Source organism: Pseudoflavonifractor intestinihominis (genome assembly GCF_040096055.1).
GTDB classification, from domain to species: Bacteria; Bacillota; Clostridia; order Oscillospirales; family Oscillospiraceae; genus Pseudoflavonifractor; species Pseudoflavonifractor intestinihominis.
In genome coordinates this window covers 1-57,671 of the sequence record NZ_JBBMFK010000014.1, presented here as the reverse complement: position 1 = coordinate 57,671, position 57,671 = coordinate 1, and the positions used below count along the sequence as shown (strand labels likewise).

Sequence of the window (57,671 nt, the reverse complement as noted above, 5' to 3'; positions counted from 1 at the left end):
CGGCCGTCCAGGTACCGGCGGAGCAGTTCGCCGCTGAGGAAGGTGTCGGTGGGGGGCACGGTCAGCTCCACCCGGGCGTCCGGCCTGGCCAGCTCCTGGGCCAGCACCATCCGCAGCAGGGGCTGCACGCTGGCCGCGCCGGAAAAAATAGACCGTCGCCCGGCGTACTGGTCCAGATCCATCAGCAGGCGGCTCTCCTCAAAGGCGGGGGCGGAGAAATCCAGCTCCGCCAGGCCGGAGAACAGCCGCCCCACCATGTCCCGGGCCCGGCGGAGGCCCTCCTTTTCAAACTGGGCGTCGTAGTAGCCCCGCAGCCGCTGGCCCTCGCCGGGGGTTAGCCGCAGGTGGTAGATCAGGGCGTCCAGGGCGTCGTAGGGCAGCACCCGCTGCCCCGTCAGGGCCTTGGAGAGGGCGGTCCGCTCCACCCCCGACAGACGGGACAGGGCGGACACGGTCATTTTCTTGGCCTGCAGCAGGTCCCGCAGGTATTCGCTGAACAGCAGCAAGGGCATCCCCTCCTGGTGCAAGTTTACAGAATAAAGCAAATTTAGTATAACATAGATTTTTAAAAGAGGTGTGCACAGAAAGAATGGTTTTGGCGCACAGCTTTTTGCACAGGGGCCCGGGAGAAGTTCCACCGGCCTTCCGGCTGGAACCGCCGGAAGGGATGTGGTATAATGATGCCTGCTGAATAAACCGCCGAGGGGGTTATTGGCGCGGCAAGGGCCGCAAAAAGCCGGCCTCTGCCGCCCGCCGCGTGAAGCCACCGCCCGGAACGGGCGGAGCTGGGAAAGGGGAGCTTACCTTGAAAATCGTCTATTTCAGTCCAAACGACACCACCAGACAGGTCACGGTGGCGGCAGCCGCCGCCATGGAGCCCGGCGGGGAGCAGGTGGACCTGCTGAAGGCACCGCTGGAAGAGGACCTGGCCGTGGGCGCGGAGGAGATGCTGGTGGTGGGCATGCCGGTGTATGCGGGCCGCATCCCCGGCCTGTGCCTGTCCTCCCTGGCCCATCTGAAGGGCAGCGGCGGCCCGGCGGCGGCCATCGCGGTGTACGGCAACCGGGACTATGACGACGCCCTGCTGGAGCTGACCGATCTGCTGGAGGCCCAGGGCTTCCGGGTGGTGGGGGCGGGGGCCTTCATCGCCAAGCACTCCATTTTCCCCACCGTGGCCGCCCACCGGCCCGATGAAAAGGACATGGCGGCCATCGCCGCCTTTGGCCGGGAGTGTCAGGCCCGGCGGGGCCTGTTCTCCGACAGCCACCCCGGCGAGATCCTGGTGAAGGGCAGCCGGCCCTACAAGAAGCCGGGCGCCTCCTCCTTCCGGCCCTCCGGGGACAAGACCTGCACCGGCTGCGGCGCCTGCGCCGCCATCTGCCCCACCGGGTCCATCGACCCAGCGGAGCCCGCCAAGACCAGGGAGGACACCTGCATCGCCTGCGCGGCCTGCATCCGGGTGTGCCCCACCGGCTCCAGGGCCTTCCGGGGCCCGGTCTACCAGACCGCCCGCAAGGCCTTTGAGCTCAAATGCGCCCCCTACCGGCTGCCCGAGACCTTCTACCGGGCATAAGGGGGGCGCCATGGAACACACAGCGCTGCATATTTCCCCCATCGGGGTGCTGAGAAAGGATGAGAACGGAGTCCGGGTGGAGCTGGACCCCGCCTACGCCCCCGGCTTGCTGGGCCTGGAGCTGTACAGCCACGTGCACATCCTCTGGTGGTTTGACCGCCGGGACAACCCGGAGGACCGGAGCCGCCTCCAGGTCAGGCCGCCCCACCGGGGCACACCGGGGCCCATGGGGGTCTTTGCCAGCCGGTCCCCCAGCCGCCCCAACCCCATCGCCCTGTCCACCGGGCGCATCCTGGATGTGGACAGAGAGCGGGGGGTGCTCACCCTGGACTGGAGCGACGCGGAGGACGGCACCCCCGTGCTGGACATCAAGCCCTACTCCACCGGCCTGGACCGGGTGACCGAGGCCAGGGAACCCTACTGGCACGACAGCTGGCCCCACACCTATGAGGAGGCCCGGCAGCGGGGGGAGTGAGCGCCTCCGGGGCTCAGAGAGCAGAAAAAAGGTCCGTTCCCGAGGGAACGGACCTTTTTTGTTGGAGTATAGAAGATCAGAAGGGATGGCTGCCGTTGCCGGGCATCTGCTGCTCACCGGCGGGCTGTGCGGCGGCGGAGACGGCGTCGTAGTACCGGGCCAGGGTGCCGGTGTAGTACCCCGTGAGCCAGATGGTGAGGGGCAGGGGCAGCAGGAAGGAGAGCACCTGGCTGGCGATGATGCCGGCGGTGAGGGCGGCGGTGCTGCCCATGCCCAGGAAGAAGAAGCAGCCCAGCCCCACGCACACGCCGGTCACCAGCCCGGAGAGCACCGCGGCCAGGATGTCCCACCCCAGGAAGGACAGGGCCAGCTTGAAGATCTCCCCGTAGCGGCCGAAGAGCATGGTGCGGCTGCGGCGCACCGCCTCCAGGGGTCCGCCGTCGGGCCGGTCGGCCAGGCAGAAGGGGGCCAGGGCGTACCGCAGCACCAGGAACAGGATGAGCAGGGCGGCGGCGATGAACACCACGATAAACACCACATACATGGCCACCATCTGGAGGGTGAACAGTTCCACGGAGGGGGTATAGAAATAGGAGCCCATGGCCAGCATTGTCACCAGGAAGGACAGGATCAGGGTCACCGGGATCAGCACCAGCAGCGCCCAGCACACGGAGAAGGCCAGGATAATCAGGTTCATCACAATGACCCGGCCCGTCATGCCGAAGCCGCCCAGCAGGTCGCCGAAGCCGGTCTCCTGGCCGCGGACCCGCCGGAGGGTGTAGCTGTAATAGCCGAAGGACAGCACCACGGCGTAGAGCTGGAGCAGGATGCGGAGGAAAAAGACGGGCACCGCCACAGGGGAGGCGGGGGTGTAGAGGGCGTTCAGGAGCTGCTGGGGGTCGGTGTAGGTGAGCAGGGCGGCCAGCGTGTCCCGGATGCCGGCCACCGAGCCGCCCACCACCAGGTCCAGCAGGAGGAAAAGTCCGCTGGTGAGGAGCAGATAGACCAGCGTCGCCTTCCACACCCTGGGATGGGTGGTGCGCAGGTCCTCCTTGGCGGCCCGCTTCAGTTCTTTTCGGTCGACAAATACGGGCGGGCCAAACATGGGAGCGTTGTACATGAGCGGATTCCCCCTCTCTCAGATGTGTGCATCATACCATACCCGGCGGGGAAATGCAAACCGCAGAGGGAAAGAAACCCCGTTGCGGCGGGGCGGACAATCTGGTATAGTGGGGCTGACAGGGCGGGGGAAGGCGGAGCCCTCCCGCCCGCAGACAGAACACAGATTTTTCCGGCCCTCCGGCGGAGCGGCCATCTGAAAAACAGAAATAAGGAGGAGCAGCCATGATTCATATCTACTGCGGAGACGGAAAGGGGAAGACCACCTGCGCCTTTGGCCTGGCCCTGCGGGCGGCGGGCCGGGGGAGAAAGGTGGTCATCGCCCAGTTCCTCAAGAGCGGGGACAGCGGCGAGCGGGACGCCATCGCCCATGTGCCCGGGGTGACCCTGCTGCCGGTGCCCGAGCAGGTGAAATTCACCTTTATGATGAACGACCAGGAGAAGGCGGACGCCTCCGCCCGGATGCGGGAGACCCTGCAGCAGGTGTCCGGACTGGTGAAGGCGGGGGGCTGCGGCCTGGTGGTGCTGGACGAGTGCTGTGCCGCCGTGTCCACCGGCCTGCTGCCCCTGGCGGAGGTGCTGGCCTTTTTGGACGGTGCGCCGGAGGACCTGGAAGTGGTCATCACCGGCCGGGACCCGGACCCCGCCCTGGTGGAGCGGGCCGACTACATCACTGAGATGAAAAAAATTCGCCATCCCTTCGACAAGGGCGTGGCCGCCCGGAAGGGCATTGAGTGGTAAACGACAGAGTGTGCGCGCTGGGCGGAAGCCTGGCGCGCACCTTGTCTTTCTACGGCAGAAAAGTGAAAAAATTGGAGCGAAAAACTGCACAAATAGAGAAATGGAAAAGAGAAAATAGATAATAATTTTTACAATAACAAAAACAGGAAAATGAAAAAACTGCATAAAGCATGCATTTAAAATAATAAAAAATACGGGTAAATTTTTAGTATGATAAAATGTTGCATAATTTATACAAAGAAACCTTGAAAAGTTTTGACAAAATGATATAATGATTTCCATTAAGGGGAAATCAGGCCGCGGCCGCCTGCGCGTCTCCCGAAGAGGACAGACTGTCCGCTTTGGAAGGACAGACGCCACGCTTCTTATCCCCATCCCGCTAAGGAGGAAGTATACATGGCACATAAGTACGTCTATCTCTTTTCCGAGGGCAACGGCTCCATGCGTGAGCTGCTGGGCGGCAAGGGCGCCAACCTGGCCGAAATGACCAATCTGGGTATGCCTGTCCCCCAGGGCTTCACCGTCACCACCGAGGCCTGCACTCAGTATTATAACGACGGCCGCCAGATCAACGAGGAGATCCAGGCTCAGATCTATGAGTACCTGGCCAAGATGGAGGAGATCTGCGGCAAGAAGTTTGCCGATCCCGAGAACCCCCTGCTGGTGTCCGTCCGCTCCGGCGCCCGCGCCTCCATGCCCGGCATGATGGATACCATCCTGAACCTGGGCCTGAACGACGTGGTGGTGGAGGGCCTGGCCAAGTTCACCAACAACCCCCGCTTCGCCTACGACTCCTACCGCCGGTTCATCCAGATGTTCTCCGACGTGGTCATGGAGCTGTCCAAGAAGCGCTTTGAGGAGATCATCGACGACGTCAAGGCCAAGAAGGGCGTCAAGCAGGACGTGGAGCTGGACACCGACGACATGAAGCACCTGGTGGTCCTGTTTAAGGAGTTCTACAAGAAGGAGAAGGGCGAGGACTTCCCCCAGGACCCCAAGGTCCAGCTGATGGAGGCCGTCAAGGCCGTGTTCCGCTCCTGGGACAACCCCCGTGCCAATGTGTACCGCCGCCTGAACGAGATCCCCTACGACTGGGGCACCGCCGTCAACGTCCAGTCCATGGTGTTCGGCAACTCCGGCAACAGCTCCGGCACCGGCGTGGCCTTCACCCGTAACCCCGCCACCGGCGAGAAGGCCCTGTTCGGCGAGTACCTGATCAACGCCCAGGGCGAGGACGTGGTGGCCGGCGTGCGCACCCCCTCCCCCATCAGCAAGCTCCACGAGGAGATGCCCGAGGTGTACGAGCAGTTCGCCGACATCGCCAACCGCCTGGAGCAGCACTACAAGGACATGCAGGACATGGAGTTCACCATTGAGAACGGCAAGCTCTACATGCTCCAGACCCGTAACGGCAAGCGCACCGCCGTGGCCGCTCTGAAGGTGGCCGTGGACCTGGTGGACGAGGGCATGATCGACGAGAAGGAAGCCGTCTGCCGCGTGGAGCCCAAGCAGCTGGACGCCCTGCTGCACCCCACCTTTGACCCCGAGGCCCTGAAGAAGGCCCAGGTGGTGGGCAAGGGCCTGGCCGCCTCTCCCGGCGCCGCCTGCGGCCGCGTGGTCTTCACCGCCGAGGACGCCAAGGAGTGGCACGCCCGCGGCGAGAAGGTGGTCCTGGTCCGTCTGGAGACCTCTCCCGAGGATATCGAGGGCATGCAGACCGCGCAGGGCATCCTGACCGTCCGCGGCGGCATGACCTCTCACGCCGCCGTGGTGGCCCGCGGCATGGGCACCTGCTGCGTGTCCGGCTGCGGCGACATCGTGGTGGACTATGAGAACAAGAAGTTCACCCTGGCTGGCAAGGAGTACCACGAGGGCGATTACATCTCCCTGGACGGCTCCACCGGCAATATCTACGGCGAGGCCATTCCCACCGTGCCCGCCGATCCCGGCTCCGGCTACTTCGGCCGCCTGATGGGCTGGGCCGACAAGTACCGCCAGCTGAAGGTGTACACCAACGCCGACACCCCCAGAGACGCCAAGCAGGCCCGCGCCTTCGGCGCCCAGGGCATCGGTCTGTGCCGCACCGAGCACATGTTCTTCGAGGAGACCCGTATCAAGGCCATGCGCGAGATGATCGTGGCCGACAACACCGAGGACCGCAAGAAGGCCCTGGCCAAGATCATGCCCTATCAGCAGGGCGACTTCGAGGGCCTGTACGAGGCCATGGAGGGCGACCCCGTCGTCATCCGCTTCCTGGATCCCCCGCTGCACGAGTTCCTGCCCACCAAGGAGGAGGACATCAAGGAGATCGCCGCCGACCTGGGCATCACCGTGGAGCACCTGAAGGACGTCATCGCCTCCCTGCATGAGTTCAACCCCATGATGGGTCACCGCGGCTGCCGTCTGGCCGTCTCCTACCCCGAGATCGCCGAGATGCAGACCACCGCCGTCATCAACGCCGCCATCAACGTCCAGAAGAAGCACCCCGACTGGACCATGGTGCCTGAGATCATGATCCCCCTGGTGGGCGAGGTCAAGGAGCTCAAGTACGTCAAGGACGTGGTGGTCGCCACTGCCGACGCCATCATCAAGGCCTCCGGCATTGATATGAAGTACGAGGTCGGCACCATGATCGAGATCCCCCGCGCCGCCCTCACCGCCGACGAGATCGCCACCGAGGCCGAGTTCTTCTCCTTCGGCACCAACGACCTGACTCAGATGACCTTCGGCTTCTCCCGCGACGACGCCGGCAAGTTCCTGAGCTACTACTATGAGAAGAAGATCTACGAGTCCGACCCCTTCGCCCACCTGGATCAGAAGGGCGTGGGCAAGCTGGTGAAGATGGCTGCCGAGATGGGCCGCAAGACCCGTCCCACCATCCACCTGGGCATCTGCGGCGAGCACGGCGGCGATCCCACCTCCGTGGAGTTCTGCCACAAGGTCGGCCTGAACTATGTCTCCTGCTCTCCCTACCGTGTGCCCATCGCCCGTCTGGCCGCCGCTCAGGCCGCCATCAAGAACCCCCGCTAAACGGGCAGGGACATCCCTTACAGCATAAAAAAGGCCCTCAGTTCCGCGAGGAACTGAGGGCCTTTTTCACGTTCTGCGTCAGACAGAAGGGCTCAGGCGCCCTTGGGGGGCTTGTCCACCGTGTAGCCGTTGACGGTGAGATGGGCAACCTGGGCGCCCAGGTCGTCGGTGACGTCCACGGCGTACAGGCAGGTGGTGCGGCCCGCCTTCAGGCACTTGGCCTCCGCGATGAGGGTCTTGCCCCGGGAGGGAGAGAGAAAAGTGACGGATACCTGCTGTGTGACGGTGATGCGCTGGCTGTGGCCGTTGGCGGCCACGGCAAAGGTGAAGTCCGCCAGGGTGAAGATGGCGCCCCCCATAGGGACGGAGTTGGCGTTGAGGTGGATGGGGCGGATGGGCATGGAACAGACGGCATGGCCGGGTTCGGCAAGATCGATGATCACGCCGGCGGCCTCCGTGGCAAAGCGGTCGCCGGAAAAGCAGGCGCGGATCTGGTCGAGGGTGGGCATGGAGAGCACCCCTTTCTGAAGAATTTTGCACAGGTGTGGTCTGTGCGGTGGATAAATTATAGCAAGTACAGCAGAGAAGCACAACCGGTTTTTGCGGCTCCAGGCCGCCTGTGTCCCACACGTATTTTCCTGACAGGAAATATTTTTCCATCTCAACAAGAAAAATACCGCCTTCAATCCGGAGAAAAAGGGCGGTATACTGAGGGCACAAACAAGAGAGGAGTGAGCACATGAAAGTGTGTCTGGCGGAGAACATCCGCATGCTGAGAAAAGAGCGGGGACTGACCCAGGAGCAGCTGGCCGAGGCCATGGGGATCACGGTGGGGACGGTGTCCAAATGGGAGACGGGCAGCTGTATCCCGGACGTGTCCCTGATGATGGAGCTGGCGGAGTTTTTTGAGACCAGCGTGGATGTGCTTCTGGGGTATGAGCGGCAGAGCACGGCCCTGGAGGACAGGCTGGAGCGGCTGAAGACCCTGCGCAGGGGCAAACATTACGATGAGGCCCTTCGGGAGGGGGAGAAAGCCCTGCAGAAGTACCCCAACAGCTTCCGGGTGGTGTACGAGTGCGCCCAGCTCTGCCAGGTGGCGGGGATAGAGCTGGGGGACGGCCAGATGCTCCGGCGCTGCCGTGAACTCTTCCGGCGGAGCCTGGGCCTGCTGGACCAGAACCGGGACCCGGAAATCGGGGAAATCTCCATCCGTAACGACATTGCGGCAGCCTACCTGAGCCAGGGGGAGCGGGAGAAGGGGATCGCCCTGCTGAAGGAGAACAACACAGCGGGCATCAACAACATGGCGATTGGAAACGAGCTGGCCATGGACGAGGCCACCAGTGAGGAGGCCCTGACCTACCTGTCCAAGGCGCTGATGGACGCCGGCAGCCAGCTGGTCCGATTCGCCATTGGCTACAGCAACGCCTGTCTCCACCTGGGCAGAGCGGGGGATGCCCTTGCCTTCACCCGGCTGCTGCTCCAATTCCAGGAGGGGCTGAAGAAGCCGGGCAAGATCTCCTATCTGGACAAGGTCAGCGTCATGCTCCTGGCGCTGTGCGCCTTCTCCAGCCTGGATATGGGGGATGGAGAACAGGCGGAGGAATATCTCCGGCAGGCCAGGGACCAGGCCGCCCGCTTTGACGCAGCGCCCGACTGCACACTGGAGAATGTGCGCTTCATCGTCCCCAGCCAGAGCGCCGCCTATGACGACTTCGGCGCCACAGCGGCGGACGGTGTCCGGCAGCTGCTGGAGGAAAACCGGGAGGAGTACCCGAGCCTGCTGGAGCAGTGGGAAAAGCTGAACCGGGAGGGAGAATGACGCAGAAAGGCCGGGTCCCTGAGCGGGACCCGGCCTTTTGAATCAGAGGAAACGGAAGAAGAACAAGTAGAGCACCAGCAGGAACACGGCGAGCACGCCGATGAGCACCGGGATGAACACAGCCAGCGCGGCCAGGATCATGGCCAGACGGTCTTTTTTCTCCAGGGGCAGCTCTTCCCGCTCCTTATCAAACCGCTCCTCGGCCTCTTTGACGTTCACGACCCGGTTAATTTTTTTCCCAAAGAGCACGGGAACTCATCCTTCCTTTTTGTGCAGGGGGAAGTGGCAGGCCACATAGTGGTCGTTGCCCACGTTGGTCCACTCAGGGACCTCCTCCTTGCACTTCTGCTGGCAGTAGCGGCAGCGGGTGTGGAACTTGCAGCCGGAGGGGGGATTGACGGGGCTGGGGATGTCGCCCTCCAGCAGGATGCGCTCCCGCTTGTCCTCCTCGTCCACCACGGGAATGGCGGAGAGCAGGGCCTCGGTGTAGGGGTGCAGGGTGTTGGCGAACAGCTCCTCCGTGGGGGCCAGCTCCACCATGTTGCCCAGGTACATGACGCCGATGCGGTCGCTGATATACTTCACCACGCTCAGGTCGTGGGTGATGAACAGGTAGGTGAGGTTCTGCTTCTCCTTCAGGTCGGACAGCAGGTTGAGGATCTGGGACTGGATGGACACGTCCAGAGCGGACACGGCCTCGTCGCACACCACAAAGGCGGGGTTGAGGGCCAGGCTGCGGGCGATGCCGATACGCTGCCGCTGACCGCCGGAGAACTGGTGGGGGTAACGGCCGAACATATAGGTGTCCAGGCCGCAGTTCTCCATGACCTTGAAGATATAGTCCCGCATGGCGGGGTCGCCACGCTTGAAGATACCGTGGGACACCAGGCCCTCACCGATGATCTGGCCCACCGTCATACGGGGGTTCAGGGAGGAGTAGGGGTCCTGGAAGATGAGCTGCAGGTCCTTGCGCAGCACCCGCATCTCCTCCTTGGGCAGCTTCTTCAGGTCAATGTCCTTGCCGTCCTTGTGATAGATGACGTCGCCGTGGGTCTGGGGATAGAGCTGCAGCAGGGTGCGCCCGAAGGTGGACTTGCCGCAGCCCGACTCGCCCACCAGGCCCAGGGTCTCGCCGGCGTAGATATCCAGCGAGATGCCGTCGTTGGCGCGGACGTAGCGCTGCTTCTCCCGCAGCTTGGTCTTTTTTACCGGGAAATACTGCTTCACGTCCCGGACGGTCAGCAGCACTTTTTTCTCATTCTCCATGTTCTGTCCTCCCCGCCTTCTCCGGGTAGAAACACCGGACTAGATGATTGGGCGCGACCTCCACCAGCTCGGGCTCGGCCTGCCTGCACTTCTCCGTGCAGTACTTGCAGCGGGGGCCGAACTTGCAGCCCTTGGGCAGGTACAGGGGGTTGGGCACCGCGCCGGGGATGGCCTCCAGCCGCTTGCCCTTGGGGGTGTTGAGCCGGGGGATGGAGGTCATCAGACCCTCGGTGTAGGGGTGGGAGTGGACTCCCTTGTGGAAAATGGTGTACGCGTCGGCCTTCTCCACGATCTGGCCGCAGTACATGACGGCCACCTCGTCGGCCATCTCATGGATGACGCCCAGGTCGTGGGTGATGAACAGAATGGAGGAACCCGTCTGCTGCTTGAGCTCGTTCATCAGCTTGAGGATCTGGGCCTGGATGGTCACGTCCAGGGCGGTGGTGGGCTCGTCGGCGATGAGGAGCTTGGGCCGGCAGGCCAGGGCCATGGCGATCATGACGCGCTGGCGCATGCCGCCGGACAGCTGGAAGGGGTACTGCTTGGCCACCCGCTCCGGGTTGGGGATCTTAACGTCGGAGAGCAGGGAGACGGCCTTGGCGTGGGCCTCCTTCTTGTTCATGTGCTGGTGGAGCACCAGGACCTCGCCGATCTGCCGCTCAATGGTAAACACCGGGTTGAGGGAGGTCATGGGCTCCTGGAAGATCACGGAGATCTCGTTGCCCCGGATGTGGTGCAGGTCCTTGTCGGACGCGGCCATGATATCCTGGCCGTCAAAGGTGATGCTGCCGCTCTCGATATAGCCGTTTCCGTCCAGCAGGCGGATGATGCTCATGGCGGAAACGCTCTTGCCGGAACCGGACTCACCCACGATGCCCAGGGTCTTGCCGGCCTCCAGGCTGTAGGTCACGTCGTTGACCGCCTTCACGATACCTTTCTTGGTGGTGAAGTAGGTGTGCAGATTTTTTACTTCAAGCAGACTCATATCCGGTTCACCTCTCTTTCGACTTGGGATCGATGGCGTCCCGCAGGCCGTCGCCGATGCAGTTGATGCTGATGGTGCAGATGCCCAGCATCAGGGCCGGGAACACCCAGCGCCACCAGTAGTTCTCGATGACCTGACCGTTCTGGGCGCCGGTGAGCATGTTGCCCCAGGTGGCGTTGGGCTCGTTGACGCCGAAGCCGATGAAGGACAGGGAGGACTCCGTCAGCATACAGGTGGCGAAGTTCAGGGTGGCGTTGACAATGATGACAGTGATGATATTGGGCAGGATGTGCCGGAAGATGATGCCGGACTCCTTGACGCCAAGGGACTTGGCGGCGGTGACGAACTCCTGCTCACGCTCGGCCAGCACGCTGCCGCGGACCAGACGGGCGATACCGGGCCAGGACAGCAGGCCCAGGATACACATGATCAGGATGATACGCTGGGTCTCGCTGATGCTGTTGCCCAGGATGGACGACAGGATGATACAGAAGGGGAGGAAGGGGATGGAGGAGACGATCTCGGTCAGACGCATGAGCAGGTTGTCCACCTTACCGCCCTTGTAGCCGGACACGCCGCCCACAATGATGCCGATGATGGTGGAGATGATGACGGAGATGGCGCCCACGGTCATGGTCATACGGCCGCCCACCAGAATACGGCGGAACAGGTCACGGCCAAAGGCGTCGGTGCCCATCAGGTAGCCCTTCAGGCCCCAGGACACCACGGTGCCGTCCTCCTGAATGGCGTAGTTGGCGTAGTAGCCGGCATCCACGGAGGCCACGGAGGTGGCGCTGGAGGGAGCGGAGGCCTGGCCGTGGGTGTTGTCGCCCCAGGACACCACGCTGCCGTCCTGGAGGATGGCGGTGTAGTGATAGCGGCCGGCGGAGATGGCGGTCACCTGGCCCTGAATCTCCTCGGGCACGTTGAGGGACTTCTTGATGTTGTTGCCCCAGGTGTACACCCGGCCGTCGGAGGTGACGGCTGCGGCGCTCTCGTCGGTGATGGCCAGGTCAATGACGTTGCCCTGGATCTCCTCGGGGATGTTGGTGTAGGCGGAGGTCTTGGTGGTCAGGGGCACCACCTCGCCGTCCTTGGTCAGCACCATGACGATGTTGGTGCTGGCGGCGAACTTGTCGATGTTGCCCTGGACGCCCTCGGGGTAGGTGATGCGCAGCAGGTACTCGCTGCCCCAGTTGTACATCTTGCCCTCTTCGGTGAGAGCCAGAGAAATCTGGTAGCCGGCCAGGATCTGCTTGATGTTGTTGCCGCCGGTGCGCAGGTCCATGGGGATGTTGCTCAGACCCATGCGGTCGTTGCCCCAGGTGAAGACCTGGCCGTCCTCATTCACGGCCACCACGTGGTCCAGACCGGCGGAGATCTGCACCAGCTTGCCGGTCTCGCTGGAGCTGGGGATGTTCTTCAGCTTGTCGTTGGGGAAGGTGCCCCACTCGTAGACGTTGCCGTCCTTATCCACGCCCACGGAGAAGGAGCTGCCCACGGACATGTCCTGGGCGTTGCCCTGGAGGCCGCTGGGCACGGTGATCATGCCGAATCCGGGGGCCACGTTGGACTGGGTCACGTCCTGATAGTACAGGTCGATGGGGAAAAAGTAGGGCAGGATCACGCAGCACAGGAAGATAAAGACGAACAGGATTACGCCGGCCATGGCGATCTTATCCCGGACAAAGGAGTGGAGCACCATCTGCATGGGACTCTGAAGGACCTCGTCCTCCTCCTGAGGGAGACTGCCCACCACCATGCGCTGGGCCGCCATGGAGGCGGTGGAGCGGCGGGTGGATTTTTTCTTTTGATTTCGCATTGTCTTCCCTCCTTTAATTCTCGAGTCGGACACGGGGATCCACGATGGTGTAGGCCACGTCCATGATCACGTTGCCGGCCAGGGACAGCACCACGTAGAACATCTGCATGGTGAGCACCACGGCGAAGTCACGCTGGAGCAGGCCGTCGATGAGCATCTTGCCCAGGCCGGGCCACAGGAACACGGACTCGATGACGATGGAGCCGCCGAACAGGCCGATGACCCACCAGGTGGTGATGGTAACAATGGGGATCAGGGCGTTGCGGAAGGCATGGATATAGATGACGGTCTTTTCCCGCAGGCCCTTGGCGCGGGCAGTCTTGATATAGTCCATACGCAGCACGTCGATCATGGCGGCGCGGACATAGCGGGTGATGCCGCCTACGCCGGACACGGCCATGACCAGCACGGGCAGGACCATGTGCCACGCCATATCCAGGAACGCGCTCAGGCCTGTGGCGTCCAATCCGGCGGATTTAACGCCGCTGATGGGGAATATGGGGAACTTGACGGCCAGCAGGAAGATGGCCAGCAGGGCTACAATGAACTGGGGCAGGCTGTAGCCCACGATGGTGAGCACCTGGACGGCCTTGTCGAAGACACCGTTCTTCCGCACTGCGGTCACAATGCCCAGCGGGATGGCGATGATGAACACCACGATCATGGTCAGCACGTTGAGCAGCACCGTGTTGGCCATGGGGGCGCCGATGATGTTGATGACCGCCTGCTTGTACTGGGTGGAGTAGCCGAAGTTGCCGGTCAGCATGTTGCCCATCCAGGCCAGATACTGGATCGGCAGGGGCTTGTCCAGACCCAGATTGGCCACTGTCTTGTCGTACAGGGCCTGGTAGGCGTCCGGCTTCATGGTGGTCTTGCTGTCGCCCAGCATGATGTCCACCGGGTTGCCGGGCATGGACTTATAGATCGCGAACATCAGGATGGAAATGATAAAAAATACAAAAACGATATACACCAATCGTTTCAGTAAATATCTTCCTTTTCCCATTCACCTTTCCTCCGTTTCAAATTTATGGGATCGGGGCTCCCGTTTACCGTGGGATATGGCTTGTCTGTATTGTGTCCATTCCCAGGGAAATGCGGCATGAAAAGGGGTATGCGACATTTCCCCGGGAATGCCCAAATACCGGAAAACCGGCGGAACCCGCGCGAATGTGCGGGGTTCCGCCGGATATTTCGGCTTAGGCCTCTACCCAGGCATCCAGGACAGCGCGGGACCACTCCCAAACGGAGGTGGAGTACCAGTCGTGGAGCTTATTGGAGTAGAAATCGTAATACTCGTCGGAATACAGGGGGATATCGGGCAGCTTGTCGTTCCAAATCGCGATGAAGTTCTGCCAGGCGGTCAGCCAGGCCTCGGTGTCCTCGTAGGGGATGGGCTTCAGAGCCTCAGCGGCGGCAGCCAGCTCCTCGTCGGCGATCCAGTTGCTGTTGTAACCGCCCTGCATCCACACGGGATCGGTGGAGAAGTAGTACCAGGGGGAGCTGGCCAGAGCAAAGCCAGTGGCCAGGTTGTACATGTTGTAGATCTCACCGGAGTGGTCGACACCGGCCAGCATGGTGGGGAAGTCGGTGGTGGTAGCCTTCAGCTCCATACCGGCCTCAGCCATGGCCTCGGGCAGCATGGTGGCCAGCAGCTCGGACACGGGGTTGTTGCTGGTGTTGCACCACTGGATGACCAGGGGCTTCAGCTCGCCGTTGACGTCCTTGTAGCGGGTGCCGGTGCCGGAGTAAGCGCTGCCGTCAGCGTTCAGGGTCCAGCCGTCCTCCTCAAGGAGCTTCTTGGCCTCGTCAATGTTCTTCTCATAGGTGTTCAGGTTCTGGTCGATCCAGTCCTTGGACTCCTGGTACTCCCACTGGGCCAGGCCGTAGTAGGAGTGGACCACGGAGGCGTAGCCGCCGCTGTACTGATAGGCGAACTGGTTGCGGTCCAGGCAGTAGGCAATGGCCTTACGGACGTTCTCGGAGTCGGTGGGGAACTGGCTGCAGTCGAACTGCACCTTGCCGTAGCCGTTGCGGAAGAAGGTGTTGTCCTGAGCCTCGCCGGCCTCCACCAGATTCAGACCGGCGTCGATGGTGTCGGCGCCGGAGCACTGGAACAGCAGATCAACGGAGCCGGAAGCCAGCTCGTTCATCATGGTGTCGCTCTTGACGGTCTTGATGATGATCTTCTCGATCATGGGCTTCACGCCGCGGTAGTCGCCGGCGTAGTTGGGGTTGACAACCACAACGCCCTGACGGCTGGAGATGTCATAGGAGTCGAACAGGTAGGGGCCGCAGGTGACGGTGGGGTTGTACCGGTAGCCGGTGGTGGGGTCGTTGATGGTCTTCAGGAGCAGATCAGAGGTGAAGTCGCCGGTGATCATAGCGCCCTCGGGGGCATCCACCACGTCGCAGCCCGGGGCAATGACATGCATGGGACGGGGAGCGGCGGAGGCGTAGGTAATGTCGTAGTGGTAGGGCAGCTCGGAGGCGCTGACAGTGACGGAGTAGGTCATGTCGTCCACCAGGTGGACGCCGGCGAAGTTCTTGGTGTTGCCGTCAAAGTAGTCCTGATAGCCCACCAGGGGATAACCGGCCTGGCTGGGATAGCCGTCCACAGCGTTCATCTCGGGGCTGCTCTCCAGCAGCAGCTGGAAGACATAGTCCTTGGCGGTGATGGGAGTGCCGTCGCTCCACACCAGGCCGTCGTTGATGGTGACGGTGTAGGTCTTGGTGCCGTCCTCGTTCTCCACTTCCTCGTGGCTGGCCACGACGGTGGGATCGTAGATCCACTCGCCGTCGATGTCGGAGGTGATGGTGCCGTAGCCGTGGATCAGGTCGTACAGCTTGTAGTTGGTGGCGTTGTTGTTGAAGCTGGAGTCGTAGAAGTCGTTCTCCAGGTCGGTGGTGGTGCCGATGATCAGCTGGCCGGTGGGCTCGGTGGGCTTGGTGGCCGTCTCATCGGCAGTCTGGCTCTGAGAGGGCGAAGCGGGGGGATTGCTGGCAGAGGGGTTGGTGGTCACCGTCTGCTGGCCGCAGGCAGCGAGCGAGAGAACCGTGGCGCCTGCCAGCAGGAGGGACAGCAGCTTTTTCTTTTGCATTTTTCCGTCTTCCTTTCCTGTCTGATTAGGAGCTAGCGCTTGTTACGGAGGTCCGCGGCCGGCGGAAGGCTCCGCCGGGCCGCGGGATGCTCCAATAAAAGCTTGTCTATTTTATCAAAAAACCACCGGATAATCAAGAGGAACTGAAATATTTGCGAAAAAAGTATCAAGCGGGGTTAAAAAGCAGCAAGATTTTGATATCTCGAACTTAGAAGAAATATCTCTGTATGGTGGAATAATGTCCGCATTACAGCTGCATAAGCTGCTCCATCTCCCCGATAAGGGTGTCAAAAAGTTTCAAAGCGTCGGCGATGGGAGCGGGGGAGGAGATGTCCACGCCGGCGCCCTTGAGCAGGGACACGGGGTCGGTGGAACAGCCGCCGCTGAGGAAGTGGAGGTAGTCCTCCACCGCCGGGCGGCCCTCCCTGAGGATGCGCTGGGACAGGGCGATGGCGGAGGCGAAGCCGGTGGCGTACTGATAGACGTAGAAGTTGTAGTAGAAGTGGGGGATGCGGGCCCACTCCAGGGCGATCTCGGGGTCGGCCTCGATGTCCTCGCCGTAGTAGAGGCGGTTGAGCTGGGCGTACTTCTCGTTGAGGGCCTCGGCGGTGAGGGGCTGGCCCTTGCCGGTCTGCTCGCTGCACCACAGCTCGAACTCGGCGAACATGGTCTGGCGGTAGAGGGTGCCGCGGAACTGCTCCAGGAAGTGGTTGAGCAGGTAGGCCCGGCGCTTGGGCTCGGTGGTCTTGCTCAGCAGGTGCTGCATCAGCAGGGCCTCGTTGCAGGTGGAGGCCACCTCGGCCACAAAGATCTTGTACCCGGCGTAGGTGACGCTCTGGGTGTGGTTGGACAGATAGGAGTGGAGGGCGTGGCCCATCTCGTGGACCAGGGTGAACACGTCGTCCAGGGTGTCGGTGTAGTTGAGCAGCACGTAGGGGTGCACGCCGTACACGCCCGCGGAGTAGGCGCCGGAGCGCTTGCCCTGGTTCTCGTACACGTCGATCCAGCGGTTGTCAAAGCCCTCGTTGATGACCTTCAGGTAGTCCTCGCCCAGGGGGGCCAGGGCCTCGCGGGCCATGTCCTTGCCCTGCTCGAAGGGGATGCTGGCGTCCTCGTCGGCCACGATGGGGGTGTAGAGGTCGTAGTAGTGAAGCCTGTCCACGCCCAGCAGCTTCTTGCGCAGGCGCACGTAGCGGTGCATGGCCCCCAGGTTGTCGTGGACGGTCTGGATCAGGTTGTGGTAGATCTGGGGGTCCACCTCAGTCTCGGCCAGGGCGGCGTGGAGAGCGGAGGGGTAGCGGCGGGCGTCGGCAAAGAACTGCAGCTGCTTCATCTGGGCGCTTAGGATGGCGGCGCAGGTGTTGCGGAACTGGCCGTACACCCCGTAGAGGGACTGGAAGGCGGACTTGCGCAGGGTCCGGTCGGCGGACTGGAGCAGGGAGACATAGTTGCCGTGGGTGACCGGGTGGGTCTCGCCCTTGCTGTCCACCGCGTCGGGGTAGGTCATGTCGGCGTCGTTGAGCAGGGAGAAGATGTCGTCGGGGGCCTGGCCCATCCGCTCGGCGGAGGCCAGCAGGGCCTCGCACTCGGGGGAGAGGGTGTGGTCCTTCTTGCTGCGGATGCGCTTGAGCATGAGCCGGTAGTGGGCCAGGGCGGGCTCCTGGGCGTAGAAGGACTCCAGGGTGGCGTCGTCAATGGCCAGCAGCTCGGGGGTCTGGAAGGAGAGGGCCTGGCTCAGCTCCACCAGAAGGTTCTGGCACTGGGCGCTCATCTCCTGGTAGACGGCGTTGCGGGTGTCCTCGTCGCTCTTGCGGAAGGCGTAGGAGATGACCCGGTCGCCCTGGAGATCGATCTCGTCCTGGAGCTTGAGGAAGGCCAGAAGGGTGGCGGCGCTCTCCGCCAGACGGCCCTGATATCCGGACAGGCCGCTCACCAGGCCGCGGAGGCTGTCGTAGGCCTCCCGCCAGGCCTGGTCGCTGGGGTACAGGTCGGTGATGGCCCAGGTGTTGGCAGGGTCCACCTGACTGCGGGTGGGAAGGGTATGTGCCATAGCTGATGACTCCTTTGCTATTAAAATATAAGGGGATGCGCGCCTGTCTTACGGGCGCAGCATGGAATAGTATACCACACAATGGCTTGTCCTGCCATGGCGTCAAGACATACAAAACAGGAAAAGCGGAAAAAAGCAATATATATAATAAGCTATAAAAAAAGTGGGAAATAAGCCGGGGAAATACCATAAAAAGGAGAAAAAAGAAAAAGAAAGGCGCATACACCGCCATACACGGTGTGTGCGCCTCAGAGACGGGGAGAGATCATTGCGCCCCGTGGGGGCAGTCAGGCGGGGGCAGCAGGCCGGGCAGCTCATCCCGCATGCGCAGCAGGTCGCCGGAGTCCTGCTTGATCCAGCAGGAGATCAGCGCGCCGTGGACCAGGGTGAAGAGCACCAGGCTGCACCGCTCGGCCAGAGCGGGGGAGTACCCGCAGGCCATCAGCTTGTCCCGGTAGAGCTGCTGCCACTCCTCATACACCTGCCTGGCCTGCCGGGCCACCTCCTCGCTGATGTACACCGACTCCAGCCCCATGAAGGTGATGACCAGGGACTCGAAGCGGTGCTCCCTGCTGAACAGGGAGGCCAGCCGCTCCAGCATGGCGCGGAAGACGGTGAGCGCGTCGTCGGAGACCGAAAAGATGTGGGTCTGGATACCGGCGGCCATCTGGTCGTAGGCGAAGCGGATGACCTGGGCGGCCAGCTGTTCCTTGCCGCCGGGGAAATAGTAGTAGAAGGAGCCCTTTGGGATGTTGCAGGCGGCCACGATCTCGGCGATACCGGTGCCCGAGTAGCCGTTGTGGGAGAAGAGCTCGGCGGCGGCCCGGAGAATGCGCGTCTTCTTATCTGTACTGCGGTCCAAGGGGCAGACCTCCTCTGTGTGTGGATTCACATTAGGTTAACACGGCGGGGGTCGGGTGTCAATGACAGAGGAAAAGAGAAAAGGCGCCCCGGAGCGGATGGCTCCGGGGCGCCTGGGACTGCGGATGATGCGGGGGAAGGGGCTCAGCCCTCGAACACGGTGTTGCCGGTGACGGCCAGACCGGCGTTGTGGCCGCTGGTCATGGCCCAGCCGAAGAGGGAGCCGGTGGCGTAGATGTCGCCCACCACGCCGCCGACCACCTCACCGGCGGCGTACAGGCCCTGGATGGGCTGCCCGTCGGTGTCCAGCACCTGCATGCTGTTGTTGATGCGCAGGCCGCCCAGGGTGGCGTAGTAGCGCAGGTTCATCTCCACGGCGTAGTAGGGGCCGTCGCCCATGGCGGTGGTGACCTTGCGGCCGAAGTCGGCGTCCTCACCGGCGGCCACAAAGCCGTTGTACCGCTCCACCGTGTCGGTCAGGGCGCCGGCGGGGATGTTTACGATGGCGGCCAGGTCCTCCAGGGTGTCGGCGTGGGCGAACACGGGGGTGGAGGTGCCGTTGGCCTCCAGCCACTCATCCAGCTGCTCCTGGGTGAAGTTGTGGGAGGCGATGCAGGTCTGGGCGTAGGTCTCAAAGGAGGCCGCGTCCATGATCAGGTAGGAGTGCTGGTTCTGCTCCATGCCGGCCTTGATGTCGTTGGCGCTGCCCTGCTCGTTGACAAAGCGGACGCCCTGGTCGGACACCAGGATGGAGCCGGTCTTGTTGTACATGGCCAGGCAGCCCTGGAAGGTGTGCTGGCCGCGGCCGTCGGGCAGGACGATGCTGTGGGGCTGGATGTTCACCTTGTCCAGGTTGAAGGAGTCGGCGCCGATGGCGGTGGCCATGTTCAGGCCGTCGCCGGTGGCGGATACAGCGCCGGCGTAGGGCAGGCTGGTGACCGACTCGGGCAGCATGTCAGTGTTGGCGCCGTAGCCGCCGGTGGCCAGGATGACGCTGTTGGCGGTGATCTCATAGGGGGTGCCGTCGGCCGCCAGGGCCTTCACGCCGGTGACAGTGCCGTCGGTGACCATCAGCTCCTGGGCGGGGGTCTCCGTCATGATCTCCACGCCCAGGCCGGCCAGCTTCTCCTGGAGGGCGCTGATCACGCCGGCGCCGCCGCCGTCGGGGGAGAAGGTGCGGCCGTAGGAGTGCTCGGCGGAGGGGGAGGGCTCGGTGTTCTTGTAGGGCAGGGCCGCGCCGTCCTCGGCCACCAGCCAGTCAAAGGCCGCGCCCTGGGTGTTGGCGTACAGCCAGAGGGTGCGGGCGTCGCTGAAGAAGTGGCCGTTCTTCATGATGTCCATGAAGTAGGCCTCGGGGCTGTCCTCAATGCCGTAGGACTGCTGCCACTGGCTGCCGGTGGCGTTGGTGCCGCCGCCGGCCATGGCGGACGCGCCGCCCACCATGGCCATCTTCTCCAGCACCACCACGTCGGCGCCGTTCTGGACGGCGGTGAGGGCGGCGGTCAGGCCGGCGCCGCCGGCGCCCACCACCACCACGTCGGTGCTCATGGTCACGGTGTCCTTGGTCTCGCTCTCACCGGTCTGGCCCTGGCCCAGGGAATCGGGGTCGGCGCCGGAGGCGGTGATGGCCTCCCGCACGGCAGTGAGGAAGCCGTCGCTGGTGTAGGTGGCGCCGCTGACGCCGTCGATGTTCACGCTCTGGGCGCTGAGCACCTTGTCCACCAGGGTGGGCAGGGCCGCGCCGCCCACGCTCTCGGTCTCGGACTGCTCCACCACCTCAATGTCGGTGATGGCGGTCTCGTCCACGGTGACGGAGACCTTGATGTCGCCGCCGTAGCCCTTGCCGGTGCCCTCGTAGGTGCCGGGGGTAAACACAGCGGTGACGGAGCCGGTCTCGCTGGGCTCGGGGGAGGCGCTGCCGCTGGGCTGGCCAGAGGCCTCCGGCTGGGCGGTGCAGCCGCTCAGCAGCAGGGCGGCAGTCAGCGCGCCCGCCAATAAGGTGCGAATGTGCTTCATTTCATGTATCCTCCTCTATGTTTTGTGGCCATAAGTTATATAGACGAACGGTCAACTAGTAATATAGCAGATTGTGATTGATTTGTCAATATCCCGGAAGGGCCGCGAGACAAAAAATGGAGGCGCAGCAAAACAGACATAATTGTGTTATGCGACACAAAAGCGGGATTTTCAGGCCCTGTTGCCCTTTACTTTGACAGAAGGTATGTGATACAATGGCGAAGAATCCACATAACCTTGGTTTTAATATGCTGTCATGTCGTTTTTAAAACGACCAGTTTACAGGGAGGACCGCACATGGAAGAGATAGCAGAACTGAAGCGGCGCCTGGCCGAGGAACGGCCCCAGGAGTGGGACGCCTTCCCGGATATCGGTCTGTACATGGACCAGATCATCTCCTATATGCCCCGTCAGCTCATCCACTTCGGCGACGAGGACAGCCTGACCTCCGCCATGGTGAACAACTATATCAAGGACGGCATGCTGCCCCGGGCGGAGGGCAAGCGGTACAACCGGACCCACTTGGCCTACCTGACCGCCATCTGCGCCCTCAAGCAGGTGCTCTCGGTGCGGGACGCCAGCCGCCTCATCGGCTCTGGGGTGGAGTTCCCCGAGAAGGACACCAGAGACCTGTACGAGTATTTCCGCCGGGAGCTGGACCGGGCCCTCACCGAGACGGCGGAGAGCCTGGACGAGAACCTGACCGAGGACCGGCTGCCCGCCCTTGCCCTGGGCCTGGCCCTGCGAAGCTACGCCGACAAGCTGGCCTGCCAGCGGGTGCTGGACATCATCCAGTCCAAGCACCCCCAGGAGGAGGCCAAGGGCAAGGAAAAGAGCAAAAAGTAAATACAGGGAGAAATATCTGCCCTGTGTTATTACAGGAGGTATCAACCTATGAGCGAATATGTGATCGTCACCGACTCCTCCGCAGACCTGAGCGCCGACCTGGTGCGGGAGCTGGGGGTGGAGGTGCTGCCCCTGTCCTTCACCGTAAAGGGACGGACCTACCACAACTACCCCGACAACCGGGACATGGACCCCAAAGAGTTCTACCGCATGCTGCGGGGGGGAGAGATGGCCACCACCGCCGCGGTGAACATGGCCGACTATACCTCCGCCCTGGAGCCCATTCTGGTCAGCGGGAAGGACGTGCTGGTGCTGGCCTTCTCCTCCGGCCTGTCCGCCACCTACCACTCCTCGGTCACGGCGGTGAACGAGCTGCGGGAGCAGTTCCCCCAGCGGAAGATCTTCACCGTGGACACCCTGTGCGCCTCCATGGGCCAGGGCCTGCTGGTGTATCTGGCCGCCAAGAAGAAGCAGGCCGGCGCCACCATTGAGGAGGTGCGGGACTGGACCGAGGAGAACAAGCTGAACCTGTGCCACTGGTTCACCGTGGACGACCTCCACTTCCTCAAGCGGGGCGGCCGCATCTCCGCCGCCACCGCTGTGCTGGGCTCCATGCTCCAGATCAAGCCCGTGCTCCACGTGGACGACGAGGGCCACCTCATCAACATGGGCAAGGCCAGGGGCAGAGGGGCCTCCCTCACCGCCCTGGTGGACCACATGCAGGAGACCGCCATTGACCCGGCCGATCAGGTGGTGTTCATCAGCCACGGCGACTGCCTGGCCGACGCGGAGAAGGTGGCCGACGACGTGAAGAAGCGCTTTGGCGTGAAAGAGGTCGTCATCAACTACGTGGGTCCGGTCATCGGCGCCCACTCCGGCCCGGGCACTCTGGCCCTCTTCTTCCTGGGCACCAAGCGGTAACGGTCACAATCAGAACACACATGCGCCGGACAGGCCCTGTTTCTCTTGCAATCCCGGGGGATTTCTGAGAAAATGGGCTTGTCCGGCGATGATTTATGCCCGGCGGAGGCCGCCGGGGGAAAAGGAGCGAATACAATGGATGACAGATGGCTGGAGGTGTCCATCGACACCACCGACGCTGGTATGGACGACCTGGCCGCCTACCTGACCGCCTTTGATCTGGGCGGCCTGGTGCTGGAGGACGAGGCCGAGTTCCAGGCCTTCCTGGAGCAGAACAGGCAGTACTGGGACTATGTGGACGAGGATCTGATGGAGCGGATGAAGGGCGTGGCCCGGGTGAAGTTCTACGTCACCGACGATTCCCACGGCCATGAGAAGCTCTCCCGCATCACCGAGGGCCTGGCCGCCCTGCGGGAGCGCTGCGGCGAGGAGCTGGGCACGCTGGCCGTGCGCACCGCCGGACTGCGGGAGGAGGACTGGGCCAACAACTGGAAGCAGTTCTACAAGCCCCTCACCGTGGGAGAGCGGCTGTATATCGTCCCCGAGTGGGAGAAGGGGGAGACGGCCATCCCCGAGGGCCGCACCGCCCTGTACCTGAACCCGGGCCTCATCTTCGGCACCGGCACCCACGCCTCCACCCAGCTGTGCCTGGGGGGCGTGGAGGAGTTCGTGAAGGCGGGGGACCGGGTGCTGGACCTGGGCTGCGGCAGCGGCATATTGTCCATCGCCGCCCTGTGCCTGGGGGCGGAGTACGCCTTCGGCGTGGACATCGACCCCAAGGCGGTGGGCGTGGCCTACGAGAACGCCGCCATGAACGGCATCGGACAGGACATCTACACCGTCCGGGCGGGTAACGTGCTCTCCGACAGGGCCCTGTGCGCCGAGCTGGCGGAGCGGAAGTGGAACCTGGTGCTGGCCAATATCGTGGCCGACGTGATCATCCCCCTGTCCGCCCAGGTGCCCGGCCTGCTGGCCGAGGGCGGCGTGTTCCTCTGCTCGGGCATCATCGACACCCGGGCCGACGAGGTCCAGGCCGCCATCCAGAGCCGGGGCATGAAGATCATCCGCAGATGGGAGAAGAACGGCTGGGTGGCCCTGGCCGCTGCCATGTAAAAAACAGATACCAAGGCGCACGGCGGAAAAAATTCCGCCGTGCGCCTTTTTACGCCATTTTCCAGGGGTAAAATTCCAGATAAAAATTACTTGACAAAGTCATATAACCGGAATATACTTGACCAAGTCAAGCAAAGGAGGACGACCACATGATGCAGTCGCTGGCATTTCACGTATCCGTCCTGCGGAAGGACTTTTCAAACTACTGCGGCGAGAAGCTGGGGGAGATGGGCCTGACCCCCGGCCTGCTCTACTTTGTCACCTACGTGGCCCGGCACCCGGGGTGCAGCCCCAAGGAGCTGGCCCGGGCCCTGAAGATGGACAACGGCCACACCGCCCGGTCCATCACCAAGTTGGCGGAGGGGGGCTTCCTGGTGCAGGAGCCCAACCCCAAGGACAGGCGGGCCCACGTGCTGAAGCTCACCCCCAAGGGGGAGGAGGCGGCCCGGAAGAGCCGGGAGCTGTTCTACCGCTGGGACGAGGAAGTGACGGCTGTGCTCACCCCGGAGCAGCGGGAACAGCTCATGGCCCTGATGGCGGCTCTGTCCGCCAGCCGGGGCGGGAACGCGCTGACCATCCCCGGCGAGGGGAAGGACAGCCAGACCTGACCCACAGGCCGGGACAGCACCCGGCCCATCCATGGAGGAAATGAAAATGTACGAGACTATGTTCCAACCCATCACCATCGGGGGCCTGACGCTGAAAAACCGTATCGTCTTTGCCCCCACCACCCTGGGCCTCTCCGAGGAGGAGTACCGGGAGAAGATCAGGGCCATCGCCGCGGGCGGCTGCGCCATGGTCATCATCGGCGACGTGCCCGTGGGCCGTCACGGCCCCATGTCCCTCTACAGCCGCAAGGGCTTTGCACACTACCAGGCCCTTTGCCGGCTGGTCCACCAGCAGGGCTGCCTCATCTGCGCCCAGCTCCACCAGTCGGACAGCGATTTCAAGGCCATGATCAAGTATATCCCCGGCATCCTCACCAAGCGCATCTCCATGGAGGACCTGCGCCCCCTGCTCAACCAGCAGGCCTCCAAGCTGGTGACCGAGATGTCCGCCGACAGGGCGGCGGAGATCGCCGCCTCCTTCGGGCCGGCGGCGGTCCGTGCGGCGGAGGCCGGGTTCGACATGGTCCAGGTCCACGGGGACCGGATGTGCGGCAGCTTCTCCTCCGCCCTGATGAACCACCGCACCGACAAGTACGGCGGCAGCCCCCAGAACCGGGCCAGATTCGCCGTGGAGGCGGTGACCGCCGTGCGGAAGGCGGTCCCAGGCATGGCCATTGACTACAAGCTGCCCGTCCGGCAGGAGAACCCCCACTACGGCAACGCCGGCGTGCTGGTAGAGGAGCTGCCCGTCTTTGTCCCTCTGCTGGAGCGGGCGGGGGCGGACAGCTTCCACGTGACCCTGGCCAACCACGCCAAGCTCACCGACACCATCCCGCCCAAGAACCACCCGGAATTCTCCGCCGAGGGCTGCTTCCTGCGGTACTGCGACCAGGTGCGGCAGTACACCGCCCTGCCCCTGTGCGGCGTGGGCGGCCTGACCGACCCGGACTTTGTGGAGGAGCAGCTCGCCTCCGGGCGCATTCAACTGGCTGCCATGAGCCGCCAGCTCATCGCCGACCCCCAGTGGCCCAACAAGGTGGAGGCGGGGCGGCTCAAGGAGCTGCACCGCTGCGTGCGCTGCAACAAGGCCTGCCTGGGCGGTATGCAGCAGCACAAGGGCGTCCACTGCATCTACGACAAGAAAAACTGACCTGACCCGGCACATGGAACCGGGAAAATAACCAAAAGGAGTAATTTTACATGAATAAGAGTACAAAGATCTGGCTCTGGGTGGCGCTGGTCCTCTGCGCCGCCACCACCGTCATGAACGCCTTCTACGGCCGCGCCCTGTCCGTGGTCATCGCCGTGGTGTCCCTGGCGGGACTGTGCATACTGCTCTTCGCCCGGAAGAAGGCGGGCTATGTGCTGATGTGCGTCTGCTACGTCCTGTCCTTCCTGGTGGGCGTGTCCCAGGGCCTGACCGGTGCGGCCAACGTGGCGGCCGCGATTATCATGTCCTTCATCGGCGCGGTGCTGGTGCCCGGCATCACCTGGCTGTTCCTCCGCCGGGACTGGGCCGCCCTCAACTGAATCAAAGGGATCACAGACCACCGCCGGAGGATTTTCCCTCCGGCGGTGGTTTTTTGCCCGGAGCTGTGGTAGAATGAATGGGAATTGCGAGATTGGAGGGTGAGGCAGTGCTCATCAAGGCAAAGGTTGTGGACATGACCCTGCCGGAGTCGGGGCGGATCTTCGCTGTCAGCGACATTCACGGCGCGGGGGACCTGCTGAAGCGGGCCCTGGAGCAGGTGGCCTTCGGGCCGGAGGACACCCTCTTTGTGCTGGGGGACATCGTGGAGAAGCGGGCGGGGGGACTGGCCGCCCTGCGGTACGTCATGGACCTGAAGAGCCGGTACCGGGTGCATGTGATCTGCGGCAACTGCGACGACCTGGTGCCCGGGTTCCTGGACGGCCGGGACGAGCTGGACCGGGAATTCTACGACCACTATTTCCGCTTCTTCAAGGACCGCAGCGTGCTGGTGGAGATGGGCATGTCCCTGGGCCTGACCCTGGAGGACTGCCTGGACCAGCCCAGACTCCGCGCCGCCATCGCTGAGCCCTTCCGGGCGGAGATGGACTTTATCCGCAGCCTGCCCACCGCCATCCGCACGCCGGAGTTCGTCTTTGTCCACGGCGGCGTGCCCTCCGCCCAGGGCATTGAGGACATGGAGGCCTGGCGGTGCATGAAAAACGACAATTTCCTGGGCCAGGACAACCGGCTGGACCGCTGGTGTGTGGTGGGACACTGGCCCACCACCCTGTACCGGCCCCATATTCCCTGCTTCAACCCCATTGTGGACCGGGAGAAGCGGGCCATCAGCATTGACGGCGGCACCTCCATCAAGGAGGACGGCCAGCTGAACCTGGTGGAGCTGGACCGGAAGGGCCTGGTGTCCTGGGTGGGGCTGGACCGGCTGCCCACCGCCGTGGCCCTGGACGCCCAGGCGGAGAGCGCCTGCTCGGTGAATATCCGCTGGGGCCGGGACAACCTGATTACCGTGCTGGAGCGGGGGGACGAGTTCTGCCGCTGCCGCCACCTGACCACCGGCCGGGAGATTGACATCCTCACCGACTACATCTGGGAGAAGGACGGCCTCACCCGCTGCGAGGACTCCACCGACTACCGCCTGCCCGTCGCGCCGGGGGACGTGGTGTCGGTGGTGCGGCGCACCTCCCGGGGGGCCCTGGTGAAGAAAAACGGCGTCACCGGCTGGTACACCGGCCGCCTGACCGAACCGGCCGGCGGCCTTTCCTCCTGATTTGTACAAAAAATCAGGAAAATGGGGAGAAAATCCCTTGACTTTGGTCCGCTGGGCTGATATACTATCTTAGCCGCTTTGAACAGGTCGCAAGTGAGCGTCCGCTCCGCCTGCAACAGCGAGCCCGTAATGAAGGAGTGAAACAGAATGCACGCTATTATCGAGACCGGCGGCAAGCAGTTCAAGGTGAGCGAGGGCGACACCCTCTTCATCGAGAAGCTGCCTGTGGAGTCCGGCGAGACCGTCACCTTTGACAAGGTCCTGGCCGTCATCGACGGCGACAAGATCACCGTGGGTACCCCCGTGGTGGAGGGCGCCAAGGTGGACGCCAGCGTCGTGAAGAACGGCAAGGGCAAGAAGGTCATCGTCTTCAAGTACAACCCCAAGAAGGGTTACAGCCGCAAGCAGGGTCACCGTCAGCCCTACACCAAGGTGACCATCGGCAAGATCTCCGTGTAATGATTACCGCATCATTCCGGATGAAGGGCGACCGCATCGAGGGCTTTACCGTAAAGGGCCACAGCGGCTTCGCCGACGAGGGGCATGATATCGTCTGCGCCGCCGTCACCAGCGCCGTCCGCCTCACTGAGTGCGCCGTCAACGACGTGCTCGGGCTGGAGGCCAGCGTGAAGGTGAGAGAGCAGGACGCGGCCATCACCCTCCGGCTCCCCGGCGGACTGGGCGAGGAGAATGAGAGCACCTGTCAGACCCTTCTGACCGCCCTCATGGTCTACCTGGCCGAGCTCCACGGCGAGTATCCCGAAAACATTATGGTGATGGAGGAGGAGTAAGTCCTCTCCGTCCCAGGATTAATCTGCACACTGTATTGGAGGTGTACGACATATGCTGAAGATTGGCATTCAGTTCTTCGCCCACAAGAAGGGCGTCGGCTCCACCCGTAACGGCCGTGACTCCGAGTCCAAGCGCCTGGGCGTGAAGCGGGCCGACGGTCAGTTCGTTCTGGCCGGCAACATCCTGGTCCGTCAGCGCGGCACCCACATCCACCCCGGCGTCAACGTGGGCAAGGGCAGCGACGACACCCTGTTCGCCCTCAAGAGCGGCACCGTGAAGTTCGAGCGGCTGGGCAAGGACCGCAAGCAGGTCTCCATCGTGGAGATCGCCCAGTAACCGTTCCATATGGGTATACTAAGAGCCTCGGACGGGACCCCGTTCGGGGCTCTTTCTTTCTGAAAGGAGGTACCATATGCCGAATTTTATTGATACCGCCCGCATTACCGTCCGCTCGGGCAACGGCGGCAACGGCGCGGTGGCCTTTCACCGGGAGAAGTACGTGGCCGCAGGCGGACCCGACGGCGGCGACGGCGGCCGTGGCGGCGACGTGATCCTCAGGACCGACCGCCACCTGTCCACCCTGATGGACTTCCGCTACAAGCGCAAATACGTGGCCGAGAACGGCCAGGACGGCCAGGGCAAGCGGTGCACGGGCAAGGACGGCGCCGACCTGGTCATCAAGGTGCCGGTGGGCACTGTGGTAAAGGATGCGGAGACCGGAGAGATCATCTGCGACATGTCCGGGGACCAGCCCTTTGTGCTGGCCCGGGGCGGCAAGGGCGGCTGGGGCAACCAGCACTTCGCCACCCCCACCCGGCAGGTGCCCCGGTTCGCCAAGGCCGGCCTGCCCGGCGTCACCCGGGACGTGGTGCTGGAGCTGAAGCTGCTGGCCGACGTGGGCCTGGTGGGCTTCCCCAACGTGGGCAAATCCACCCTGCTCAGCGTGGTGAGCAAGGCCAACCCCAAGATCGCCAACTACCACTTCACTACCCTCTACCCCAACCTGGGCGTGGTGTACGTGGAGGAGGGCACCTCCTTCGTCATGGCCGACATCCCCGGCATCATCGAGGGCGCCAGCGAGGGCGCCGGTCTGGGCCACGACTTCCTGCGCCACATCGACCGCTGCCGCCTGCTCATCCACGTGGTGGACGTGTCCGGCTGCGAGGGCCGGGACCCGGTGGAGGACTTTGAGACCATCAACAGGGAGCTGGCCGAGTACAGCCCCCAGCTGGCCAGCCGGCCCATGATCGTGGCCGCCAACAAGATCGACATCGCCCCCGACCGCACCCTGGCGGACAAGCTGAAGGCCCACGTGGAGGCCAAGGGCCTGGCCTTCTACGAGATCTCCGCCGCCGCCCAGAAGGGCGTCCGGGATCTGGTGTACGCCGCCGCCCGGGCGCTGGCCGACCTGCCCCCCATCACGGTGTACGAGCCCACCTATGTGGAGCGGCCGCCCCAGGTGGACATGTCCCAGCCCCTCACCATCACCCACGAGGACGATGTGTGGCTGGTGGAGGGCCCCTGGCTGGAGCGGCTCATGGCCAACGTCAACTTTGGGGACTACGAGTCCCGCAACTGGTTTGACAGGATGCTCCGGGAGTCCGGCCTGTTCCAGCGGCTGGAGGAGATGGGCATCGAGGACGGGGACACCGTGTCCATGTACGACCTGGAATTTGAATACCAGCGGTAAGGGCTGCGGCTCTGCCGCCCACCGGGGCGGGCTGTCCAGAGGGACGGCCCGCCTTTTGCACCCGCCGGAGGTATGCGCCCGGCATATTGCGCCCCGTCCGGCGGGACGGTACAATGGATGACAGCGGAGCGAAAAACGAAAAGCGGATAGGGCGGAGGCGCGCAGGGCTTTATACCCCGCGCGTCTCTGTTTTTCCACAAAAAAGAAATGAAAAGTGGAAAAAGGGATTGCAGCGGCGGGGGAGAGCTCATATAATTTTTTCCAGGGAAAAAGGAAAGAGAGGGTACGGCATGGAGATACGGCAGCTGAAATATTTTCTCTCGGCGGCAAAGCACCTGAGCTTCACCACCGCGGCGCAGGAGTGCTATATCGTGCAGTCGGCCATGAGCCAGCAGATCGCGGCCCTGGAAAAGGAGCTGGGCGTGACGCTGTTCGAGCGGGGCGGCAGGACCATGGCCCTGACGGCTGAGGGACGGGCCTTCCGGCAGGAGGCGGAGAAGATCCTCCGCCAGGTCACCGAGTCCACGGTGCTGGTGCAGACCATCTCCTCCGGCTACGGCCGCACCCTCCGGCTGGGATGCCACGGCAACCTGCTCCACCGGGAGCTGGTGTCCGGACTGGCCAGGCTCCACCGGGAGAAGCCGGACCTGCGGGTGCTGGTGTTCCAGGACATGGCCGTGCGCCTGCTGGAGTCGCTGCGGGACAAGGAGCTGGACTGCGTCATCTCCACCTGGTCCCCTGAGCTGAAGCTGTCCCGCTGGCTGGAGTGGCAGGTGCTCCGGGAGGAGAGCGCCCGGCTCATGGTGCCGGCCGGGCACCCGCTGGCCGAAAAGGAATACGTGACCGTGGAGGAGATCGCCAGAGAGCCCATGATCCTCCTCAACGGCAGGGACAAGCGGGAGCACCTGATCCGCTGGGCGGACAGCGGCAACCCGGTCCGGGTGTACTGCTACGCCGAGGACCCGGGCAGCGTGGAGGTCATGGTGGCCGCCGGCTTCGGCGTGTCCCTGTGCATGGAGAGCGCCTGCCGCCCCAGGGAGGGAGTGGCCTATGTGGACGTCCAGAGCACCCACCGGGAGAAGATCGCGCTGATCTGGAACCGGGGAGAAAAGGAGCAGGCAGTGGGGGAATTGCTGTCAGTTTTACAGATAGATCCATCAGAAATGATAATTTGAGTTTTGATAACAATCTCTGTATACTGAGTATGGTAAATTTTTAACACAATCGGCCGGGTGCACACGGCCGCTGTGGAAAGTACCAGCTCAGGAGGAGAGAACGATGAAAAAACACAGTATCCTTGCGTGCGTGCTGGCGGGCGCGCTGCTGCTGGGTGGCTGTACGGCTCAGCCCAGCACCACGACCCCCAGCGAGAGTCAGACCGCCGGGATCTACACCCCCGGCACCTATGAGGCCACTGCCAAGGGCTACGGCGGCGACGTGACCGTCACCATGACCTTTGACGCCAACAGCATCACCAACGTGGAGATCGTGGGTGACAGCGAGACCGCCGGCGTGGGCTCCAACGCGGTGGAGCAGATGCCCCAGCAGATCCTGGACGCCCAGAGCTCCGAGGTGGACGGCGTGTCCGGCGCCACCTTCACCAGCACCGCGGTGCGCACCGCCGCGGCCAACTGCATCGCCCAGGCCAAGGGCGAGGACAGCACCGCCGACGTGACCGCCAAGATGGCCCCCGGCACCTATGTGGGCCAGGGCACCGGCTTCCGGGTCAGCGAGCCCATCACCGTCAGCGTCACCGTCAGCGAGGATAAGATCGAGGACATCCAGGTGGACCAGGTCAACACCTCTGAGAAGCCCGCCATCCTCCAGTCCGTGGTGGATCTGATGCTGCCCCGTATGCTGGAGTACCAGTCTGTGGCCGTGGACGCCATCACCGGCGCCACCGCCAGCAGCAACGGCGTGAAGCAGGCCGTCACCGACGCCCTGACCCAGGCCCTGGAGGCCGGCGGCTCCGATGCCTCCGCCATCAGCGCCTTCCAGACCGTGCCCCCCAAGAGCGACGAGACCGTCACCCTGGACACCGACGTGCTGGTGGTGGGCATGGGCGGCTCCGGCGTGGCCGCCGCCCTGAGCGCCGCTGAGAACGGCGCCTCAGTCCTGGCCATCGACAAGGCCGGCAAGTACGGCGGCACCTCCGCCCTCACCAGCGGCCCCATGGCCATCAACGTGCCCAGCCAGGTGGCCTCCGAGATCGAGGACTGGCCCAACCCCGTGACCGGCCAGACCGAGACCAAGCCCGCCGGTCAGGACCTGATCGACGCCGAGGCCCTGTACCAGGACTGGCTCAACTACACCACCGTGGACGGCGTCCAGACCGCCAAGCCCGAGATGATCCGCATCATGATCGACGAGAGCGGCGAGAGCGTGGACTGGCTGAGCAAGTACGGCTTCTCCTTTGACCCCGCCATCGGCTTCGCCGGCAACACCTGGGCGGCCTTCACCCCCTACACCGGCGCCAAATCCCTGACCGAGAGCTTCTACGCCTCCGCCATGAAGGACTTCACCGAGGACATGGGCGGCACCTACATGCTGGAGACCGAGGCCTATGACCTGATTTACGATGAGGACACCAACCAGGTCACCGGCGTGCTGGCCCGCAGCACCGCCGACGGCACCGAGTACGTCATCAACGCCAAGGCGGTCATCCTGGCCACCGGCGGCTTTGCCGGCAGCGCCGAGATGGAGGAGAAGTACCTCACCAATGACTACTACCCCCTGAAGGGCGCCTGGAAGCAGTTCGGCATGCACCAGAACGACGGCAAGATGATCCAGGCCGCCATTGACGACGGCGCCGGCACCTACAACATCAGCGTGCCCCCCATGGTCCATGTGGGCGGCGTGGACGGCTTCCTGTCCGGCTACGAGGCCGTGCCCATCGAGGGTGAGATCAGCAGCTCCACCGGCCGTCCCGCCGTGTGGTCCGTGGCCGACATCCCCCTGAACATGGCCATTTCCTCCAACACCCTGGCCGTGGGCGCCGACGGCAAGCGCTTCACCAGCGAGACCGCCCTGTCCATGTTTAACCCCTGGATCTCCGGCCCCCACTTCTACAGCATCTGGGGCGACGAGCAGATCCAGAACCTGATCGCCAACGGCTTTGACGAGGTGCCCTACGGCCCCTCCACCAACTACCTGGGCTACGGCAGCAGCATCCCCGCGGGTGTGCCCCTGCCCGAGACCGAGGAGATCCTCCAGGCCGCCATTGACGCCGGCTATGTGTACAAGGCCGACACCATCGCCGAGCTGGCCGAGAAGATGGGCTTTGATTCCGACGTGCTGGAGGCCACTGTGGAGCAGTACAACAGCTACTGCGCCAGCGGCGTGGACGAGGAGTTCGGCAAGGACGCCCAGTATCTGGACGCCGTGGAGGGCGGCCCCTACTACGGTATCGTGGGCTCCTCCTACTGCTACTCCACCTGCGGCGGCCTGGATATCAACACCAACTTCCAGGTCCTGAAGACCGACGGCGAGACCCCCATCGGCGGCCTGTACGCCGTGGGCACCGACTCCATGGGCGTCCTCTTCACCGAGGCCAAGGCCTATGTGACCTACGGCGGCGCGGCCCAGGGCTGGGCCTTCACCTCCGGCCGTCTGGCCGGCGCCGTGGTGGCCGAGGCTGTGGCCGCGGAGTAAACCGCAAATACGCGCAAATAGGTGCAAAAAGTCCGGACCTTTCACAGGTCCGGACTTTTTTATGCGTTTTTTCATGTCCGGGGCTTCGTCTCCTGATGCGGTCATTCCTGGGGCACCGGGATCTCGAACTCCTGCTGGCCCATGGAGCCGGGGGCGATCTCGTACTTGGCAAAGACCACCACCGGGTTGCCGGCCTCATTGATGTAGAAGGGCTGGTCGTCGGCAATGGACTGGAAGCCCTCAATGCCGTTGGTGCCGTCAAAGTACACGTTGTCCGGGTCCTGACTCCGGCGGGCGATCTCCTCCGCGATGACCTGGTTGGCGATCTCCCTGTAGTCCGGGCCCAGCAGGTCCTGGAGGGTCAGGTCCTCGCCGGTGGCCAGGTCGATGTTGTAGCAGAAGAACTCGGTGTAGGCGCTGGCCTTGGTCTCGGTCTTGAGGATGACAAAGGACAGGTATTGGCTGTTCCGGCACTTGACCTCGTAGTCCACGTCAATAACCACCGGCATAAAGTCCGCCGGGTCGCCGCCGGTGGCCACAAAGGCCTCCTTGTCCTCCGCCGCCCGGGCCTGGGCCTCCTCCAGGACGGCGTCCATGCGGTCCTGGATCTCCATGTTGACCCGCTCTTCCAGGTCGGCGTTGCCCGTGTCCTCCACGGCGGGCAGGCGCACGTCGATGAGCCGCTCCTCGTCGGCGATGGAGTACTCGGTGACGGTCACCACCCGGGCCAGGTCCCCCAGCACGGGCACCTGATATACCGCGCTGGCAAAGGCGGGGCTGGCGTTGACCAGCAGCACAAAGCTGGCGCAGCAGGCGGCCAGGGAGGCCAGGGTTCTGCCCTGCCAGCGCCGGCGGCGGCGCCGCCGATCTCCCTCCCGCAGGGCGGAGGCCACCACAAAATCCAGCTCCGGGGGAATCTCCACCGACTGATAGCGGTCCTTTGCCGCCTGGAATTTCTCATTCATCGCGCAAATCCTCCCCTGTCATGTCCCGCAGCTTCCTGAGCGCCTTGTACAGCCGGGATTTTACCGTGTTCAGGTTGGCGTCGGTGGCTCGGGCAATCTCCTCCAGCTTCATGTCCTCGAAGAACCGCAGCTTGATGACCGCCTGTTCCCTGGGGTCCAGCCGGTCGATGGCGTCGTACAGGTCCAGCCGCTCCCCGGGGTCACGGCCGGCCGGGGCGCTCTGCTGCTCCAGCTCCTCCAGCGGCAGGATACGGCTGGTCCGGCGGAAGTAGTTCATGCTCTCGTTGAGGAGAATCCGGTAGAACCAGGTCTTGAGATAGGCCGGTTCCCGCAGGGTATCCACCTTGGAGAGGGCTTTGACAATGCTCTCCTGGACCACATCCAGCGCCGCGTCCCGATTTTTGACATAGCTGAAAGCCAGGCGGTAAAAATCCTCCTGGTGCGAGACGATATAGTCGGCGAGCAGCCGGCGGATGTCCGGGTCCCGTGACTTCAAGGCGGAAAAATCGCTCCTTTGCGCACAGCCCCCGCATCCCGTCTCTCTGTTCATTAGACGGGATGCGGGGATGAAAAGTTTTCGGAAAATATAGTTTTAAGGAAAAGACTTACTTCAGACCCTCCACAGCGGTCTTGACGGCGTCGGCGTCGTTGGCCACGGCCAGCAGCACGCTGGTGCCACGCTGCTCCAGCACGGCGTTCTCCAGCTTGGGCACCTCGGCGGGGGCGTAGTCCTTATAGGTGGCGGCCATGTCCTCCAGGTAGGTCTTGAACATGTCCACGGCGGCCTTGGCGGAGGCCTCGTCCTTCCACACCGTCACCGACACCTGCTCGGCAAAGCCGGAGGCGGAGTAGGCCTTGGAGGCGGTGAGGGCGGAGTCGTCCAGCCCGTAGCCGGAGAAGTCGTAGAGCTGGGCGGCGTCCAGCTCGGACAGCTCCACCGAGAAGGCCCCGGAGTCCAGCACCGCCTGGGTGGCGGCCTCCGGGTCAAAGGGCGCGGCGGCGCTGTCCGCCGGCGCGGAACAGCCCCCCAGCAGCAGGCAAACCGCTGCCGCCAGGATCATCAGCTTGCTGAAAGTGCGTTTCATCATTTAAGCTCCTTCCTGGTCCGCTGCCGTCTGACCCGCCCAGTAGAGCTCAGGGTCCACGGTGTGGATTTTCAGGTAGTCGTACCATTTTATGTAGTAGTCCTTGGTAAAGTGGACGCCGTCGGTGGTGCCCTCTCTGGGGAGAATACCGCTCTCGTCCACCAGGGCGGCGTTGACGTCCACCAGCACCGCGTGCTTTTCCGTGGCGATATTCTCGATAATGCCATTATACACCGCGATCTGCTCGTTTGTCACGTAGTAGGGCTGGTTATTGGCCTTACATTTTTCCGGATTCACCGACACCAGGTTCTGCAGGTAGATGACCGCGTTGGGCTGGATGGCCCGGACCTGGTCCACCATGTCGGCGTAGGCCTTGGCAAAGCTGTTGTCGTTGAAGTAGCCCAGCTCGTTGACGCCCAACATGATGTACACCTTGCCGTACTGCTTCAGGGCCAGGGCCTCCAGCATGGTGTACTTCTGGCCGTCAATGCGGATGCACTCCTTGGTGCCGATCTCGAAGACGGTGACGCCGGTGTGCTGGATGAAGTCGGCGCCGGGGATGCCGCCGTACAGCCGCAGGCCGTCGGTGCGGGAGTCCCCCAGGAACACCGCGTCGTCAAACCAGCTGTCGTCCACCGGGGCCGTCTCGGGGGCGGGCTTGGTGAAGTCGTAGGACCCGGACAGGGCGGAGCCTTCGGCGGGGGCGGCGGGAATGGTGGGGGGCACGATGGCGATGTCGCTCTCCTCCGGCTCGGGCTGGGAGGTGGAGGCGGAGGGGGCCGTCTCAGATGGGACGGGAATGGTCTCGGAGGGGGTGGGCTGGATCTTCTGGGTGGGGGCGGGGGAGACGGTGTCCGAGGGAGCGGGGGTCTGGGACTGCGGGGGCACGCCCCCCTGGGCCTCGGGCTTTGGGCCTAGGAAGACCACAAGGAGGACAAGGGCCACGAAAACCGCAGCCACCGTGAGCAGGATCACGGGGGCCGAGGGGCCGCTCCGGCGGCGGGGACGGCGGGGACGGCGGGGGGTAGGGGAGGGCGCGGGCGTACGGTACTGGGAAGACATATGAAGAGCTCCTCTGTTTCTTTCTCTTTTATGGCGTGGAAATGGGTGGAAAGCGGTCAGGCGCCGCCCACAATCAGGTGGAAAACCTGGTCAAAGGAGCGGGCCTCAAAGGTGGGGACAATGTCCGGCCTGCCGGGCAGACCGTTGGGGTTGTACCAGATGGAGTCCAGACCGGCGTTGACGGCGCCCAGAATGTCGGCGGTCAGGCTGTCGCCCACCACCACGATCCGGGCGGACTGGGGCAGGGACATGGCGGAGCGCACCGCGTCGAAGAACTGGCGCTGGGGCTTCTGATACCCCACCTCCTCCGAAATGAAGAGCCAGGGAATCAGCTCCTTCAGGGGGGAGCGGTCAAACCGGCCCCGCTGGGCGGAGGCCACGCCGTTGGTGACGATGGCCAGGGTGCAGCTGGGGGCCAGGCGGCGGCACAGGTCCTCCGCGCCGGGCAGCAGGCACCCCGCCTCGGCCAGCCGGGCCAGGTAAAAGGTGTTCATCTCCGCCGGGTCGTGATGTCCCCCCAGGGCCCGCTGGAGAGCGGCGAACCGCTCCACCACCAGCCACTCCCGCTTCACCTCGCCCCGGTCGAACCGGGCCCACAGGTCCCGGTTCACGGCCAGATAGCAGCTCCGAGACTGGTCGTCCACCGGGTAGCCGTACTCCGCCAGGGTCAGGTCCAGGGCCTGGGCCTCGGCGGCGTCAAAGTCAAAGAGGGTGTTGTCCGCGTCGAAGAGCACCACGTCGTATGGCTGTCTCATGCCCTTACGCCTCCTTCCGCTTCTTGTGGCGGCGATAGAAATAGCTGTGGATGAGCCGCACCAGGGAGGACACCAGCAGCACGCCCACCGCCAGGGACCCGGCCAGGCCCAGGGTGTGGAACAGCACGTCCAGGAACAGATCGGTCTCGCCGTTGATGGCGTGCTCCATGGCGTAGTAGATGCCGCCGCCGGGCACCAGGGGGAAGAAGGCCACCAGCAGGTAGGCGGTCACCGGGCACTTGCGGATGCGGGCCATGACCTCCGAGTAGGCGGAGATGAACACCGCCGCGGCAAAGGACTGGAGCAGGTCGCTGTGGAACATGGGGGCGGTGACCAGGTAGACCAGCCAGCCCAGGCCGCCGCCCACGGCGCAGATCAGGATGCCCAGGCCGTGGATATTGAACAGGACGGAGAAGCCGATGCAGGCCACAAAGGCGCACAGGCAGGGCAGCAGATAGGTCTGAAACAGTTCCATCACACCGCACCTCCCCACAGCAGCCGGGCCAGCCACAGGGACACGCCGGTGCCCAGGGCGATGGCCATGCCGATGAGCAGGGCCTCGGCGGTCTTGGAGATGCCGGCCACCATATCCCCGGCCATAATGTCCCGCATGGCGTTGGTGAACAGCACGCCGGGCACCAGGATCATCAGCGCGCCGATGGTGATGAAGTCCACGTTCTGACCAAAACCCACCACCCGCAGGCCCAGGGCCAGCAGGCCGGAGACAGTGCCCCCGGCCACGGTCTTGAAGAACAGGTTGGTGCCCAGGTGGGACAGGAAGGTGAGGCACAGGCCGATGGCCAGTCCGCACAGCCCGCCGCACAGGGCGTCCCGCCAGGTGCCGCCGAAAAAGGGCACAAAGGCCGCCGCGCCCACAAAGTAGGCCACCAGCTGGACAGGGAAGGAGTAGGACTGCCGGGAGGAGAGCAGGTCGGCCATCCGCTTCTCGGCCTGGTCTATGGGCGGCGTCTCGGCGCACAGGTGGCGGCACAGGTCGTTGCACCGCTCCAGCTGGTAGATGTCGGTGCCGTGGCTGGGCATGCGCCGCACCCGGGTGAGCACCTGGCCCTCGGGGGTCACCAGACTGGCGATGATGCAGTTGGGGATGGCGAACACCTCGCCGGTGGTGAGGCCGTAGGCCTGGAGCAGGCGCTGGATGGACTCCTCCACCCGGTAGATCTCCGCGCCGCTCTCCAGCAGGCGGTAGCCCATTTCCATGGACAGATTCAAAAGACGATCGTAATCCAAAGAGAGTCCCTCATTCATATTCAAATGCTTGCGGACGCTCCGGAAAGGGGATACAGACATTGGACGGGAAACCGGGGAAAAAAGTTGTCCGGAGCGGCGAAAAAATTTTTACTGGGCGGTGTGGGCGGGGGCGGAGCCGCCGTGCATGGCCTGGTGCTCCCGGGAGAGCTCCTGGCACAGCTGGGCAAAGGTCCAGCCCACGTTGGTGGGGGTGAGCATGGCCTTGTGGGCGATGGTGGGCACGCCCGCCCGCTTCAGAGCGGAGAGCAGGGCGTCCAGCCGCTGGCGGGTGAAGCCGGAGAGCACCAGGGCGGGCTCCGCCGGGGCGTCGGGCACGGCCACGCCCTCCTCCCGGGGGGCGAAGCCCTTCAGACCAAAGAGATGGCCCACCGTCTCCCCCACCTGCTCCGGGGACACGGGGTGGACCCGGACGCCCCGGACGGCAAAGGCCTTCCGGGCGGCGGCGAAGAGGACGGGATCGGGGCAGTACCAGAGGACAGATTCCTGATTGGGCATGAGAAAACCTCCTGAATATCCGGATTCCGGACGAAAATGTGAAAAATAAGGGGGAAAACCGGCGTCAGCGCCGGTTGCGGCGGTCGTTCTGTTTTAGACTGTAGAAGCGGCGCTTGGCCTGGTACATCAGCCGGCCGGCCTCGTCCAGCTGCTCCTTGGGACAGCAGTTTTGCCCCCGCCAGCACAGGCCCACCGAGCAGCTGATGCCCTGTTCCGCCATGCCGGCCTGGACCGCCTCCACGGCGGAGCGGAAGGCGGCCTCGTCCAGGGCGCTGTCCACCACCACGAACTCGTCGCCGCCGGTGCGGTAGACCCGGCCGTCAAAGCGCTGCCGCAGCTGTTCCGCCGCCCGGCGGAGCAGCTCGTCGCCGGCGCTGTGGCCCAGATGGTCGTTGGCCTCCTTCAGGCCGTTCAGGTCAAAGCAGGCCACCCCCAGGCGGGAAAAGGCCGCCCGGCTGTCCGCCACCTGGCTGAACTTGTTCCGGTTGTACACCCCGGTGAGGGCGTCCTCAAAGCTCATCCGCCGGAGGGCGGCCGTCTGAGCTGCAATCTGCTTTTTCTGGGCCTCAATCTGCTCCTGGAGGTACTGGTAGGACTGCCGGGCCATCTTGACCGGGAAGCCCACGTCGTCCTCCACCATCTCCTCGTAGGGGTTGGAGATGTGGATGTGGCAGCAGCGCAGCCCCCGGTCCGTCCGGCGGAACACAGTGGTGATGCGCTGGTGCACCCGCAGGCTGATGCCGGTGGAGGGGTCGGTGGCGATCCACATCCGGCCGGCGCACAGCCAGGCGTCCGTCCCCAGGGGCAGGGTGCTGTAGGTCTCACCGGAGACGTTGCACCTGGGCACCTGGCCGGCAAACCGGCGGAAGATCTCCGCCACGGTGTCCAGCCCCGCCGCGTACTCGTTTTCCGCCGTGCCCAGCCACACAATGTCCCGGTCCATCAGCGCGATGATGGCCTCCACATCGTTTTCGCAGTAGTGCTTGTGCCCCATCAGGCTGGTGAGGGCCTCCGCCTCCTGCCCGCCGGATGGGGCAACGGGTCGTGTCAACGCCATCGCGCTCCTCTCAAATCGTTATGGGAAAGAAAATATTATGCCTCTCCCCGGATCAGCTCATAGGCCCGGTCCATGGCGTCCTCCGAGGGACAGAGCACATCGGGCGTGATGGGCTCCCCGGCCTTCTCCTGGTCAATGCGGCACCACTTTTTGTAGGAGACATTGAAGCGCAGTCTGGAGTTGGGCAGCAGGAACCGGAGAAGGTCGCCGTAGCTGTCGGGCAGATTGCCGCAGGGTTCCCCCACCAGGGTGCCCAGGTCATTGTCCGCCACCAGCATGGCAAAGTCCATGCCCGAGCTGAACGTATTCAGGTCGGTCAGCACATAGAGAGAGCCGTCAAAGGTGGGCTCCGCCCGGTCGTTGACATACACCTGGTCCCTGTACCACTTCAGATACCAGCCGTACCGCACCGCGCAGTCCCAGGCGCGGTACTGGTCCACGTCCAGATAGCGGAGAAATTCGTTGGCCACCAGGGAATTGCCGCCGGTGTTGCCCCGCAGGTCCACGATCACGTTCTCAATGCCGAAGGAGTCCACCCGCCGGAAGAAGGTGGCCACCGTGGAGCAATACTCCTCATCGTAGACGCAGGAGGTCAGGGTAAAGACGGCCACGTTGTTCCGGGCATCCATGATGTAGTCGGGCTTCGGGTAGCCGCCCGAGCCCTCCAGCGGGGCAAAGTCGAAATGGATGGTCTGCACCCCGGTTTCGGTCTGGAAGGTCATGTCCACCCCGTTGGAGGTGTCCACGCCGCAGGTGCGCAGCACAGGCTCATAGTTGATGCCGTAGGTCCAGAAATTGTGCTCAACGTATTCATCCAGCTCAAAGGAGGAGATGGCCTTGTAGGCCGCCAGGACCTCCTCGCTGGGCACGCCGTTGATGGTCAGAGGGAGGCCTAACTGGGCAATGGTGACGCCGGTGTCAATATAGTAATAGGGCGCATCAGGGTCGGGCCGCCAGGACACGGTGGTGTGCGCGTCCCGCAGGGAGGCGGCCACCCCGGCCGCCAGACGGTAAAACTCCAGCACGGAGATCTCATCCCCGATGGAGGAGCGGGCCTGCTGATAGGCCTCCTCTGCCACTGCGTCTTTTCCCGAGCCGTCCAGCCAGGCCGGGTGGCGCTCCCGCAGGCAGGTCATCAGGTAGTCCAGGTCCTCCCGGGCCTGATCTCCGGTCAGAACGTCCTCCAGAGTAAGGGAGGGCTCGTCGGACTGCACCGTCCCCCGGTATGGGTCGATATACAGCGGGGAACAGACCCACAGCAGGGCCGCTGCCGCCAGAACAAGGACCAGCACAACAAAAACGGCGATGATAACGCGCCGTTTTCCCTTTTTTCGTGCAGATTCACGTGCCATCATGAGACCTCCTATGTTTGTTGTGCGTTATTTAAATATTCCTGTATATGTTTTTGGCAAGTGAAATGATTGAGGATTTTAAATCTTCTTTTTTGTCTGCGGCCTTTTTTGCGGCCTCCAGATAGGCGTCAGGGTTAGCCTGGCGCAGCAGATTTACAGCATCCCATTTTTCGTTCGAGCGGTTTAAGTAATGCTCTCTTGCAGCCCGATAGCTCGGCAGTTCCATCGCCTCGGCAATCAGAGATTTAAGCTGCTCGTCCGGCAGATGCCCTATGCCTTGGCAAATATAGCAAAATGTCCAGCCTGCCAGTTCAGAAAAAAGAATATTCTCTAATGTTGAGCGCGGATATTCCGGATGTTTTTCAATAAAGCTCAGTTGGTAATGTTTTATTATGTTAATATCTTGCAGCGTGCGGAGCGAAAAGCGGTTTGTTCCGCCGCTTCCCTGACGATATACATACAATGTATCAGGAATAAAGGAAAAACTTCTGCATGTTTCTAACAGATACATGTTCATAACCTGATCATCGCCCCAAAAAAGGCGTTCTGCTTGATTAGCAGGGGGAAGGTTGTTCAAAAGACAATGATGATAAACCTTGTTAAAGACGATAACTTTTAAATTGGCTTCATCCCAAAAACTGCACAAAAGTTTTGGATATTCCTGCTTCATAAAGGCATCTCGGTCTAAATGAATGTCTGCCCGAACAGTCCTTTGAGCTTTCCGCAGATGATTGTACTTCTTAGAGTATCCAAACTGCATTGCATCGCAGGGATGAGACTGGAGCTTTTTATAGATAATTGAAAAAGCCCGACTGGAGGCATAGTAATCGTCTGCATCACAGAACATTACATAGGTTCCCTGAGCGCGCTGGGCACCATAGAGCCTGGTCTGATAGGAACCGCCGTTTGTTTTTTTCAAATAACGAATCCGACGGTCTCGGGCAGCATACCGAGCGCATATGTCTGCTGTGCCATCAGTAGAGCCATCATCCACAAGCAAAAGCTCGTAGTCCTGAAAAGTTTGCGATAAGATAGAGAGAATGGTTTGGTCTAGATAGGCCTGAGCGTTATACATCGGAACAATGACGGACAGCCATGGTGTGGAGATACCTATATCGGAGCATATTAGCTTATTCATATACCTGCCTCCTATATTTAATGCGAAATATAATTCCAGTTTCTGCACATATATAGTTAAAATATTATATAGCCGGGTTCTGAATATAACTCTACCTACTTCTGAACGTCAAAAGCGACACTGTCTCGACTTGTTCTTCGTTGTCCAAACTGATACTCATATCTTCCTCAATGATCGGCAGCTTGAATTTGATGGATTTGAGCCACTGACCATTGGGCTGGCGCTCCGGGTAAATCTGAATCTCAGAAATCAGCATCTCCATCAGCTGCCGCCGTTCCACTTCATTCATCATGCCATACAGCTTCTCAAAGTAAGTCAGCACTTTATAGATATTGTCGCCGGTCAGCTTTTCCGCCTCGATGGCCTGCTTTTTAGCCCTGGCCGCAATCAGCAGAGATTCGGTATCTTCAATCTTATCATACATCTTGTAGAGCCGGTCATCAAGATCTGCCTTGCGCCGCACATAGTGCCGGTCATCCGGGTCGAGAGAGTCAATTTCTTCCGCCAGCTTAGATTTAACGGAATAGTGCTGGCGAAGCTGCTTCTCGTAGTTTGCAATCTCCTGGTCAATGGCGGCAGTATCCACTTTCCTATTGATTTTTTCCTGCATCATGGCAGCAAACTTCGGATTGCTCACCAGCTTTACAATGACTTCCGCCACTGCATCGTCCAGCAATTCTTCCCGAATTTGTTTTTTGTAATCGCATTTATGCCCGCGTATCATGGTACGGTGCTTGCATCCGTAATAATAAAAATCCTTATACTTGGTGCCATCCGCTTTGTGCTTAATGCTTTTGTTCCCATACATTCCTGCCCCGCAGACTGGGCACTTTACAATGCCAGAAAGAAGATGTACGTGCTCGTCTTTCCCGCGATTGACGTGTTCGTATCTCTTCGCCTGCGCCAGAAGTTTTACCTGTGCCGCCTGCCAGACTTCTTCCGAAACAATAGGCTCATGCACCCCATCGGCCAACAGGTAATTGTCCTGTTCCACCAGTTTGTATTCATTTCTGGTGCCGCGTACTTTTTCCATCTTGCGACGGCCATAGGCGATTTTCCCGCAGTACACTGGATTTTTCAAAATCAAGCGGATCAGATGTGCGTCAAACAGAGGATTCTTCCCGTTCTGTCGAGGAATTTTACGGATGCCATGATTCTCCAGATATTTTGCAATTCCATTTGCGCCCATGTCCGTATGCACATATTGGTCATAGATAACGCGGATTGCCTCCGCTTCTTCCTCATTGATCGTCAGTTTCCCATCCACCAGCTGATACCCATAGGGAGCAAAGCCTCCATTCCAGCGGCCCTCCCTTGCCTTTTGAATGCGGCCCTCCATGGTTTGGACACGGATATTTTCACGCTCAATCTCCGCCACAGCAGACAGAACAGAGATCATCAATTTGCCCGCGTCTTTGGAAGAATCAATGCCATCCTCCACACACACCAGATTGACGCCAAAATCCTGCATGACCTGAAGGGAAGAAAGTACATCCGCCGCATTTCTGCCAAAGCGGGACAATTTGAACACCAGAACATAGGACACCCCATCTTTGCCGGATTTGATATCCTCCATCATCTGGCTGAATTGTGCTCTGCCTTCAATAGATTTTCCGGATTTTCCTGCGTCCTCATATTCACCGACGATCTCATAATCGTTATAGTCTGCGTAAGCTTTCATTTTGGCCTTTTGCGCATCCAGCGAGTAGCCGTCCACCTGCATAGCGGTGGAAACTCTGGTATAGGTGTAAACTTTTATCTTTTCTTTTTCCATCTGCCTGCTCTCCATAGGTACTACAGCCTCTTACTTTTTCTCTGTCTTCTGTTCCAACATCTTAATGGAATCCAGATAGTCTTTCTCCACTTCACTAAGCGTTCTGGCCTTGTACTTTTTGTATTCGGCAGTCGCTTTATCCACGGCCTGTTTATGGCTCACACTCCCATTTCCTTGCAATAGCTGCTCACCGCTCATCGTAAGAATACGATCTAGGTGTTCAGCCCAGTCTTTCATGGTCATGACCTGTTCCCGTTCCGCCTGACGCTCCGCGAAATCCAGATACCCGGAGACAAGCTGGCCCATTGCGCGAAGCTCCTTTTCGTTCAGGTAGTTCTTCGCAACCACCGCTTCTTTCAGTGTGGGCTGTTTTCCGGCAAATGTGGTAAGGCCCATAAATTCCTTTTCAGCATCTGCTCTCGTGTAAATGACCTCAGCCGCTGTTTGACCATGAATGGCATAGTGAATCTTATTCTGGACTTTCCTGAAAAACTGGACAGAAATCTCCGCATGAGGGTCATAGTCGATGCTGGTGGCGTAAATTTCCAAAACCTGCCGATAAAAAACCTTTTCAGATGCACGGATATCTCTGATCCGCTCCAGCAGTTCCTTGAAGTATCCGCCGCCCAGATTTTTCAGCCGCTCGTCATCCAAGGCAAACCCTTTTCGCATATACTCTTTCAGAATCCCGGTTGCCCAGATACGAAACTGTGTACCGCGTTTAGACTTTACACGATAGCCGACCGATATAATCACGTCTAGGTTATAGTATTCAACCTGATAGGTTTTCCCGTCAGCGGCAGTTGTTGCAAATTTTGCAACAACTGAATCGCGCACGAGTTCACCCTCTGAAAAAATATTCTTGATATGCCTTGAGATCGTGGATTTATCCCGCTGAAACAGCTCGGCCATCTGATCAGCAGAAAGCCAGACGGTATCGCCGTCAAAGGTTGTCTCAATTTTGGTTAAACCATCTTCCGTTGTATAGATCATCATTTCGGAACCAGGCATTTTATCGTTTGGGTGTTCCATTCGCATTCACCTCAGATTTTAGTTATAAAATTTGTTTGGACATTTCTATCACGTTCATTATATCATGCAGCAATTTTGCTTTCAACTGCTTCCTGCTTGGAATCAGAATCTTTTTTATCTACTTCGGCGTTGTCCATCCTATCACAAGGCACTAAAGGAGCAGACATATTCTCAATATCTAACTCTGAAGCGTATTTTTCGATTAGATTGGCCAACAGGTCTGCAAAACCGCTCCACTCATCTATCATAGGTATTTTCCCTTTCTTTTCTATGAGGCTGTTTGTAAAATTCCAATACTTCCGGCGGTACCTGTTCCAGAATTGCCACAGCACTGTCATAGTCGCGCCGCAGCTTGAGGTCTTCGATCTGCTTTAGGGTGCTGACTTTCTGCGCCGATGCAAGAGATTCTTCCAGTTCGGCATTTTTCGTTTTCAACTTTTTGTTTTCGGATGCTGTTTTCGTGAAGGCTACGCCATATTTCCGCAGCAGTGTGTCCATCTTCTCCACGCTGGGAATATAGGTATCCAGAATCTTGCAGATTTCCTCCGCCCGGCTTTTTGCATTAAATGGAGTAATGCCAGTGAGCAGTTGCCCCAGTTTTTCCTTCTGTTTGGTCAGTCGGGTCATCTCCTTGAACACGCGGGGCGGAATGTGGTCGCGCCCGGTCAGGCTGGCGCTTTCGCCGCGCTCCAAATCCGGGAATTTCTTGACCATGTGTTTCCAGAACTCATCCTGCCACCAGGTCAGCTTCTTTTTGTTGCCCATAATGTCTTTGGCGCTAAGCCTGCCATCTTCCGTAAGCGGGACAAAACAAAGGTGCATATGGGGCGTTTTCTCGTCCATATGCACCACGGCAGATATAATTGTCTCTTTGGATTGATGCTGTTCCAGAAAGTGCAGAGCTTCCTCGAAAAATGTCCGAATCTCAGCCCGCTTCTTCCCCTTGAAGAACTCCGGGCTGGCAGTAAACAGCGTCTCGATCATACGGATACTGTCCTTCCGGGTACGGCATCCGGCGGCAGCAATCTGCCGTTCCGATTCCGTCCGGTACTTGCCGGGCGGTTTGACAAGATGGAAGTTGTACTTGCTTCGGCTGGTATCCACATCGGGATTGCTGGCGTACTTTTCCTTTGTGCGCTCGTTATGGGCCTCGATATTGCCGATTTCAGGCCCCTTGTATTTTGCAAATCGCATAATCGCGTACTGTGCTTTTTCCATGCTCAATCCCTCCGTTTCTGCCAGACAATGTCATATCCCAACACATCAGCCAGCTCCACGGCCTCCCGATACCGCAGCGATTCCCGCTGCAATTTCCCGGAAAGATTGGATACGCTGTCGCTCCAGCCGTATTCGTCATGCAGAAGATCAACGACTTCCTGCATGGTGTAACCAGCGCGGATGATCTGCGCCTTGATTTCGTTTCTGATCTTTGATTTCATGATAATCCTCCAAATTTGTTGCCCATAAAAAGAACCGGCTGCGCTGGATGGCGTACCGGCTTCATGGGATGATAAAATTGTTATAGTTACTGTTTTGCGATAGAAATGCTTCCTCGCGTATCGTTGGTCAACAGCGGAATATTCGGCTTCGCGGAAATGCGGGACTCTTCACCATTCGGACGGTATCTGCGCGAGACGGCGCAACGTGTGCGCAGTTCCGCGAGCCGCTATTTGGCGAACGGTGTGCGGATAAGGGAGAAACATTTCGCCGTTTTGTGATTGCTTCAAAATCTGCCTGCAAAATCACGGTGTTTCTTGGCTGTTTTGGTTGTTCCCAAAATGAGAACGACCACTTTAACTGCATAAAGCATTCCTGCAATATATGAGGTAACAGGGTTAATCGCTGCGTACATACGTACCGGCGACCAGAGCGGAAATCAATCCCGCCAGTCTTCCGGTACGTACGTACATTGTGAAGCGTCCGTAAACTCGTTTATATGCGGCCTTGCCACTGCCTCAATGCCCATAAAGCCCCACACCCGGCGTCCTGCCGAATTGGTGATCGTGTTGCAGTGTTCCAGATTGTACTTGCCGCAGGCGGCCACCAGCGCATCGCTGAAACTGCGGCGTTTGAGTGCAGTCAGACTGTTTTCCTCGCACCACATCCGGTAAATGTCGTAGCAATCCTTTGAGCTGATGGATGCATCCGCCTTCAACCGGATATAGCCCTCGGATTCCAGAAAGTCGAGCACGTTGTTGTTGTCCCGCTTGACTGCCTCCCGGTTCTCTCTGGTGCGCTGGCTCTCGGTGAACTTGAAGTTGCTCGTCACCAGCCGCTGCAATCCTGCAAAAGCCCAGAGGAATATGCCCTCGATCTCCGCTTTCATCTTTTCAGCCAAGTCGGGATCATCCACACGGTCAACAGGTTTCTCTTTTGTGGTCAGCACCAGCTGCCGCCGGTAAAAGCCATCGCTGCGGTCAAAGAGTGCCTGTAAGTCGCCGTTACTGAACGCCAGCAGCCGGGCGCACATCCAGCCCTGATAGCTCTGCTTGCCCTTGCGCTCCAAATCCATCTTGCCCTGCGCGGTGACGATGGATTTGACGTAATTGGTTTGGCGCAGGGCCTCCATCCGCATATCGTCATCGACACACAGCAGGATGTGCTCTAGGTCAGCGCGGGCGAAGCGGTTCTCGGAAATTTTGCCGATGCTGCCGTCCTTCATGTTGCTGCCAAACAGCGCGGACAACACCGCGCCGATCTGGCTCTTGCCCTCGCCGCCGTTACCTTTAATGACCATCATCCGCTGACCTTTGTTACTGGGGATCAGGCAGTATCCAATGAACTCCTGCAAGGTGGGAATGTCCTCCGAGTACAGCAGCCTATCCAGAAAAGCCAGCCAGCGGGCAGGCGCGGGGGCGTTGGGATTATAGACCACCGGCAAACGACAGCGCACGATCTCCGGCTTGCCATCTGTAAAAGTACCATCCAGCATTAGTGTCCCATTAGCCAGATGGATACGATCAGCCTGCGGCGGGAAATCCTCCACCAGTGCAGCCAGCTTCATCAGCTCCACAATGTTGCTGATTTTGCGGGGAATGTTGCTGACCGCGCAGCATTTCAGTTCCTCAAAAATTTCTCCACGCAGCGGAAGCTCATCGGTCACGCGGCCATCGGGCGTGAAAAAAGCCCCGTTTGTGTAGATGATTTTGTGCCTGCCGAGAAAATCGTCACAAAACAGGGCTTCATTGATATGCTTGCCGTCAAACCAGATGGGCTGGTTGACCTCAGGCGATTGCTTGTTCTTCGCCACGGTGCTGCACCTCCTTTTCCAGATGTTTCAGCCGCTGCTCCAGCGCGGCGATGGTTCCGTCCTTCAGGAGCATATCCACCGCCTTCACGCGCTGCTCCAGTTCCGCAAACATGAGCACGTCCAACAAATGATTTACATAATCGATCATATGACACGCTTCCACAAATCGGTCATCTGGATCATCCTCCGGCGATTGTGGGACGTACTCGATTTTCCAGTGTTCCAGCAAGTGCAGATAATCACACAGCACCCGCTGGCAGTACATCTCATCGTTGCGGAAGGCCCGCGCCAGCGGATAGGGCTTTTTCAGCGCCATTGCTGCCGGGGGCTTGTCCGGGTCAATGCCGAAATCATAAGCCAGTTTCTTTGCGGCCTCATAGCTGCTCAGACCGAACAGTCGTGCCACAAAGTCGATCACGTCGCCGTTAGCTCCACAGCCGAAGCAGTAGAAGTAATCTCTGTTCAGCTTCATGCTGGGATGCCGGTCATCGTGGAAGGGGCAGCAGATCATATCGCCCCGATTGACCTTGCATCCGTAGTGCTCGGCGGCCTGCTTCACAGTGACAGAGGATTTTACAGTTTCAAACAAATTCATAGGCTATGCCCTCCATAATTTATTGACGGTATCTGCCCGTCTGCCTGAATATACGGAGAAAAAGCCTATAGACCGAAAAATCCCACATAAGTGCAAGAAAAGAAAAAAAGCCGCCCTCAAATCTTGCAAAAATGCAAGACCTCAGAGCGGCGAACCCAGCGGAAAGCATTTGCCCACACTGGGTTTATAAGGTATAATGGATGCAACGAGTTTACAGGAAAGAGGTGCGGCATATGGAGGGAGCCTATCTGCCCGGCAATGTCCGGCAACGGATGCAGGAACTCATGAAGGAACATAAGATTACCCAGGCACAGCTGGCGACCCGCATCGGCAGCACCGAAAGCGCCATCAGCCGGTTTGTGAGCGGCAAGACGGATAAGATCAGCACAGAACACTTGCTCCGCATTGCAAAAGTGTTTGAAGTCTCCACAGATTTCCTGCTGGGGGAGGTCAATACACCCGACCGAACAAATTTTGATATTGAAGAACTGGGCCTGTCGGTGCAGGCAGCGCGGAATCTGTATACTGGGAAAGCCAATGCGGAGATCGTCAACCGCCTGCTGGAAAGTCCGCGCTTTGCAGAAGTCACCTACATGATCGAGCAATATTTTGACGATGCCCTGGCCGCCGGTTTCGCCGGACAGAACCAGATGCTTACCACCCTCAGCGCCATGCTGCGCCGGAATGTGAAAACGGATGCCGCAGTGCAGGCGGCCAGAGCTGTCAACCGGCAGAAAGTTCCCGTATATCAGGCCGACTTAACGATGATACAGAATACTTTCATGGCGGCACTCCGGGAAGTGAAGAAAGAGATTGGTAACGATTTTACGGTGGCACAGTCCTTGACCAAGGGCATCACCCAGCAGATGTTCTCCGAGTTGACAAAAGGCCAGGATGTCCAGGCACCGACCATCACGCCGGAAATGATTTCCGCCGCCGTCACCCAGAGCGCGGCAGGAATGGACGGCGTGCAAAAGGAAGCGTTGGACAAGTTCGGTCAGGCGCTGACGGAATTTCTCCAATCCACCTTAGACCACGCGCAGGAGAAACAAAATGCCGACCCTGAGCAATGAGCATCTGTGCAAGCTGGCGCAGGCTGGGGATACGACTGCCCGCGACATTTTGCTGAAAAGTAATCTGGGATTCATCCGAAAAATAGCGCTGGAACAATACCGAAGTATGGGGCTGGATGAAAATGATATTGGAATTGATGTAGATGATTTGGTGCAAGAGGGAAGTATCGGCTTGCTGAATGCGATCCCTTTATTTGATGCCGGACGGGGCATGAAATTCCTGACTTATGCGGCACCGGCAATCCGCAATGCCATGACAGACTGCATCCGCGCCGCCCTAGCTCAATTTGAGCAACGGATGATGGATAAGAAAGACGGCCCCGGCTTCCAGAGAGTATATCTGGATGACATTCTATCCGATGATGAACGGATGCTGCGGATCGAGGCCATTGCTGACCCTCACACCCAAACGCCGGAACAAATCTATATCCAAAAAGAACAGCTGACGGAACTATATGCGGCGATGGACAAGTTGACCGCCAGAGAGCAGACCTATCTTCTGTACCGCTATGGATTTACCGATGGAATCGAGCACCCGCTGATCGGCGCGGCACTCCATTTCCATCTGAGCGAGAGCCGGACAAAGAAGGTGGAGGGCGAGGCGATGGACAGCCTGCGTGGGAAGCTGCCGTGGTGGTTCTGATACGATGGTAAGCAGCGGCTGACGGGGGCTTTGATATACCTTTGTTCCGCAGATGACAAGGCTGGCAGACAGTGCATATTCGCACCGCCTGCCAGCCTTTTTCTGTCGCTTATGCTGCCCCGTAAGGGGCAACCTTTCCCGCCAGAACGCCGCAACTGTAGCCACACTTTCCGGGGCGTGCTACAATTCCGGCTGTCATCTGCTCCACAAAGGTATAACACACTAGACTTTCCTACGGAAAATCGTGTGCCAACAGGGATACTGCTCGCCCCTATTGGAAACCCAGAGCCAAAGGGGTTCTACGCCCCTCTGGACACCCCGCCTGTCCGTGCAGCAGCAATCCATTCTGTACCTACATGTTGGATATGCACTTGCCCGGACAGGTAAAGCAGGCACAAAAATTTACCTGGGAGGCGGGCAGGTTTCTATGCCTGTTTATTTGGCGAATATCGCAAGAGGGTGCAATAATTTCTTGTTTATGATGACATATTTTTCTATAATTTGCTTGAACAATGTGTAAAAGGAATGAGGAATGTTATTTTAGGCATCTGCAAAAACTTTTGTCTGGAAAGTACTTTGAATACTATTTTTATGCAAAATAATATAACCAAAGTGGACTATGCCAATCCTGGCGCAGCCGTTAAGCGTTCGGGAACCGAATGCGTAGCCAGACCACTTGTGGGCTGTCCTTGGGGCTTGGGGAAATCCCCAACAAGCAGGAAGAAGTCTTTGTATATACGAAGACACTGCTCGCAAAAGACTTGTCATTGCCACATTGTGGTTTCCATAGTTAAAAATATAGCGTATACTCAACAACATCTATGATAAGACCGAAAAAATTGAGCTTTCGCTTAATTTATATATTGTCTCTCCGCCCTTGGATGTGTATAATGTAGAGTAGTGCGTATCCACTTATTTGGCGTAGGAAGGAGAAGGGTATGGGCGTAAGCTATAAGAGATTGTGGAAGCTCCTGATAGATAAGGATATGAAGAAAAAAGATTTAGCCGTTGCTGCTAATATCAGCACATATACAGTCAATAAGCTGAACCATGGGGAAAATGTAAACACAGATACGCTGGTAAGCATATGCAAAGTACTGGACTGCACATTTGATGACATCATGGAATTGATTCCTGACGAGCAGTCAGAGTCTCACGAAGCGCAAAAATAACTTAGGAGGCCCAATGTTATGGCGAAACTTGAAGATATTACAGTGGGCAGCCACCTGACTGGAATTGCTGGGAATGAGCCTGTCGATGTGGTTGCTGTCCAGTGGTATGGAAACAACGTCATAGAGATTACATACAAGAACAGTAAGGGCGTTCCCGGGACACAGTTGCTTTATCGTGAAAATGAAGAAAGCATTCAGGTAGAGGATAAGCATCTTCCGTGGAGTTTTGATGCGGACGGGAATCAGGTGCGTTTGGCATCCGAAGCGTATCGTATTGGCCTTGCGCATTTGTTTGACCCATATCTGGCTGTACATACTTCTTCCGTGGAACCTCTGCCGCATCAGATTTCTGCTGTCTATCAGGAGATGCTGCCGCGTCTCCCGCTCCGATATGTCCTGGCGGATGACCCCGGTGCCGGTAAAACGATTATGACCGGTCTGTTCATCAAGGAACTGATGGCTCGTGGCTCCCTCAAACGATGTCTGATTGTTTCTCCGGGAAGCCTTGTGGAGCAGTGGCAGGATGAGTTATTCCAGAAATTCCATTTGCATTTTGATATTCTGACTAACGACAGAATTGAATCTGCGGCCACCGGCAATGTGTTCAATGAGGTGGATTTGTGCATCTGCCGCTTGGATAAGCTGGCCAGAAACGATGCAATACAGGAAAAGCTCAAGGTCTCGGAATGGGATTTGATTGTTTGCGATGAAGCACACAAAATGTCTGCCACTGTCTGGGGTGGTGAAGTAAAATATACGCGCAGATTTCTGTTGGGCAGATTACTATCCAATATCACAAAGAATTTCCTGCTGCTGACGGCAACCCCTCACAATGGCAAAGAGGAAGATTTTCACCTGTTCCTCTCTCTGATTGACCCAGACCGTTTTGAGGGGATCCACGGGAAGTCCCAGCAGGCCGTCGATGTCTCTGATGTGATGCGCCGTCTGGTCAAGGAAGAACTTTTGAAATTCGATGGTACTCCGCTGTTCCCGGAGCGGATTGCCTACACCGTAAATTATGACCTCTCTGACATGGAGGCAAAGCTCTACGCTGCTGTGACCGATTATGTGCAGGAGGAATTTAACCGGGCCGACAATCTGAACAATGATAGAAGAACGACGGTTGGCTTTGCACTGACCATTTTGCAGCGCCGTCTTGCGTCGTCACCGGAGGCGATTTATCAGTCGCTCCACAGACGGCGGGAACGTCTGGAACACCGGCTTGCGGAAGAACGTCTTGGCAAACGGGGCGCGGAGATTGCCGGGGACTTTGACGATTTTGATGACGATGACCTGCCGCCAGACGAGCAGGAGGAGCTGGAGGAAAAGGTGGTTGACCACGCTTCCGCTGCTGCTACCATTGCGGAGTTGGAGGCGGAAATCAAAATCCTGAAACGACTGGAGCAGATGGCCAATCAAGTCCGTATCAGCGGTATTGACCGTAAATGGGAAGAACTGTCCCGCCTCCTTCAAGATAATGAGAAAATGTTCGGAGGCGATGGACAGCGCGAGAAGCTCATCATCTTTACTGAGCATAAGGATACATTGAATTATCTGACGGACAAGATTCGTTCCTTACTCGGTAACAAGGAAGCTGTCATTACGATTCACGGCGGAATGCTCCGTGACGAACGGCGCAAGGCAGAGCAGCTTTTCAAGCAGGATGTGGGTGTTCGAGTGCTGATTGCAACGGATGCCGCTGGCGAGGGTATCAACTTGCAGAGAGCGCATCTGATGATAAACTATGATTTGCCGTGGAATCCGAACCGGCTGGAGCAGCGGTTTGGCCGTATTCATCGTATCGGCCAAACAGAAGTTTGCTATCTGTGGAATCTGGTTGCATCCGAAACACGGGAGGGTTTCGTGTTCCAGCGCCTGTTCCAGAAGCTGGAGGAAGAACGTCAGGCGCTTGGCGGCAAGGTGTTCGACATCCTTGGCAAGATGACATTTAACAATCGCTCCCTCCGCGACCTGCTTATTGAGGCAGTGCGGTATGGAAACGACCCCAAGGTAAAAGCCCGCCTGAATGAAGTGGTAGACAACACCATAAACCGGGACGAGTTCCAGAAGCTCATTGAAGAAAATGCCCTGACCGATGATGTGATGGATGTTCATACGGTCATGGCCATCAAGGAAGATATGGAGCGAATGGAGGCGCATAAGCTCCAGCCCCATTTCATCGAGGCTTTCTTTGTAGAGGCATTCCAGTCCGTGGGCGGAAAGATTCGCCGCAGAGAGAAAGGCCGGTATGAAATCACTTCCGTTCCCTATGCCGTGCGGAATCGCGACACACAAATCGGCTATGGCGAGCCGGTGCTGACCCGCTATGAGCGTGTGTGCTTTGATAAAGAATTTTGCAATGTTCAAGGTCTAACGCCCGCCGCACTGATATGCCCCGGCCACCCATTGCTGGATGCCACTCTGGACTTGGTGCGGGAGCGCAGCATGGACGTGATGAAGCGAGGAGCCGTCTTTATTGATGACAGTGACTACAGCACATCCGCCCGTCTATTGTTTTATATCGAGGACGCCATTCAGGACGGCATGATTTTGAAGGATGGAAGCAGACGAACGATTTCCAAACACGTCCACTTTGTGGAGCTGGACGAGCAAGGAACGGCAACCGGCGCAGGATACGCGCCCTATCTTGATTATCGGGCGGCGGATGAATCGGAAACGGCGGCGGTACTGAAATGGGCACATTCTCAGAAATGGCTTTGTTCCGGCGTGGAGGACATGGCAAAGAGCTATGCCATTACGAACCTGATACCTGAGCATTTTGCAGAAGTCAAAAGCCGCAAGGAAGCCATGCTGGACAAGACTGCCAAGGCCGTCAAAGACAGAATGACCGCAGAAATCCAGTATTGGGATTATCGTGCCAGTGAGCTGCAACAGAAGGAGGCTGCGGGAAAAACCAATTCCAAGCTCAACTCCAAGCTGGCTTCCCGCCGCGCAGATGATTTAACGGCACGGATGCAGGCGAGGCTGGAGGAGATTGCGAAGGAGCGAAGAATCTCTCCCATGCCGCCCGTCGTGACCGGCGGTGCGCTGATTATCCCCAAGGGATTGCTTCGCAATTTGATGGGGACTGGCTCTCCGACTGCCTTTAGTTCCGGCGACCGGCAGGCAGTGGAATATGCAGCCATGGATGCAGTCTTACAAATTGAAACGTCTCTCGGCTATCAGCCCAAGGATGTTAGCGCGGCAAAATGCGGCTATGATGTGGAATCCTATGTGCCGGAAAGAATGCGTCAGCGCCTGACTGCTTACGCACTCAGGATGATAGAAGTGAAAGGACGCAGAAAAGGTGCAACGACTGTAACGGTCAGCAAGAATGAGATTCTGACAGCGCTGAATAAACCCGAGGAATTTATTCTGGCTATCGTGGAAGTGGACGGAAAGAACACCCACACGATTTACCTGAAGCATCCGTTTAAGAACGCGCCGGACTTCACGGCAACCAGTGTGAACTATGACATACAAGATTTGATTGCAGAGTCTGAGATTCTGTATCAGAAATGAGGTGAGATATAACCATGAAGGAATGGATTATGTCTGCAAATCCGTTGATTTACAATCACAGGCTCGCTTTTGAGCAGCAGAATTATATTGATTGGAAACAGACAAGAAACTTTGAAATAGGAGATATTGTATATATCTACTGCACAAAAACAATTTCTAGAGTCCAATACAAAACTATTGTTGAAAAGATAAATATGACAGCTAGTGAAATATCTGATGATTCTCGATTTTGGGTCAAAAATGTTGGCAATATTTACGGTAGATATATGCGACTGCGACTATTGGGATTCACTGATAGAAAGGAACTGACCTTTACAGAACTTAGAAAACACGGTATGACCTATGCACCGCAAAGTCCTTCTCGCGTGAAACCGGAGTTGAGCGATTACCTTGATTTCTATTTTGGAGGTTTCACAAATGAATAGAAAGAAGCTAATTGAAGTTGCATTACCTCTGGAAGCTATTAACAGAGAATCATCTAGAGAAAAATCCATTCGACATGGTCATCCATCAACTTTGCACCTATGGTGGGCACGACGTCCTTTAGCAGCAGCCCGCGCTGTAATTTGGTCAAGCCTTGTAGATGACCCTTCCTCTCACCCGGAACTGTTTCCCAGTGAGGAGGAACAGAACCTTGAACGTCAAAGACTTTTCCGAATCTTAGAAGAGTTGGTCATATGGGAAAACTCTAATAACAAGGACGTATTAGCTACTGCAAAGGCCGAAATCCTGAAATCTACAGAGAGTTCGCCACCTGAACTATTGGATTTGTTTTCAGGTGGCGGTACCATACCATTGGAAGCTCAGCGTTTAGGCTTAAAAACTCATGCCCATGATTTGAACCCAGTATCTGTCATGATTAATAAAGCCATGATAGAAATCCCGCCCCGTTTTGCCTATATGGCACCGGTCAATCCCGATGCCCGTACCAGCGCGATGGCTACGACGTGGAGTCGTGCGCAGGGATTGGCAGAGGACGTGCGCTATTATGGCGAGTGGATGAAACAAGAAGCCTTCAAGCGCATTGGACATCTCTACCCCAAGGTCAAGTTGTCTCGAGAGCAAGGCGGTGGCGATGCTACCGTCATTGCTTGGATTTGGGCGCGGACTGTGAAGTGCCCGAATCCTGCTTGTGGGTGTGAGATGCCACTGGCAAGCAGTTTTGTACTGTCCAAGAAGAAAGGAAAAGAAGCATGGGCCAAGCCCATTCCTGACGGAAACCGTGTTCGCTTTGAGGCACACAATGAGAAATGTCCCAAAGAATATCAAAGCTATAAAACTGGTCGCGGAGCGACATTCAAGTGCCCCTGTTGTGGAGAGGTCACATCTGATGAGTATGTAAAACAGGAAGGCCAAGAAGGTAGGATTGGTAGTCAACTCATGGCCATAGTAGCCGAGGGTAAGCGTGGACGCATTTATTGCTCTCCAAGCCAAGAACACATCTTTACGGCACAGATTGAAAGGCCAGAAGATGCTCCCACTGGTATGCTGCCGGACAATCCCCGTTGGTTTAGCCCTCCTGCTTTTGGTATGAACCATTATGAGGACCTGTTCACTCCCCGCCAGCTCACAGCCTTGACTACATTCAGTTCCTTGGTAGCAGATGCTCAGAAAAAGGCGGAGGCAGATGCAGTTTCTGCGGGAATTGCCGACGACCATCTTCCTCTATGCAAAGGTGGGCAGGGAGCCAGAGCTTACGGAGAGGCGATAGGTGTTTATTTGGCGTTTGTAGTTGATAGACAGGCCAATTATTCTTCTTCATTAAATGGGTGGAGTGGGGACTTTATTATTCAGACATTTGGTAGACAAGCACTCCCAATGGTATGGGATTATGCGGAATCCAATCCTTTTTCAAATTCAACGGGTAATTGGAGCGGTGCAATAAACTGGGTGGTAAAAGCTTTGGAAAAACTGCCTGCAGAAGTAGAAGGCCAGGCTCAACAATTTAATGCACAGCAAGATTGTATGCTTCGAGAGGTCATGATTTCTACAGACCCACCTTATTACGACAACATTGGCTATGCGGATTTGTCAGATTACTTTTATATTTGGTTGCGCAGGTCGATAAATAATACTTACCCAGAGTTGTTTTCAACTATGTTGGTTCCAAAGGCTGTGTTTGTCAAACGAAAATGTGAGCAAAAGGGCCCCAAAAAAGTGAGCACCTTCAGCACCAGATTTCATGTCGTGA

Annotated in this window: 54 protein-coding genes (1 of these 54 running past the window's edge); 24 read left to right on the top strand and 30 right to left on the bottom strand. The window is 59.6% G+C overall.

Annotated elements, in window-relative coordinates:
- On the bottom strand, positions 1-506 hold the 5' portion of the coding sequence (locus tag WMO64_RS09840) for a helix-turn-helix domain-containing protein (RefSeq protein ID WP_349231856.1). The gene continues 937 nt to the left of window position 1, outside the view; the window shows 506 of its 1,443 coding nt (coding positions 1-506); its start codon is at positions 504-506; its stop codon lies off the left edge, out of view.
- A gap of 299 nt (positions 507-805) precedes the next feature.
- Between WMO64_RS09840 and WMO64_RS09835 the strand changes: the two genes are divergently transcribed.
- Entirely contained in the window at positions 806-1,573 is a 768-nt protein-coding gene (locus WMO64_RS09835) for a 4Fe-4S binding protein (protein ID WP_349231855.1), read from the top strand.
- A 10-nt stretch (positions 1,574-1,583) separates the two neighbouring features.
- The gene (tsaA, locus tag WMO64_RS09830; protein ID WP_349231854.1) at positions 1,584-2,048 is read left to right on the top strand and encodes a tRNA (N6-threonylcarbamoyladenosine(37)-N6)-methyltransferase TrmO; all 465 of its coding nucleotides are present in this window, start codon (positions 1,584-1,586) and stop codon (positions 2,046-2,048) included.
- Positions 2,049-2,124: 76 nt separating this feature from the next.
- On the opposite strand, the gene WMO64_RS09825 is transcribed toward tsaA, so the two are convergent.
- The gene (locus WMO64_RS09825) at positions 2,125-3,168 is read right to left on the bottom strand and encodes a DUF975 family protein (RefSeq protein ID WP_349231853.1); all 1,044 of its coding nucleotides are present in this window, start codon (positions 3,166-3,168) and stop codon (positions 2,125-2,127) included.
- 224 nt (positions 3,169-3,392) lie between these two features.
- Here WMO64_RS09825 and WMO64_RS09820 point away from each other — a divergent pair, with 224 nt between their 5' ends.
- Both WMO64_RS09820 and ppdK read left to right on the top strand, forming a co-directional pair.
- Positions 3,393-3,908, top strand: a complete 516-nt coding sequence (locus WMO64_RS09820; protein ID WP_349231852.1) for a cob(I)yrinic acid a,c-diamide adenosyltransferase — start codon at positions 3,393-3,395, stop codon at positions 3,906-3,908.
- Positions 3,909-4,304: 396 nt separating this feature from the next.
- Positions 4,305-6,938 (top strand): pyruvate, phosphate dikinase, encoded by a 2,634-nt coding sequence (ppdK, locus tag WMO64_RS09815; RefSeq protein ID WP_349231851.1) that lies wholly within the window; start codon positions 4,305-4,307, stop codon positions 6,936-6,938.
- A 92-nt stretch (positions 6,939-7,030) separates the two neighbouring features.
- On the opposite strand, the gene WMO64_RS09810 is transcribed toward ppdK, so the two are convergent.
- Positions 7,031-7,447, bottom strand: a complete 417-nt coding sequence (locus WMO64_RS09810) for a PaaI family thioesterase (RefSeq protein ID WP_349231850.1) — start codon at positions 7,445-7,447, stop codon at positions 7,031-7,033.
- Between the two features lie 230 nt (positions 7,448-7,677).
- On the opposite strand from WMO64_RS09810, the gene WMO64_RS09805 reads away from it, so the two are divergent.
- On the top strand, positions 7,678-8,760 hold the full coding sequence (locus WMO64_RS09805; protein ID WP_349231849.1) for a helix-turn-helix domain-containing protein: 1,083 nt from the start codon (positions 7,678-7,680) through the stop codon (positions 8,758-8,760).
- A 42-nt stretch (positions 8,761-8,802) separates the two neighbouring features.
- Here WMO64_RS09805 and WMO64_RS09800 read toward each other — a convergent pair whose 3' ends face one another.
- The 9 genes from WMO64_RS09800 to WMO64_RS09760 form a co-directional block, all read right to left on the bottom strand.
- Positions 8,803-9,009, bottom strand: a complete 207-nt coding sequence (locus tag WMO64_RS09800) for a hypothetical protein (protein ID WP_294520420.1) — start codon at positions 9,007-9,009, stop codon at positions 8,803-8,805.
- 6 nt (positions 9,010-9,015) lie between these two features.
- On the bottom strand, positions 9,016-10,026 hold the full coding sequence (locus tag WMO64_RS09795; RefSeq protein WP_294520417.1) for an ABC transporter ATP-binding protein: 1,011 nt from the start codon (positions 10,024-10,026) through the stop codon (positions 9,016-9,018).
- On the bottom strand, positions 10,016-11,011 hold the full coding sequence (locus WMO64_RS09790) for an ABC transporter ATP-binding protein (RefSeq protein WP_294520413.1): 996 nt from the start codon (positions 11,009-11,011) through the stop codon (positions 10,016-10,018). The genes WMO64_RS09795 and WMO64_RS09790 overlap by 11 nt, the downstream gene beginning before the upstream one ends.
- Positions 11,012-11,018: 7 nt before the next feature.
- Positions 11,019-12,833, bottom strand: a complete 1,815-nt coding sequence (locus WMO64_RS09785) for an ABC transporter permease subunit (protein ID WP_349231848.1) — start codon at positions 12,831-12,833, stop codon at positions 11,019-11,021.
- Between the two features lie 13 nt (positions 12,834-12,846).
- A complete protein-coding gene (locus WMO64_RS09780) occupies positions 12,847-13,839 on the bottom strand; it encodes an ABC transporter permease (protein ID WP_294520407.1) in 993 nt (330 codons plus the stop codon).
- Between the two features lie 193 nt (positions 13,840-14,032).
- Complete coding sequence (locus WMO64_RS09775; protein ID WP_349231847.1) at positions 14,033-15,934, bottom strand: ABC transporter substrate-binding protein; 1,902 nt, start codon at positions 15,932-15,934, stop codon at positions 14,033-14,035.
- Positions 15,935-16,181: 247 nt separating this feature from the next.
- The gene (pepF, locus tag WMO64_RS09770) at positions 16,182-17,984 is read right to left on the bottom strand and encodes an oligoendopeptidase F (RefSeq protein ID WP_349231846.1); all 1,803 of its coding nucleotides are present in this window, start codon (positions 17,982-17,984) and stop codon (positions 16,182-16,184) included.
- A gap of 265 nt (positions 17,985-18,249) precedes the next feature.
- Entirely contained in the window at positions 18,250-18,846 is a 597-nt protein-coding gene (locus WMO64_RS09765) for a TetR/AcrR family transcriptional regulator (protein WP_349231845.1), read from the bottom strand.
- A gap of 143 nt (positions 18,847-18,989) precedes the next feature.
- A complete protein-coding gene (locus tag WMO64_RS09760; RefSeq protein WP_349231844.1) occupies positions 18,990-20,861 on the bottom strand; it encodes an FAD-dependent oxidoreductase in 1,872 nt (623 codons plus the stop codon).
- Between the two features lie 297 nt (positions 20,862-21,158).
- Between WMO64_RS09760 and WMO64_RS09755 the strand changes: the two genes are divergently transcribed.
- The 13 genes from WMO64_RS09755 to WMO64_RS09695 all read left to right on the top strand — a co-directional run bounded on the left by WMO64_RS09755 (position 21,159) and on the right by WMO64_RS09695 (position 33,241).
- Positions 21,159-21,707: a DUF1836 domain-containing protein gene (locus WMO64_RS09755; protein ID WP_294520391.1), complete on the top strand. Its 549-nt coding sequence runs from the start codon at positions 21,159-21,161 to the stop codon at positions 21,705-21,707.
- A 48-nt stretch (positions 21,708-21,755) separates the two neighbouring features.
- A complete protein-coding gene (locus WMO64_RS09750; protein ID WP_349231843.1) occupies positions 21,756-22,628 on the top strand; it encodes a DegV family protein in 873 nt (290 codons plus the stop codon).
- Between the two features lie 135 nt (positions 22,629-22,763).
- Positions 22,764-23,741, top strand: coding sequence for a 50S ribosomal protein L11 methyltransferase (prmA, locus tag WMO64_RS09745; RefSeq protein WP_294520384.1), 978 nt, complete (start codon positions 22,764-22,766; stop codon positions 23,739-23,741).
- A 149-nt stretch (positions 23,742-23,890) separates the two neighbouring features.
- Entirely contained in the window at positions 23,891-24,349 is a 459-nt protein-coding gene (gene bilQ, locus WMO64_RS09740) for a bilirubin utilization transcriptional regulator BilQ (RefSeq protein ID WP_294520381.1), read from the top strand.
- Between the two features lie 46 nt (positions 24,350-24,395).
- Positions 24,396-25,499, top strand: a complete 1,104-nt coding sequence (bilR, locus tag WMO64_RS09735; protein WP_349231842.1) for a bilirubin reductase — start codon at positions 24,396-24,398, stop codon at positions 25,497-25,499.
- A 50-nt stretch (positions 25,500-25,549) separates the two neighbouring features.
- On the top strand, positions 25,550-25,879 hold the full coding sequence (locus WMO64_RS09730) for a hypothetical protein (RefSeq protein WP_294520376.1): 330 nt from the start codon (positions 25,550-25,552) through the stop codon (positions 25,877-25,879).
- Between the two features lie 107 nt (positions 25,880-25,986).
- Entirely contained in the window at positions 25,987-27,108 is a 1,122-nt protein-coding gene (locus tag WMO64_RS09725; protein ID WP_349231841.1) for a metallophosphoesterase, read from the top strand.
- A 147-nt stretch (positions 27,109-27,255) separates the two neighbouring features.
- Complete coding sequence (gene rplU, locus WMO64_RS09720; protein ID WP_294520369.1) at positions 27,256-27,567, top strand: 50S ribosomal protein L21; 312 nt, start codon at positions 27,256-27,258, stop codon at positions 27,565-27,567.
- Positions 27,567-27,899 carry a ribosomal-processing cysteine protease Prp gene (locus tag WMO64_RS09715; protein WP_349231840.1) on the top strand — a complete coding sequence of 111 codons (333 nt, stop codon included), beginning with the start codon at positions 27,567-27,569 and terminating at the stop codon, positions 27,897-27,899. Before rplU ends, WMO64_RS09715 begins: the two co-directional genes overlap by 1 nt.
- Positions 27,900-27,951: 52 nt before the next feature.
- A complete protein-coding gene (gene rpmA, locus WMO64_RS09710; protein WP_294520363.1) occupies positions 27,952-28,236 on the top strand; it encodes a 50S ribosomal protein L27 in 285 nt (94 codons plus the stop codon).
- Positions 28,237-28,312: 76 nt separating this feature from the next.
- Positions 28,313-29,590 (top strand): GTPase ObgE, encoded by a 1,278-nt coding sequence (obgE, locus tag WMO64_RS09705; protein ID WP_349231839.1) that lies wholly within the window; start codon positions 28,313-28,315, stop codon positions 29,588-29,590.
- A 290-nt stretch (positions 29,591-29,880) separates the two neighbouring features.
- Entirely contained in the window at positions 29,881-30,765 is an 885-nt protein-coding gene (locus WMO64_RS09700; protein WP_294520358.1) for a LysR family transcriptional regulator, read from the top strand.
- A 103-nt stretch (positions 30,766-30,868) separates the two neighbouring features.
- A complete protein-coding gene (locus tag WMO64_RS09695) occupies positions 30,869-33,241 on the top strand; it encodes an FAD-dependent oxidoreductase (protein ID WP_349231838.1) in 2,373 nt (790 codons plus the stop codon).
- Between the two features lie 101 nt (positions 33,242-33,342).
- Here WMO64_RS09695 and WMO64_RS09690 read toward each other — a convergent pair whose 3' ends face one another.
- The 18 genes from WMO64_RS09690 to WMO64_RS09605 form a co-directional block, all read right to left on the bottom strand.
- On the bottom strand, positions 33,343-34,206 hold the full coding sequence (locus WMO64_RS09690) for a DUF3298 and DUF4163 domain-containing protein (RefSeq protein ID WP_294520351.1): 864 nt from the start codon (positions 34,204-34,206) through the stop codon (positions 33,343-33,345).
- A complete protein-coding gene (gene sigV / locus WMO64_RS09685; RefSeq protein ID WP_349231837.1) occupies positions 34,199-34,702 on the bottom strand; it encodes an RNA polymerase sigma factor SigV in 504 nt (167 codons plus the stop codon). Before sigV ends, WMO64_RS09690 begins: the two co-directional genes overlap by 8 nt.
- A 109-nt stretch (positions 34,703-34,811) precedes the next feature.
- A complete protein-coding gene (locus WMO64_RS09680) occupies positions 34,812-35,294 on the bottom strand; it encodes a DUF4358 domain-containing protein (RefSeq protein WP_349231836.1) in 483 nt (160 codons plus the stop codon).
- Complete coding sequence (locus WMO64_RS09675; protein WP_349231835.1) at positions 35,295-36,353, bottom strand: GDSL-type esterase/lipase family protein; 1,059 nt, start codon at positions 36,351-36,353, stop codon at positions 35,295-35,297.
- Positions 36,354-36,409: 56 nt separating this feature from the next.
- On the bottom strand, positions 36,410-37,108 hold the full coding sequence (locus tag WMO64_RS09670) for a YjjG family noncanonical pyrimidine nucleotidase (RefSeq protein WP_349231834.1): 699 nt from the start codon (positions 37,106-37,108) through the stop codon (positions 36,410-36,412).
- Between the two features lie 4 nt (positions 37,109-37,112).
- Complete coding sequence (locus WMO64_RS09665; RefSeq protein ID WP_294520334.1) at positions 37,113-37,583, bottom strand: threonine/serine exporter family protein; 471 nt, start codon at positions 37,581-37,583, stop codon at positions 37,113-37,115.
- Positions 37,583-38,356 (bottom strand): threonine/serine exporter family protein, encoded by a 774-nt coding sequence (locus WMO64_RS09660; RefSeq protein WP_294520331.1) that lies wholly within the window; start codon positions 38,354-38,356, stop codon positions 37,583-37,585. The genes WMO64_RS09665 and WMO64_RS09660 overlap by 1 nt, the downstream gene beginning before the upstream one ends.
- A 108-nt stretch (positions 38,357-38,464) precedes the next feature.
- Positions 38,465-38,872, bottom strand: coding sequence for a DUF3783 domain-containing protein (locus tag WMO64_RS09655; protein WP_349231833.1), 408 nt, complete (start codon positions 38,870-38,872; stop codon positions 38,465-38,467).
- Positions 38,873-38,936: 64 nt separating this feature from the next.
- The gene (locus WMO64_RS09650; RefSeq protein ID WP_349231832.1) at positions 38,937-39,923 is read right to left on the bottom strand and encodes a sensor domain-containing diguanylate cyclase; all 987 of its coding nucleotides are present in this window, start codon (positions 39,921-39,923) and stop codon (positions 38,937-38,939) included.
- 41 nt (positions 39,924-39,964) lie between these two features.
- Entirely contained in the window at positions 39,965-41,284 is a 1,320-nt protein-coding gene (locus WMO64_RS09645) for a S41 family peptidase (RefSeq protein WP_349231831.1), read from the bottom strand.
- Positions 41,285-41,312: 28 nt separating this feature from the next.
- A complete protein-coding gene (locus tag WMO64_RS09640; RefSeq protein WP_349231830.1) occupies positions 41,313-42,419 on the bottom strand; it encodes a glycosyltransferase family 2 protein in 1,107 nt (368 codons plus the stop codon).
- A gap of 91 nt (positions 42,420-42,510) precedes the next feature.
- Complete coding sequence (locus WMO64_RS09635) at positions 42,511-44,193, bottom strand: recombinase family protein (protein ID WP_435412063.1); 1,683 nt, start codon at positions 44,191-44,193, stop codon at positions 42,511-42,513.
- A gap of 30 nt (positions 44,194-44,223) precedes the next feature.
- Positions 44,224-45,225, bottom strand: a complete 1,002-nt coding sequence (locus WMO64_RS09630; protein WP_349231828.1) for a virulence RhuM family protein — start codon at positions 45,223-45,225, stop codon at positions 44,224-44,226.
- A 62-nt stretch (positions 45,226-45,287) separates the two neighbouring features.
- Positions 45,288-45,473, bottom strand: a complete 186-nt coding sequence (locus WMO64_RS09625; RefSeq protein ID WP_349231827.1) for a hypothetical protein — start codon at positions 45,471-45,473, stop codon at positions 45,288-45,290.
- On the bottom strand, positions 45,463-46,443 hold the full coding sequence (mobV, locus tag WMO64_RS09620; RefSeq protein ID WP_349231826.1) for a MobV family relaxase: 981 nt from the start codon (positions 46,441-46,443) through the stop codon (positions 45,463-45,465). Before mobV ends, WMO64_RS09625 begins: the two co-directional genes overlap by 11 nt.
- 2 nt (positions 46,444-46,445) lie before the next feature.
- On the bottom strand, positions 46,446-46,664 hold the full coding sequence (locus WMO64_RS09615) for an LLM class flavin-dependent oxidoreductase (RefSeq protein ID WP_349231825.1): 219 nt from the start codon (positions 46,662-46,664) through the stop codon (positions 46,446-46,448).
- Positions 46,665-47,101: 437 nt separating this feature from the next.
- A complete protein-coding gene (locus tag WMO64_RS09610) occupies positions 47,102-48,475 on the bottom strand; it encodes a DNA primase family protein (RefSeq protein WP_349231824.1) in 1,374 nt (457 codons plus the stop codon).
- Entirely contained in the window at positions 48,450-49,070 is a 621-nt protein-coding gene (locus tag WMO64_RS09605) for a CHC2 zinc finger domain-containing protein (protein WP_349231823.1), read from the bottom strand. The genes WMO64_RS09610 and WMO64_RS09605 overlap by 26 nt, the downstream gene beginning before the upstream one ends.
- Positions 49,071-49,303: 233 nt before the next feature.
- On the opposite strand from WMO64_RS09605, the gene WMO64_RS09600 reads away from it, so the two are divergent.
- The 6 genes from WMO64_RS09600 to WMO64_RS09575 all read left to right on the top strand — a co-directional run.
- Positions 49,304-50,143 (top strand): helix-turn-helix domain-containing protein, encoded by an 840-nt coding sequence (locus tag WMO64_RS09600; RefSeq protein ID WP_349231822.1) that lies wholly within the window; start codon positions 49,304-49,306, stop codon positions 50,141-50,143.
- Positions 50,124-50,786: a sigma-70 family RNA polymerase sigma factor gene (locus WMO64_RS09595; protein ID WP_349231821.1), complete on the top strand. Its 663-nt coding sequence runs from the start codon at positions 50,124-50,126 to the stop codon at positions 50,784-50,786. Before WMO64_RS09600 ends, WMO64_RS09595 begins: the two co-directional genes overlap by 20 nt.
- 938 nt (positions 50,787-51,724) lie before the next feature.
- A complete protein-coding gene (locus WMO64_RS09590) occupies positions 51,725-51,958 on the top strand; it encodes a helix-turn-helix domain-containing protein (RefSeq protein WP_076780289.1) in 234 nt (77 codons plus the stop codon).
- Positions 51,959-51,976: 18 nt separating this feature from the next.
- Positions 51,977-55,480 carry a helicase-related protein gene (locus tag WMO64_RS09585; protein WP_349231820.1) on the top strand — a complete coding sequence of 1,168 codons (3,504 nt, stop codon included), beginning with the start codon at positions 51,977-51,979 and terminating at the stop codon, positions 55,478-55,480.
- A gap of 14 nt (positions 55,481-55,494) precedes the next feature.
- Complete coding sequence (locus WMO64_RS09580) at positions 55,495-55,905, top strand: hypothetical protein (protein ID WP_349231819.1); 411 nt, start codon at positions 55,495-55,497, stop codon at positions 55,903-55,905.
- Positions 55,898-57,671: DUF1156 domain-containing protein (locus tag WMO64_RS09575; RefSeq protein ID WP_349231818.1), on the top strand; the 1,774-nt coding region annotated here is incomplete at its 3' end. The genes WMO64_RS09580 and WMO64_RS09575, both read left to right, overlap by 8 nt.

What these genes read in the sequence shown, in the direction of transcription:
- pepF (WP_349231846.1), bottom strand. Translation starts at nt 17,984, where the DNA reads ATGGCACATACCCTTCCCACCCGCAGTCAGGTGGACCCTGCCAACACC.
- WMO64_RS09690 (WP_294520351.1), bottom strand. Translation starts at nt 34,206, where the DNA reads ATGAATGAGAAATTCCAGGCGGCAAAGGACCGCTATCAGTCGGTGGAG.
- WMO64_RS09715 (WP_349231840.1), top strand. Translation starts at nt 27,567, where the DNA reads ATGATTACCGCATCATTCCGGATGAAGGGCGACCGCATCGAGGGCTTT.
- WMO64_RS09665 (WP_294520334.1), bottom strand. Translation starts at nt 37,583, where the DNA reads ATGGAACTGTTTCAGACCTATCTGCTGCCCTGCCTGTGCGCCTTTGTG.
- WMO64_RS09790 (WP_294520413.1), bottom strand. Translation starts at nt 11,011, where the DNA reads ATGAGTCTGCTTGAAGTAAAAAATCTGCACACCTACTTCACCACCAAG.
- WMO64_RS09615 (WP_349231825.1), bottom strand. Translation starts at nt 46,664, where the DNA reads ATGAAATCAAAGATCAGAAACGAAATCAAGGCGCAGATCATCCGCGCT.
- WMO64_RS09580 (WP_349231819.1), top strand. Translation starts at nt 55,495, where the DNA reads ATGAAGGAATGGATTATGTCTGCAAATCCGTTGATTTACAATCACAGG.
- WMO64_RS09605 (WP_349231823.1), bottom strand. Translation starts at nt 49,070, where the DNA reads ATGAATTTGTTTGAAACTGTAAAATCCTCTGTCACTGTGAAGCAGGCC.
- bilR (WP_349231842.1), top strand. Translation starts at nt 24,396, where the DNA reads ATGTACGAGACTATGTTCCAACCCATCACCATCGGGGGCCTGACGCTG.
- WMO64_RS09760 (WP_349231844.1), bottom strand. Translation starts at nt 20,861, where the DNA reads ATGAAGCACATTCGCACCTTATTGGCGGGCGCGCTGACTGCCGCCCTG.
- tsaA (WP_349231854.1), top strand. Translation starts at nt 1,584, where the DNA reads ATGGAACACACAGCGCTGCATATTTCCCCCATCGGGGTGCTGAGAAAG.
- WMO64_RS09825 (WP_349231853.1), bottom strand. Translation starts at nt 3,168, where the DNA reads ATGTACAACGCTCCCATGTTTGGCCCGCCCGTATTTGTCGACCGAAAA.
- bilQ (WP_294520381.1), top strand. Translation starts at nt 23,891, where the DNA reads ATGATGCAGTCGCTGGCATTTCACGTATCCGTCCTGCGGAAGGACTTT.
- WMO64_RS09625 (WP_349231827.1), bottom strand. Translation starts at nt 45,473, where the DNA reads ATGATAGATGAGTGGAGCGGTTTTGCAGACCTGTTGGCCAATCTAATC.
- rplU (WP_294520369.1), top strand. Translation starts at nt 27,256, where the DNA reads ATGCACGCTATTATCGAGACCGGCGGCAAGCAGTTCAAGGTGAGCGAG.
- WMO64_RS09675 (WP_349231835.1), bottom strand. Translation starts at nt 36,353, where the DNA reads ATGTCTTCCCAGTACCGTACGCCCGCGCCCTCCCCTACCCCCCGCCGT.
- WMO64_RS09635 (WP_435412063.1), bottom strand. Translation starts at nt 44,193, where the DNA reads ATGGAAAAAGAAAAGATAAAAGTTTACACCTATACCAGAGTTTCCACC.
- WMO64_RS09820 (WP_349231852.1), top strand. Translation starts at nt 3,393, where the DNA reads ATGATTCATATCTACTGCGGAGACGGAAAGGGGAAGACCACCTGCGCC.
- WMO64_RS09680 (WP_349231836.1), bottom strand. Translation starts at nt 35,294, where the DNA reads ATGATGAAACGCACTTTCAGCAAGCTGATGATCCTGGCGGCAGCGGTT.
- WMO64_RS09810 (WP_349231850.1), bottom strand. Translation starts at nt 7,447, where the DNA reads ATGCCCACCCTCGACCAGATCCGCGCCTGCTTTTCCGGCGACCGCTTT.
- mobV (WP_349231826.1), bottom strand. Translation starts at nt 46,443, where the DNA reads ATGGAAAAAGCACAGTACGCGATTATGCGATTTGCAAAATACAAGGGG.
- WMO64_RS09600 (WP_349231822.1), top strand. Translation starts at nt 49,304, where the DNA reads ATGGAGGGAGCCTATCTGCCCGGCAATGTCCGGCAACGGATGCAGGAA.
- WMO64_RS09655 (WP_349231833.1), bottom strand. Translation starts at nt 38,872, where the DNA reads ATGCCCAATCAGGAATCTGTCCTCTGGTACTGCCCCGATCCCGTCCTC.
- WMO64_RS09780 (WP_294520407.1), bottom strand. Translation starts at nt 13,839, where the DNA reads ATGGGAAAAGGAAGATATTTACTGAAACGATTGGTGTATATCGTTTTT.
- WMO64_RS09640 (WP_349231830.1), bottom strand. Translation starts at nt 42,419, where the DNA reads ATGAATAAGCTAATATGCTCCGATATAGGTATCTCCACACCATGGCTG.
- WMO64_RS09670 (WP_349231834.1), bottom strand. Translation starts at nt 37,108, where the DNA reads ATGAGACAGCCATACGACGTGGTGCTCTTCGACGCGGACAACACCCTC.
- ppdK (WP_349231851.1), top strand. Translation starts at nt 4,305, where the DNA reads ATGGCACATAAGTACGTCTATCTCTTTTCCGAGGGCAACGGCTCCATG.
- rpmA (WP_294520363.1), top strand. Translation starts at nt 27,952, where the DNA reads ATGCTGAAGATTGGCATTCAGTTCTTCGCCCACAAGAAGGGCGTCGGC.
- WMO64_RS09795 (WP_294520417.1), bottom strand. Translation starts at nt 10,026, where the DNA reads ATGGAGAATGAGAAAAAAGTGCTGCTGACCGTCCGGGACGTGAAGCAG.
- WMO64_RS09595 (WP_349231821.1), top strand. Translation starts at nt 50,124, where the DNA reads ATGCCGACCCTGAGCAATGAGCATCTGTGCAAGCTGGCGCAGGCTGGG.
- WMO64_RS09585 (WP_349231820.1), top strand. Translation starts at nt 51,977, where the DNA reads ATGGCGAAACTTGAAGATATTACAGTGGGCAGCCACCTGACTGGAATT.
- prmA (WP_294520384.1), top strand. Translation starts at nt 22,764, where the DNA reads ATGGATGACAGATGGCTGGAGGTGTCCATCGACACCACCGACGCTGGT.
- WMO64_RS09630 (WP_349231828.1), bottom strand. Translation starts at nt 45,225, where the DNA reads ATGGAACACCCAAACGATAAAATGCCTGGTTCCGAAATGATGATCTAT.
- WMO64_RS09755 (WP_294520391.1), top strand. Translation starts at nt 21,159, where the DNA reads ATGGAAGAGATAGCAGAACTGAAGCGGCGCCTGGCCGAGGAACGGCCC.
- WMO64_RS09785 (WP_349231848.1), bottom strand. Translation starts at nt 12,833, where the DNA reads ATGCGAAATCAAAAGAAAAAATCCACCCGCCGCTCCACCGCCTCCATG.
- obgE (WP_349231839.1), top strand. Translation starts at nt 28,313, where the DNA reads ATGCCGAATTTTATTGATACCGCCCGCATTACCGTCCGCTCGGGCAAC.
- WMO64_RS09700 (WP_294520358.1), top strand. Translation starts at nt 29,881, where the DNA reads ATGGAGATACGGCAGCTGAAATATTTTCTCTCGGCGGCAAAGCACCTG.
- WMO64_RS09645 (WP_349231831.1), bottom strand. Translation starts at nt 41,284, where the DNA reads ATGATGGCACGTGAATCTGCACGAAAAAAGGGAAAACGGCGCGTTATC.
- WMO64_RS09775 (WP_349231847.1), bottom strand. Translation starts at nt 15,934, where the DNA reads ATGCAAAAGAAAAAGCTGCTGTCCCTCCTGCTGGCAGGCGCCACGGTT.
- WMO64_RS09695 (WP_349231838.1), top strand. Translation starts at nt 30,869, where the DNA reads ATGAAAAAACACAGTATCCTTGCGTGCGTGCTGGCGGGCGCGCTGCTG.
- WMO64_RS09750 (WP_349231843.1), top strand. Translation starts at nt 21,756, where the DNA reads ATGAGCGAATATGTGATCGTCACCGACTCCTCCGCAGACCTGAGCGCC.
- WMO64_RS09730 (WP_294520376.1), top strand. Translation starts at nt 25,550, where the DNA reads ATGAATAAGAGTACAAAGATCTGGCTCTGGGTGGCGCTGGTCCTCTGC.
- WMO64_RS09805 (WP_349231849.1), top strand. Translation starts at nt 7,678, where the DNA reads ATGAAAGTGTGTCTGGCGGAGAACATCCGCATGCTGAGAAAAGAGCGG.
- WMO64_RS09590 (WP_076780289.1), top strand. Translation starts at nt 51,725, where the DNA reads ATGGGCGTAAGCTATAAGAGATTGTGGAAGCTCCTGATAGATAAGGAT.